Here is a 52,408-nt window from a genome sequence, read left to right on the forward strand (position 1 = left end):
AAACATAAACTAGGCGATTTCATGGTGAAGATGGCTCAAACGACATTAAAAGAAGTTGATATTGTTCTGTTTATGGTCAATGCAACTGAAGGATATGGTCGTGGTGAGGAATTTATTATTGAGAAATTACAAGAAACGAAACAACCGGTATTTTTAGTAATTAATAAAATTGACCAAGTTCATCCAGAGCAATTATTAGCGTTAATTGATCAATACCGTAAACTATATGAGTTCGCGGAGATTGTGCCAATTTCTGCATTGGACGGTAATAACGTTGAAGCGTTAATCGGAGCAATTAAAAAGTATTTACCAGAAGGACCGCAATATTACCCGGATAATCAAGTAACGGATCATCCAGAACGATTTATTATTTCAGAGCTTATTCGTGAAAAAGTATTACATTTAACACGTGAAGAAGTACCGCATTCTGTAGCGGTTGTTATTGATGCAATTCAAAAGCGTGAGGGCGGAGCGGTTTATATAAACGCAACGATTGTTGTTGAACGTGCATCACAAAAAGGAATTATTATAGGTAAGCAAGGGAAGATGTTAAAAGAAGTCGGTAAGCGAGCTCGCTTTGACATTGAAGCACTTCTTGGTTCTAAAGTATTTTTAGAAGTATGGGTGAAAGTGCAAAAAGATTGGCGTAATAAGATGTCACAGCTTCGTGACCTTGGTTTCCGTGAAGACGAGTATTAATATGAAGTAAAGTTGTGATCAGTGGGTGTTTTGTTCATCCACTGATTATTGGTTTTTATGAACCTTGATAAATTAGGAAAAATTTTTCTCACATGAAAATGAACAAAATGGGTCAATTTAATAACAACAAAAGAAATTGCTTTATAGGCTACGCTTATTGAGAAAGGTGGATTCTTATGCTAGATTTTACCTGGAAGTTTTTCTCCAAAACAGGAAGCATTGAAACGTATTTGCTTTTGAAAGAAATGGAAAAAGACGTAAACGATGAGATGGATCAACATGAAGAGGAGTTAGCGCATCTAGACTCTCCAATTTCTTGACCCGTTTTGTTCAAACCTTGGATGGTGACGAACATGTTTCAAAAAGTTGAGGGCATTGTCATCCGTACAACAGATTACGGAGAAACAAATAAGATTGTTACAATATACTCACGGGAATTTGGTAAGATAAGTGCAATGGCAAGAGGGGCGAAAAAACCGAAGAGTCGGTTAGCGGCTATTTCGCAACTTATGACACATGGTCATTTTCTTATTCAAATTGGATCTGGACTTGGAACTTTGCAACAAGGCGAGATTATTTCATCTATGAAAGAAATTCGCGAGGATATATTTTTAACTGCTTATGCATCATTTATTATCGAATTAACTGATAAAGCAACAGAAGATAAGAAGCATAATCCGTATTTATTTGAAATGTTATATCAAACGTTGCATTATATGTGTGAGGGTGTTGACCCAGAAGCATTATCATTAATTTATCAAACGAAAATGCTTCCGGTATTAGGGATGCACCCGTACTTTGATACATGTGCTATTTGTCATCAAGAAACAGATTTTGTCGCCTTCTCTGTCAGGGAAGGCGGTTTTCTGTGCTCGCGTCATGCGGAACAAGATCCGTATCGTATTCCGGTGGGAGAGGCTGTTCATAAATTATTACGTCTCTTTCTTCACTTCGATCTACACCGGCTCGGTAATGTATCGGTGAAGGATAGTACAAAAAAACAAATGCGCACAGTATTGAATACATATTATGATGAATATTGTGGGATTTATTTGAAAACAAGGCGTTTCTTGGAACAAATCGATAAGTTTCAAATATAAAAAGGGCCGTATACGGTCCTTTTTACATACTTTCTTTTTCGAATAGCATATTTAGTATATAATATTTAAGAGATAGTATAACTTTTTTCGTTGTGCATTAAAGGTGGTGATTATCATAGAGCTGAATAAACGGCAAGAGCATATCATTCAGATTGTAAAAGATCACGGTCCTATTACAGGGGAGTCAATTGCTGGGCAATTGGGTTTAACACGTGCAACGCTAAGACCAGACTTAGCAATTTTAACGATGGCTGGTTATTTAGAAGCGCGTCCACGTGTAGGTTATTTTTATACGGGTAAAACCGGGGGACAGCTATTATCTGAAGCTGTTAAGAAAATTAAAGTGCAAGATTATCAATCTAGACCGGCTGTAATTGATAAAAATGTATCAGTATACGATGCAATCTGTACTATGTTTCTAGAGGACGTTGGTACATTATTTGTTGTAGATCAATCTACTTTATTAGTTGGCGTTGTATCTCGTAAAGATTTATTACGAGCTAGCTTAGGAAAGCAGGATTTAACCTCTCTTCCGGTTAATATTATCATGACAAGGATGCCAAACATTGCGATGTGTCGCAGGGAGGATTCTTTATATGATATTGCGATGGAATTAATAGAAAGACAGATTGATGCGATGCCGGTTGTGAAGGATACGAAACAAGGTTTAGAAGTGATTGGGCGAATTACAAAAACAAATATTACACGTGCGTTTGTAAATTTAGTAAATAACGAATAAGTGTAATTTGTTTAAAGTGAGGTAATGTAATGGATAATAAAATCGTATATGTCGTATCTGACTCTGTAGGAGAAACGGCTGATTTGGTTGTTAGAGCGGCAATGGGACAGTTCCCATTCGCTCCTGATATTAGACGTGTACCGTATGTAGAAGATACAGGGACATTAAAAGAAGTAATCTCGATTGCCAAGAGCAATCAAGCGCTTATTTGTTTTACGTTAGTAAAGCCTGATATGCGTCAATATTTATTGACAGAAGCGGCAAAAGAAGGAGTAGAGGCATACGATATTATCGGACCTCTTATCGATCAAATTGAAGGAATTACAGGGCAAGTACCAAGGTATGAGCCAGGTGTCGTTCGAAGATTAGATGAAGAGTACTTTAAAAAAATTGAAGCGATTGAATTTGCAGTTAAGTATGATGATGGTAGAGATGCACGTGGTATTTTAAAAGCTGATATCGTGTTGATTGGAATTTCACGTACATCAAAAACACCACTTTCACAATATTTAGCGCATAACAAACGTTTGAAAGTTGCCAATGTACCACTTGTACCGGAAGTGGATCCACCTGAGGAATTATATCAAGTGGCAAAAGAGAAATGTTTCGGTTTGAAAATTATACCGGATAAGTTAAATCATATTCGAAAAGAACGATTGAAATCACTTGGATTAAGTGATGGAGCAACATATGCAAATATTAATCGTATTCAAGAAGAACTTGGTCATTTTGAGGAAGTAATTAATAAAATAAATTGTCAAGTGATTGATGTATCAAATAAGGCGATTGAAGAAACAGCAAATATTATTGTGAATGCAGTGCAAAACCAAAAAATGTTTTAGCACATTTACCAAAGGTGAATGTGCTTTTTTCGCTCGTGAGAAGGCGGTAGAGGAAGATGCGAAGTAGAGTATGAACTTTCGGCTTAGTAATAGAATATAGCGGAATGGTTATACTTATATTCTTCTGTTTTTTTTATTATGCTAAAGGAACGATTTCGTTATCTTTAAATGTAAGATGAAAATTAAAGGGATATGTAGCGTAGTTGAAGAAAATATATTATAATAAAAAATTGTGATAAAAACCTATATTTTACGTTTAGACTTTAATTTTTCAGAATAAACTAGGGATAGGATTTTCGAAAAAGACATGTATTTACGTTAAATCGACAAAATCTAGACAAGAAAACGCACATTATGGAAGGATTCACAGAAGGGATGTAGAATACAGAAATATGCAAAACATCAGTAAGATATTATTTGATGCAGATGCGTATCCCGTGAAGAATGTAATTGTGCAAGTTGGAACAAAATTTTATGTCGAAATTTTGTTTGTCGCATCCTATGCTCATCGTTCAAGAAAACAGCAAGGCAATTGGGTCTATGTAGATTCTGAGCAAGATGAAGTGGATTGTTATGTTTATCAACATGCAAAAGCTACAGATTTCATGATCATACAGGTTATAGTGCTTGCTAGTCTTCTTGTGAAAAAGGAGTATATGTATTGTCTCCAAGAGATACATTTGTAACAGATGAGCAAATGGATACAATTTTATATAGTAGTATGTATCTGCGAATTTACGCAGACTGGGGACTTATACGAAAGGTCCAAAATCGTTTACACAATGTGATCGACAGTACTTTCTAACAAATTCAGAAAAATATTGTCGAATTATAAAGGAATCTTTTAATTTATATCGAATACAAAATACGACACGGAGATGGATTTATGGGGAACAGAATTCCCGAAGAAGTTGTTGAACAGATTCGGACATCATCTGATATTGTAGAAGTGATTGGTGAGTATGTTCAACTTAGAAAGCAGGGACGTAACTATTTCGGTCTTTGTCCATTTCATGGTGAGAATTCTCCTTCATTCTCTGTTTCATCTGATAAGCAAATTTTTCATTGCTTCGGATGTGGAGAAGGTGGAAATGTATTTTCTTTTCTTATGAAAATGGAAGGACTGGCTTTCACCGAGGCGGTTCAAAAGCTTGGCGAAAGAAATGGAATTGCAGTTGCAGAATATACATCAGGGCAAGGACAACAACAACAAGAAGACATATCTGATGACACTGTCATCATGCAACAGGCTCATGAACTTTTGAAAAAGTATTATCATCATTTATTAGTAAATACAGAAGAAGGAAATGAAGCACTTTCATATTTATTAAAACGTGGTATTACAAAAGAGATGATTGAGAAATTTGAAATTGGTTATGCATCACAAGCTTGGGATGCAGCAACGAAAATTTTACAAAAAAGAGGTTTGTCGCTATCTAGTATGGAACAAGCTGGCCTTCTTGTAAGAAGTGAGAAGGATGGCAGTCATTATGACCGCTTCCGCGGAAGAGTTATGTTTCCGATTTATACTTTACAAGGTAAGGTGATAGCGTTTAGTGGAAGGGCGTTAGGAGATGACACTCCGAAATATTTAAATAGTCCTGAAACACCGATTTTTTACAAAAGTAAGCTGTTGTATAATTTCCACCAAGCAAGGCCGTTTATTAGAAAACGTGGGCAGGTTGTCCTTTTTGAAGGCTATGCCGATGTACTAGCTGCGGTGAAAAGTGGTGTGGAAGAAGCTGTTGCGACAATGGGAACAGCCTTAACTGAAGAACAAGCGAAACTTCTGCGACGTAACGTTGAAACTGTTGTTCTTTGCTATGATGGTGATAAAGCAGGGCGAGAAGCGACGATGAAAGCAGGGCAATTACTATTGCAAGTTGGTTGCCAAGTGAAAGTTACATCCTTGCCAGATAAGCTTGACCCTGATGAATATGTGCAACAATATGGGACAACCGCTTTTGAAAATCTTGTGAAATCAAGTATAAGTTTTGTTGGTTTCAAAATAAATCATTTGCGTTTAGGGAAAAATTTGCAAGATGAGTCTGGCAAAGAAGAATATGTAAAAAGTGTTTTAAAAGAGTTATCATTGCTACAGGATGCGATGCAGGCGGAATCATATTTAAAATCATTATCGCAAGAATTTTCGTATTCAATGGAAACACTTTTGAATCAATTGCACCAATATCGCAAAGAACAAAAGGTACAGCAAAAACAAATAAAGCAGGTTTCTAAGCCATCTCAAATTGTTCAAACGAAGCCGAAGTTAACAGGTTTTGAAAGGGCAGAAAGAGAAATTATCTACCATATGTTGCAAAGTGCAGAAGTGACAGTACGTATGGAACCTCATATAGAAGATTTTTATACAGAAGAACATAAAGGGATTTTATATGAACTATACGCATATTATGAAAAGGGAAATGAACCTTCAGTCGGAACATTTTTAAGTTGGCTCTCTGATGAAAAGTTGAAAAATATTATCACTGATATTTCGACGGATGAATTTATTAATCCAGAGTACACAGAAGAAGCGTTACAAGGTCATTTGGAGGCGTTAAGACGCCATAAAGAGAAACTTGAAAAGATGGAAATTATCTTTAAAGTAAAACAAATGGAAAAAACAGATCCTGTAGAGGCTGCTAAATATTATGTGGCATATTTACAAAGTCAAAAAGCAAGAAAATAGCTTTTTCGATAAAATTTTAGTATAATGAATGTTTGTATCTCGCGTAAGGAGGGGAACAGATGGCTGATAAACCAGCTCGTTCTAAACAAATTGAAACTGAAATGACCCTTGAGCAAGTGAAAGAACAACTCACTGAGCTTGGAAAAAAACGTGGCGTTCTTACATATGAAGAGATTGCAGAACGCATGAATGGATTTGAAATTGAATCCGATCAAATGGATGAATACTATGAATATTTAGGTGAACAAGGGATTGACTTAGTTGGTGACAATGACAACGAAGAAGGTCCTAATAATCGCCAAATTACAAAAACGGAAGAAGAGTTTGACCTTAATGATTTAAGTGTGCCACCAGGTGTGAAAATCAATGACCCTGTTCGTATGTACTTAAAAGAAATTGGTCGAGTTGACTTACTATCCGCTGAAGAAGAAATTCGACTTGCAACGCGTATTGAAGAAGGCGATGAAGAAGCGAAACGCCGTCTTGCAGAAGCAAACTTACGTCTTGTAGTAAGTATTGCAAAGCGCTACGTGGGCCGCGGTATGCTTTTCTTAGACTTAATCCAAGAAGGAAATATGGGTCTAATTAAAGCGGTTGAAAAGTTCGACTATCGTAAAGGTTTTAAATTTAGTACGTATGCAACTTGGTGGATTCGCCAAGCTATTACACGTGCGATTGCAGACCAAGCGCGAACAATTCGTATTCCAGTTCATATGGTTGAAACCATTAATAAGTTAATTCGTGTACAACGTCAATTATTACAAGATTTAGGACGCGAACCATCTCCTGAAGAGATTGGTGAAGAAATGGATCTTGCTCCAGAAAAAGTACGCGAAATCTTAAAGATTGCACAGGAGCCAGTTTCTCTTGAAACACCAATTGGTGAAGAAGACGACTCCCATTTAGGTGACTTTATTGAAGACCAAGAAGCAACATCGCCTGCGGACCATGCAGCGTATGAATTGCTAAAAGAACAATTAGAAGATGTGTTAGATACACTAACAGATCGTGAAGAAAATGTTCTACGTCTTCGTTTTGGTTTAGATGATGGACGAACTCGTACGCTTGAAGAAGTTGGGAAAGTATTCGGCGTAACGAGAGAACGTATTCGTCAAATTGAAGCGAAAGCACTTCGCAAATTAAGACATCCGAGCCGTAGTAAACGTCTTAAGGATTTCTTAGAATAGGTTATTTTAAGTTTACTTCACGATTGTGAAGTAAACTTTTTTCTTTTGTTAATTTTTGTTAAACTTTATCTATCGGCAACGATTACAATTTCTTGTAATTTATTTTACAGAATTGTCTTTTGATTTGCAAATGCTCATTTTTCGATTTTTCGATTAATTTTGTTTATTCTTTACAAAATAATATGTAGAAAAGTAAAAAATATGATGAGAAACGTTAGTAATTATCGAAATAATATGCGATAAAATAGTGGAAATCAATAAAATGAATTTACGGAATATTTTTAATAAATGGTAGATTACTCTTTTCTGCTAGAGTGTTTTCAAGTACAATTGAAATGACTGAATCATCTAACTATTTAGCGGTATAGAGGGGGGAGAAGAGATATGAAACGTAATCCGTTGATTCCGTTCGCTCTTATTGCAGCATTAGGTATTATCGTTATGTTTGTATTTTCATTTCAGGGGCTAAATAAATCTAAAGAGTTAGCTGATGCGAAAAATGGCGGGAAACCAGCACAAACAGCATCAAAGCCAGAGGATATTGTAAAGCAAAGCTGTACGAGCTGTCATGGTGATCAGTTACAAGGGGCGGTAGGACCTAATTTACAAAAAATTGGTGGGAAACTTTCAAAAGATGAAATTAAAGAAGTTCTTTCAAAAGGAAAAGGAAACATGCCGCCAAATATAGTTCCAGCTGATCAAGCGGCAAAAGTAGCTGATTGGTTATCGAAGAAAAAATAAAGTGAAACTTTAATCAGTGGGGGGTTCATCCCCATTGATTATTAGCCTTCACCAATCGGGCGTTTACGGGCAGTTGGTCTCCCACCTAACTTCTTTGTTCTAGCCGAATTTTGAGGTGGAGTCTTACTGCCCGTTAATGCGGGATAAAGTATAGAAAAACAAGTCTTTTGCTTTTTGCAAAAGGCTTGTTTTTCTATACTATCTAAAATACGATTAGTAATAGAGAATTGAAGTATTGTTATGGGCTTGCAACAACTACTATAAATTCATTATCATGGAGACAGACTGACAAGAGAAGGAGTAATGGAAATACATGAATGAAGTAAAGCTTTCGAAACGATTAGAAGAAGTTGTGAGGGAGATTCCGGTAGGCTCTACAGTAGCTGATATTGGATCGGATCATGCGTATTTACCGTGTTATACAATTATAAATAATATTGCTACAAAAGCAGTTGCAGGAGAGGTTGTAGATGGACCGTTTCGCTCTGCACAAGCAACTGTAGCTGAAAGTGGCTTACAAGATAAAGTAGACGTTCGTAAAGGGAATGGATTAGCTGTTATTACACCAGGAGAAGTAGATGTTATTACGATTGCTGGTATGGGTGGAGCGTTAATTCGTGACATTTTAGAAAGTGGTAAAGAAAAATTAGAAGGTGTAACACGTTTAATCTTACAGCCGAATATTGCAGCACACCATATTCGTGAATGGTTTATTGAAAATGGATGGGAGCTTATCCGTGAGAAAATTGTAATAGAAGACGGAAAGATTTACGAGATTTTAGTCGGAGAGCGAGGAGATACAGCAGTACCTTACTCTGAAAATAAACAAGCTGAATTGTTTATGGGTCCATTTCTAATAAAAGAAAAAAGTGAAGCTTTTGTTGAAAAGTGGGAAGGAGAATTGAAAAACTTCCAAAATATTTTAAAACAGTTAGAGCGTGCAGCAGAGTCTGAAGAGACAAAAGCGAAGCGTGCAGAAATAGATGCGAAAATGAAAATGATAGGAGAGGTTTTATCATGAGTAAAATTCCGAATGGCCATGAAATTATTTCTTTGTTTGAAGGTATGTATCCGAAGCATTTAGCGATGGAAGGGGATAAGGTTGGCTTACAGATTGGAGCGCTTAATAAACCTGTGCAGCACGTATTAATCGCGTTAGATGTAACTGAGGAAGTTGTGAACGAGGCGATCCAATTAGGAGCGAATATCATTATAGCGCACCATCCTTTAATCTTTAATCCATTAAAAGCGATTCATACAGATAAGGCGTACGGAAGAATTATTGAAACGTGTATTAAAAATGATATTGCGGTGTATGCAGCGCATACAAATGTAGATATTGCTAAGGGCGGGGTAAATGATTTACTTGCTGATGCGTTAGGGTTACAAAATACAGAAGTATTAGCTCCTACATATACAGAAGAAATGAAAAAAATTGTTGTATTTGTTCCAGTAACCCATGCAGAAGAAGTGCGTAAAGCTCTTGGAGATGCAGATGCAGGTCATATCGGTAATTATAGCCACTGTACGTTCGGTAGCGAAGGGGTAGGTACGTTTATCCCTCGAGAAGGGACAAATCCTTATATCGGGGAAACTGGACAGTTAGAGCGTGTGGAAGAGGTACGTATCGAAACGATTATTCCTGCTTCACTACAAAGAAAAGTTATTAAAGCGATGTTAGTAGCTCATCCGTACGAAGAAGTGGCATATGATGTATATCCGCTTGATAATAAAGGTGAAACTTTAGGTCTTGGTAAAATAGGGTATTTACAAGAAGAAATGACACTTGGTCAGTTTGCTGAGCATGTGAAACAATCATTACATGTGAAGGGTGCAAGAGTTGTTGGCAAGTTAGATGATAAAGTGCGTAAAGTAGCTGTACTTGGTGGTGACGGTAATAAATATATAAACCAAGCGAAATTTAAAGGGGCAGATGTATATGTAACAGGTGATATGTATTATCATGTTGCTCATGATGCGATGATGCTTGGTTTAAATATAGTCGATCCAGGGCATAACGTTGAAAAAGTAATGAAGCAAGGTGTACAAAAACAATTGCAAGAAAAAGTAGATGCAAAGAAATTCAATGTACAAATTCATGCTTCGCAGTTACATACAGATCCATTCACGTTTGTATAAGAAAAATAAAAACCGTTGCTCATGTAGGCAACGGTTTTTTGTTATTGTTGTTTTTTTACTTTTACACGTGGCAATATCTTTTGAAGTGGTACATTTCGAGTTCTATCCCATGTAGCTGGATTCATCGGGTCATATTGGTCTAAGAAAGCAATAACTTCTTTTGTGATTGGCGTTGGAGTAGAAGCACCCGCTGTAACTGCAACGTTTTCGATACCTTGTAGCCACTCTAATTGGATTTCACTTACGTCTGCAACGCGGTATGCTTTCGTACCAGCGATTTCTTGTGATACTTGTGCTAAACGGTTTGAGTTGTTACTTTTCGGATCGCCGACAACAATTGTTAAATCTGCAACATCAGCTTGTTTAGCGACAGCTTCTTGGCGAACTTGAGTTGCTAAACAAATTTCCTTGTGGAATTCTGCTGTTGGGAATTTTTTCTGAATGTCCTCCATTAAATGTTGAACATCCCATTGACTCATTGTTGTTTGATTTGTAACTAAAATTTTATCTGTTGGGATTTCTAATGTTTTTAAATCATCAGCTCTTTCGATAAGATGAACGATATCAGGTGCAATACCAACTGCGCCTTCTGGTTCTGGATGATTTTTTTTGCCGATATAAATGACATGGTATCCTTCAGCTTTCTTTGCTTCAATAAGGTCATGTGTTTTTGTAACATCTGGGCAAGTCGCATCAATTGTCGTTAAACCTTTTGCTTTTGCACGTTGTTTAACTTCTGGAGAAACACCGTGTGCAGTAAAAATAACAGTACCAGAATCGATTTTATCTAAAATTTCTAATCGACTTGGACCGTCTAATGTAATGATGCCATCCTCTTCGAAAGCATCTGTTACATGCTTATTGTGAACAATCATACCTAAAATATAAATGGGTCTCGGTAATGATTTATCTAATGCGGCGTTACGTGCAATAACCATCGCGTCAACAACGCCGTAGCAATAACCACGAGGGGAAATTTTAACAATCTTCATGTGAGTAATCCTCTCCTTCTAAACAAGGGATACTTTTGTGCATAGTCCATTACATTATAAAGGAGGAGGAGATAGAAAACAAAGGATTGTTACACATATAGTTTTGGTTTTGTTGCTATTTGTTGAACAGGCTCTTCTGGTAATTCTTTTTCTATTATGGGTTCAATCACAATTTTTTTTCTTTTTCTCTTTTTTGGTGGAGGAGTTGGAGTGGCTACTTCAACTTCTCTAGGCTGGTCTTCAGCTTGTTTTTCCTCCGTGCTTTTTCCAGAGGTGAGGATTTTGACGATATTTGGTAGACTACGCATAATTGGACCGTATTGCTCGACGACAGGTCCTACAGATTGAACAACTTGGGATACTTTTTCGATATTATTTATCATATTAGTTGGATTCGAAATTAGATTCGAAAGAAAGCTTCCGATGCCGCTGCTAGATGTTGCCGCAGCTGCAGTTGTTGCGACGCCGCGCGTGTCATTGGATTCATACATTTGAGGTGGTATCATTTGTTGAGGATGTTGCTGCATATACGGTTGATATTGCTGTGAGTATTGCTGTTGGTATTGCTGTTGCTGGTACATCATCGGTGGCCCATCTGTTTGCCGATAGGGAGGGACCATTTGCATGAAAGGCTCCGTAGGATCGTGTTTTTTAAAGAGTTTAGAAAGAAAACTTTTCTTTTTTTGTGCCATCGGTGGTAGTTGTGGAATTGGGTATGGTGTATAAGAATGATGTCCTTGATTAGGATGCATTTGCCCTATTGGGGATTTCGGATACATATGAGAAATCCTCCTTTCTTCAGTTAGGTATATACACATACAATATGCAATGGAAGGAAAGAAGGTTAGTTTTTGAGATAAAAACCTAAACTAAAGATGGATTTTACTTGTAGATTTCGATATAATGTAGACTTGACTGATTTGTGCGCAGTAGAAATTTTAGAAAGAAGGTGTAACTTATGACACTACAAACTTTTACACAGTATGATTTTAAACCATTTTTAATAGATGCAGTTCGTGAACTACGCTTTACAGAGCCAACAGGAATTCAAAAGAAAATTTTCCCGGTCGTGAAAAAAGGTGTGAGTATAATTGGACAATCCCAAACTGGTTCTGGGAAAACACATGCATACTTACTTCCTACATTAAACAGAATTGATGCAAGTCGTGAAGAAGTACAACTTGTTATTACAGCGCCTACTCGTGAGTTAGCACAACAAATTTACGAAGAAATTGTGAAACTAACAAAGTTCTGTGCAGAAGATCAAATGATTACAGCACGCTGTTTAATTGGTGGAACTGATAAACAACGATCAATTGAAAAGTTGAAAAAACAACCTCATATTGTAGTTGGAACGCCAGGACGTATTAAAGACTTAGTAGAAGAAAAGGCGCTATTTGTTTATAAAGCGGATACTATTATTGTCGATGAAGCGGACTTAATGCTTGATATGGGATTCATTCAAGATGTAGATAAAATTGCGGGACGTATGCCTAAAAATCTGCAAATGTTAGTTTTCTCTGCAACAATTCCTCAAAAATTAAAACCATTTTTGAAGAAATATATGGAGAATCCAGAACATATTCATATTAATCCGAAGCAAGTTGCAGCAGGAAATATTGATCATTACCTTGTGCCTTCAAGACACCGTAATAAAACTGAATTAGTGAAAAATATGCTACTTCAATTTAAACCATATTTAGCAATTGTCTTTACAAACACAAAGAAGAAGGCTGACGAAGTAGCCGATGGATTAGCAGAACGTGGGTTAAAAGTAGGACGTATACACGGTGATTTATCACCACGTGATCGTAGAAAAATGATGAAACAAGTTCGTGATTTAGAGTTCCAATACATTGTCGCAACAGATTTGGCGGCACGCGGTATTGATATTGAAGGAATTAGCCATGTTATTAACTATGAACTTCCATCAGATTTAGACTTCTTCGTTCACCGCGTTGGAAGAACTGCACGTGCGGGTCATTCAGGTATTGCGGTAACGATTTATGATCCAGCAAATGAAGAAGCGTTAGATAGTTTGGAAAAACAACGTCATATCGAGTTTAAGCATGTAGATTTACGCGGAGATGAATGGGCGGATTTAGGTGAACGTCGTCGTCGTAAGAGCCGTAAAAAACCAAATGATGGACTAGATGTTATGGCAACAAAAGTTGTTAAAAAGCCGAAAAAAGTAAAACCAAACTATAAACGAAAACTTGCAACAGAACGTGACAAAGTGAAGAAAAAATATAGCAATAAAAAAAGATAAGGGATTTCCCTTATTTTTTTTTATCCCACTACTTGAGAGAAAGTCGATTAATGCAGACTAATAATTAGTGAGGGGTAGAAAAAACGTTGACTAAAGTTTCACTTTATTGGGTTAATTTAAGTATAGAGTGCAGAGTGTTTAAATAGTCAGTTTAATCTATGTAGTGCCTTTTGTGTGAACAAACAATTCGCTACATATTTCTACAAATTATGCTATCATTATATCTATTGTATATTGAAGAGGTGATTGTATGTTAAAGATAGGATCTCATGTTTCAATGAGTGGTAAGAAGATGTTATTAGCAGCAAGTGAAGAGGCTGTTTCATACGGTGCAACAACGTTCATGATTTATACAGGTGCGCCACAAAATACACGAAGAAAACCAATTGAAGAATTGAATATAGAAGCAGGAAGAAAACATATGGAACTAAACGGTATTGAGGAAATTATCGTCCATGCTCCGTATATTATTAATGTTGGGAATACGACGAAACCTGAGACGTTCCAATTAGGTGTTGATTTTCTGCGTATGGAAATTGAAAGAACGGCAGCGTTAGGGGTAGCAACACAAATTGTTCTTCACCCAGGAGCTCACGTTGGTGCAGGAGCAGATGCTGGTATTCAACAAATTATTAAAGGGCTTAATGAAGTAATAACGCCAGAACAGACGGTTAATATTGCGCTAGAAACGATGGCAGGAAAGGGAACAGAATGCGGTCGTAGTTTTGAAGAAATTGCGAAAATTATTGATGGTGTGAAATATAATGAAAAACTATCTGTATGTTTTGATACGTGTCATACGCATGATGCAGGTTATGACCTTGTAAATGATTTTGACGGTGTGTTAAACGAATTTGATAAAATTGTTGGGATAAATCGTTTACAAGTACTTCATATTAACGATAGCAAAAATGTACGCGGAGCTGGAAAAGACCGTCATGAGAATATTGGTTTTGGTCATATTGGCTATAAGGCATTGCATCACATTGTGCATCACCCACAACTTACGCACGTACCAAAAATTCTTGAAACGCCGTATGTAGGTGAAGATAAAAAAGATAAGAAGCCACCATATAAATTAGAAATTGAAATGCTGAAAAATGGTACTTTTGATGAAGGAATTCTTGAAAAAATTAAAGCGCAATAAGGAGGGGATTTTCCCCTCCTTATTTTAATAGCTGCTGAAATAAAGTATTTACTTGTTGGGCAGTGGCAGGAGTAGTTACTTTAGCGATTTGTTTTAGCAAGTCTAGTCGCTCGGTATTATCGTAAATGTTAATGTTTTTCCCTTTCATAAGTAAAACGATTTTATCAGCTTGTGCAGTTGTGATTGGAACTTCGTATTCTGTACTATATTTCAATAACTCCTTTGTAGAAATATGATTTAATTTTTTGTTCACAATTTGTTTAATGAGGTTCATCGTGTTGTCCTCCTTCACACGTTCTTCTATCGAAATATATGTAAGCATAGCTTGTACATATTCGTATCAAGGTGCATTTTTTCAATGGGGAAAAGAAGCTTATGTTATAATATAAGAACGAAACTATAGATAAAGAGTATAAGGAGGACTTATGGAGAAAAAGCAACATCGAAAAGAAAGTGTTATTCATCTTGTATATCGTTTAGTTATGATTGTCTTTGGGGCAGCGTGTGCGGCGGTAGCGATTGAACTGTTTTTAATGCCAAATAAAATTATTGATGGTGGAATTATTGGTATTTCTCTTATATTAGATTATCTTACTCCTAATATTTGGTGGTTAAGTTTTTCTACTTTAGTTGTTATCCTCAATATTCCTTTTATGTACTCCGGGTATAAGCAAATTGGAAAAACATTCATGTTATCTTCAGCATTTGGAATTGTAGCTTTAGCATTTATTGAATCAACGTTGCATGCTATACCGCCATTTACAACAGAGCCGATTTTAGCAACAGTTTTCGGCGGTCTTATTTTAGGGATTGGTGTAGGACTTGTTATTCGTCATGGTGGATCGTTAGACGGAACGGAGATTATGGGAATTCTATTAACGAAGAAATTACCGTTTTCTGTTGGTGAATTCGTAATGTTTGTGAACTTATTCATTTTTGCATGGGCAGCATTTGTTTTTGGTGTTGAACAAGCGATGTATTCTGTTATGACGTACTATATCGCATTCAAAACAATTGATACGGTAATTCAAGGATTAGACGAAACGAAAGCAGTTTTAATCGTATCGGATCAATATGAGGAAGTATCAAATGCAATTTTACACCGCCTTGGTCGTGGAACAACAAAACTTGTTGCTAAAGGTGGCTATACAGATAAAGAAAAAGAAGTTATTTATGCAGTTGTAACACGTTTGGAAGTGACGAAGTTAAAATCAATTGTGCATGAAATTGATGAAAACGCATTTGTTACGATTATGAATACACAAGAGACAAATGGTGGTAAGTTTAAATCAGCAATTCACTAAAAATTTAATTGTAATATCTTTTGAAAGCAGAGAATTCTTCTCTGCTTTTTGTTATAATAATAAGGTTTCTTGAAATAAAGAATATATTTTAGGCAGATTGGTTTACAACTATAATAAGCTGTACTATAATTCAAATAGAGATAAATCGGAATCATTCTGAATTAAAATAGGTGAGATGATATGAATAATATATTGGAAATAGAAGGATTAACGTTTCGATATGAAGATCGAAACGTGTTAGAAGATATTAATTTGCAAGTTCCGAAGGGAGCTTTTTTAGGTTTAGTTGGACCAAATGGTTCAGGGAAATCGACTTTACTTAAATGTTTATTGGGTGTTTTAAAACCAAAGCAAGGAAGTATTAGATTGTTTGGCATTGATAGTAAGAAATTTAAAGAGTGGAATAAAGTTGGTTATGTATCCCAAAAGGCAAGTAGTTTTAACTCAGGTTTCCCAGCAACTGTTTTTGAAGTTGTTTCAATGGGGCTCGTTTCGAAAAAGGGGCTTTTTCGCTTTTTTACGAAAGACGATAATGCGAAAGTAGAAAAAGCGATTGCTGATGTAGGTATGAGTGAGTTTCAAGGTCGCAACATTGGAGAACTTTCTGGTGGACAACAGCAGCGTGTATTTATTGCTCGTGCACTTGTAAGTAATCCGGAATTGCTTATTTTGGACGAACCTACTGTTGGAATCGATGTGAAAAATGTGGAAAGCTTCTATGAGATACTAGAGGATTTAAACAAAAGGCTCGGGATCACGTTAATTCTTGTTACGCACGATATGGGTGCTGTAACAGAGAAGGTGACGCATGTTGCATGTTTAAATCAGCATCTACATTTCCATGGGAATGTAGAGAAATTCCGAGAGTTAGAAGATGCAGAAATGTCGATTTTATATGGGCATCATGTTCATCGCTTAGAACATGAACATGGGCATCACGGGAGGATATAATGATACAGGATTTTTTACAATATGATTTTTTACGTAATTCTTTATACGCTGGTGTTTTAATTGGGCTTGTCGGACCACTTATCGGCGTGTTCGTTGTAATTCGCCGCATGTCGCTTATTGCGGATGCATTAAGTCATGTGACGTTATCAGGAATTGCAGCCAGTTTATTACTTGAAAAGACAATCTTTACTGGAGGGTTTTTAAACCCTTTATATATGGGAATGTTTTTTTCAATCGGTGGAGCATTGCTAATTGAAAAATTACGTACTGTATATAAACATTATCAAGAGTTAGCAATTCCGATTATACTTTCAGCAGGGATGGGGATTGGAGTTATCTTCATTTCACTTGCTAATGGATTCAATACGGATTTATTTAGTTATTTATTTGGTAGTGTAAGTGCTGTGACAAGTGCGGATTTAATTATTATTGGTATAGTAGCAATTGTAGTTATTATAACGATTGTTTTATTATACAAAGAGTTGTTTTTACTATCATTTGATGAGGAATACGCTGTATCAACCGGTTTGAGTGCAAAGTGGATTCACTTTATTTTCATTATATTAGTTGCTCTTGTAATTGCGGTATCAATGCGTGTTGTAGGTGTTCTTCTCGTATCATCTTTAATGACGTTACCAGTTGCAGCAAGTATTCGTATTGCAAAAGGATTTAAACAAACAATTTTCTTTTCCATTTTATTTGGTGAAATTGCAGTAATTGGTGGAATGTTTGCTTCGTATCAACTTGATCTAGCACCAGGTGGTACAATTGTTATGATAGCGGTTCTTATTTTAATCGGTGCGATTTTATGGAAGAAGAAAAAAACTGCATAAAGTAGGGATAGGTATGAATCTAACAGAAGCTTTACGCCTAATGAAGGAAAAAGGATATAAACATACGGGGAAAAGGGAAGAGATGCTAAGATTATTCGCGGCGCATAATCGGTATTTAACCGCAAAAGATGTTTTAGAACATATGAAGGATGATTATCCAGGACTTAGTTTCGATACGATTTATCGTAACTTAACGGTTTTTGCTGAAATTGGTGTTTTAGAGCAAACGGAATTAAATGGTGAAAAACATTTTCGTTTTATGTGCTCTATTATGGAACATCATCATCATTTCATTTGTTTAGATTGTGGTGGTACGAAAGAAATCACTTCTTGCCCAATGGATTTTATGAATAAAGATTTTAAAGGTTATGAGGTAACGGGACATAAGTTCGAAATATATGGTCGTTGTCCAAAATGTGCAAAATAAGAGAACTCGTCGGTTATATAACTGACGAGTTTTTAATTTAAATGTAAAAAAGGTTGCTCACAAAAATTGTGGGCAACCTTTTTTTTATTGTTCTTGTTTTTCTTTTTCTTTTTCTTTTTCTCGTTCGGCAGCCATTTCAGCAGCGATTACATCAATTTCTTTTTTCAGTTCTTCTACCATTGTTTCTTCTGGTACTTTACGAACGACTTGCCCTTTACGGAATAATAAACCTTCTCCGCGTGCACCAGCAATACCGATGTCGGCTTCACGAGCTTCACCAGGACCGTTTACGGCGCAGCCGAGTACTGCAACCTTAATTGGAACTTTAAGTGTAGAGATGTATTCTTCGACTTCATTAGCAATGCTAATTAGGTCGATTTCAATACGACCACAAGTTGGACAAGAAATAAGTGTTGCGGCATTAGATGCAAGACCGAATGACTTTAATAGTTCACGTGCAACCTTTACTTCTTCAACTGGATCAGCACTTAAAGAAATACGAAGTGTATTTCCAATACCTTTACTTAAAATTGCTCCAAGACCAGCGGCGCTTTTTACAGTTCCAGCAAACAATGTTCCTGATTCTGTAATACCTAAATGTAATGGATAATCAAAAGCGCGAGCAGCTTTTTCGTATGCTTCAATTGCTAAGTTAACATCAGAGGCTTTCATTGATACGATAATATCGTGGAAATCTAAGTCCTCTAAAATTTTAATATGGTGCAGTGCGCTCTCGACCATACCATCAGCAGTTGGATATCCATACTTTTCTAAAATATGACGTTCTAATGAACCGGCATTTACACCGATACGGATTGGAATGCCACGCTCTTTCGCTGCATTTACAACAGCTTCTACTTTATGGCGACGTCCAATGTTACCTGGATTGATACGTACTTTATCAATGCCGCCTTCGATTGCTTTTAAAGCAAGGCGATAATCAAAATGAATATCAGCAACAAGTGGAATGTTGATTTGTTTTTTAATATCAGCAATAGCATTTGCTGCGCGTTCGTCTGGAACAGCAACACGAACAACTTGACAGCCAGCTTCTTCTAGACGTTTAATTTCAGCAACTGTAGCCTCAACATCATGTGTTTTTGTTGTCGTCATACTTTGTATAATTAATTCATTGTTACCGCCAATTGTTAAATTACCGACTTTAACTGGACGTGTTTTTGTACGTTGAGTCATTTCATTCACGAATTGATCGCTCTCCTTATAAAAGAAGTTTCTTATTTTAGTCCCTTACATCAATGATAGTATGTGTGAGAAAGGGCTATGGAAACCAAAGTACTCGGTTTCACTTTTACTATTGTATCAGCGCCTTTATGTAATTGACAAGGATTAAGTGATTGCTTATTGATATAACGGGAATTTATAAGACTTTCCAACTTGGATTTTTGTAGCAGATGTATTTTTATTTAATTGCTTAAAATCATCAATTACTTTTTCAATAGAAGGAATTTTTTTCTTATTAATCGCTTCTGTAATAGAAAGAACTGTATCGCCAGTTTTTACTTCGATTGCTTTATAAGCTGTATCCGTTTCTTTTTCTGCTTCTTTCTCTTTATTTTGTTTTGTATCTGTATTTTCTTGTTTTATCGTTTGGGCAGCAGAGGTTTTTTTGTATGAACTTAACATCGGTAAAGTACCGATTTTTATGTCGTAATAAAATATATAACCGAGGACAAGCACGAATAAGAGTACACCTAATCTCTTCATATCCTTCACTCCTTTGCTAGGAATATATGCTTGTCCAAAAAAAAAATGCCTATTTAGGCATTTTTTTATAGTTCTTGTTTTTCTTTCGGTTTTGGAACTTCTTTAATTGTTAAGTATAGAACGATTAAAACAACTGCAATGTAAATGAATGTTGCGCCAGGTACGTTTATTTTGAATAAATCCATAATCATAAAGAAGATTGTTGGAATTGTGTAGCTGTAAGCAGTTAATGTCCAAACTTGTTTATAAGATAATTTGCGTTGACCGCTCATCGCAGAACCGATGAAGGCAAGCAATGTAACTCCTACAAAGGTAATAAATAATTGGAACAAGTACAGTAAGAACCCAATAACGAATAATAAGATTGGATAAATACTGTCAAATAACGAAATGAAATCTTGTAAATCCTTTTTCTCAAGAGATGCGCCTAATAAGTCATTGTAGGAGTATGTTTGTGTTTGACCATTCCCCATGGAGACTACTTTATCTTTTAAAACAAATAAACCTGTTTTATTTTGATATTTTTCTAAGTCTGTTGAATTTGGATCAAATACGAAAAGGGCATTTCCGTCTTCTTTTTCGATAGGTTGATCAATATCAGCTGTTAGCTCACCATTTTCAATTTTAAAATCAGGTAAATCTTTTTCGATTACTTTATTTACCATGTTAACACCATCTTGAATAACGCTACCGTACAAGAAAGTTCTTGGAATAGTAGTGATTAGGCAAAGAAGCATAATATACAAAATGGTTTTACCGATTTTTTGAAAACGGAAAAGCGCCATATCTTTAGGCGAATATACGCTTTTTGCTAGCTGTGTAAAAATGGACATAGATTCACTTCCTTTATGTATGTGTAAAATCATTGTAACGTACGAATCTAGAGAAGCTCAAGATATATTATATTTACATATAGTAGAAAGGACTAAATTTCTTTTTATTAATTTACTTCTTTTAGTAGAGAAAAATACAATTGACACTTTTCTTTTGTATATGGTAAATTTATCTTACATTTTTCAAACGATATATCCGATGGGAATGTAGTTGTTTTTAATGGTACATACATAATCGTGGACCCTTAGCTCAGTTGGTTAGAGCAGACGGCTCATAACCGTCCGGTCGTAGGTTCGAGTCCTACAGGGTCCATATCCATTTCATATGTTTATTATGTCAGCAGGAAGCTTCCTTGTAGAAGGAAGCTTTTTTTCGGAATATATGAGCATTTTAATTGAAAAGAAGTGGGAATTTTGCTACTTTAATGATAGCAAGACAAAGCGATTTATTTGTTTGCACCCTATGGCAATTAGGGTAGAATGAAGTTGTAGGTCACATATGTAGTGACAATACATAAACCGGGAGGAATATAACAATGGCAAAACACGAATTACCAAATTTACCTTATGCGTATGATGCTTTAGAACCTCACTTTGATAAAGAAACAATGAACATCCATCATACAAAACATCACAACACGTATATTACAAACTTAAACGCTGCTTTAGAAGGTCATGCAGAATTAGCAGACAAAAGCGTTGAAGAATTAGTTGCAAACTTAAACGAAGTACCTGAAGCAATCCGTACAGCAGTACGTAACAATGGTGGCGGACATGCTAACCATACATTCTTCTGGACAATCCTATCTCCAAACGGCGGGGGACAACCAGTAGGCGAACTTGCAACTGCGATTGAAGCGAAATTCGGTAGCTTCGATGCATTCAAAGCAGAATTCGCAAAAGCTGGCGCAACTCGCTTCGGTTCTGGTTGGGCTTGGTTAGTAGTAAACAATGGTGAGTTAGAAGTAACAAGCACTCCAAACCAAGATTCTCCTCTAACTGAAGGTAAAACTCCAGTTATCGGTTTAGATGTTTGGGAGCATGCTTACTACTTAAATTACCAAAATCGTCGTCCTGACTACATCGGTGCATTCTGGAACGTTGTAGATTGGAACGTTGCTGAAAAACTTTACCAAGAAGCAAAATAATTGAAGTTAATACAGCTAGAAAAAAGCTAGGAGTTTTCTCCTAGCTTTTTTCTATGCTCTCCTTTTACATAATTGAGCTTGTCTTTGGAAGACTAGAACATGAAGTAAAGGAGAGTTGTGTATGAAGTGGAAACATGTAATTGGTGATGTTGAAGTGAATCGGGATTTAGTATTATTGCTCGTTATAGGAGGTTTATACACGCTCGCAATTTCTTTATCGAATACGTTTGTAAACATTTATTTATGGAAGCAAACACAAAATTATGTAAATCTGGGCTTGTATAATTTGGCCAGCGTTGTATTGCAGCCTCTAACATTTCTTGTGGGCGGGAAATTAGCGAAACGTATTGATCGCTCGATTTTATTGCGAATCGGTGTAGGCACGTTAGCTGTTTTTTTTATCGTCGTTTTAGTAGCGGGAAAAAGTGCATCTCACTATATTTTACTAATGGGAGCCCTTTTAGGAGTTGGTTATGGTTTCTATTGGCTCGCTTTTAACTTGTTGACATTTGAGATTACAGAACCAGAAACAAGAGATTTTTTTAACGGTTTTCTCGGACTTCTTACATCTTTCTCTGGAATGATTGGACCGATAGCTGCAGGATATACAATTTCACGTATGGAAAAATGGAGCGGTTATACTGTCGTTTTCTTCCTCTCGTTAATGCTATTTGCGGTTGCAGTCGTTCTAAGCTTTTTTTTATCGAAGAGGGAATGTGAAGGACGCTATGAAATTGTGCAAGTATTGAAAGAGCGGCAAGTTGATGAAAACTGGGGAAGAATTACGCGTGCTCATTTCTTCCAAGGCTTGAGAGAGGGAACGTTTATTTTCGTTATTTCGGTATACGTCTATTTAGCATCTGGTAGCGAGTTAGCACTAGGGAAGTATAGTTTAGTGAATTCTGCAGTATCATTTGTATGCTATTATTTAGTTACTCGTCTGTTAAAGAAAGAATGGCGAAAAAAAGCAATTTTACTTGGTGGCATTATTTTATATGCGGTCGTATTTTTAGTTATTTTCAATGTTACATATACGAAATTACTTATTTATGCAGCATGTATTGCGGTTGCATATCCCATTTTACTCGTTCCGTACGGATCCATGACATACGATGTAATTGGTAGAGCAAAACAGGCGAGAGAATGGCGTGTAGAATATGTAGTTGTCAGGGAATTATGGTTAAATGCCGGAAGAATTTGTTCCATTTTAAGTTTTTTATGTGCTGTAACATTCTTTCCTCCTGAAAAAAGTTTACCGTTCTTACTATGTATTTTAGGAGCTGGACATTTTCTTATTTATTTTGCAGTTAAAAATGTCAAATATGATGAGGGAAATGTGAACAAAACCAGCGTTGTAGCGCAAGGAACCACGCAGAATCAAACTGAACCAGAAGGTTAACTTATCGTTTGTTTTATGCTAGAATAGAAAAAGATGTAAGACAGCAGTGAGGGCACCTGTATGAAGGTGTCCCTTTCACATTACATAGCTGTTGGTAGAGGGGGTTTGTATGAGTAAGAAGCAGAAAAAGAACCAAACAAAGACAAAAACCCACGTTCCCTTTCGGTTAAACGTGTTGTTTTTTTGCGTGTTTTTAATGTTCTCCGCAGTTATTGTAAGGCTTGGATACGTACAAATTGTTCGTGGCGAGGAATATAAAAATGAAGTTGAGAAAAAAGAAAATTCAACGATAAGTAATCCTGTACCACGCGGGAAAATATTTGATCGTAATGGAGAAGCGGTCGTAGATAATGAGCCTATTCGTACAATTACATTTACAAAAATGAAGGGATCAACTGCAGCAGATCGCTTAGAAACGGCGAAAAAGTTAGCAGATTTAATTGAAGTCCCAACAGATAAGTTAACAGATCGCGATAAAAAAGATTATTGGCTTGCTTTACATAAAGAAGAAGCAAAAGCAAAAATCACAAAAAAAGATCGTGAAGAGTTGAAAGCGAATAAAATTGAAGATAAAGAACTGGATGAACGTCAACGAAATCGTGTAACAGAAGAAGAGATTAATCAACTGTCAGCAAAAGATTTAGAAATATTGGCGATCAAAAGTAAGATGGAAAGCGGATATGCAATGACGCCGCAAATCGTTAAAAAAAATGCAACACCGGAAGAATACGCGATTATTAGTGAAAATTTAGCGAAATTACCAGGTGTAGATACAAATGTCGACTGGGAACGAAAATATAAGTATGATGATACGCTCCGAAGTGTACTTGGTGGTGTAACGACTGCTGATGAAGGGTTACCGAGAGAGCGATTAGATTACTACCTTGTTCGCGATTATAATCGTAATGATCGCGTAGGGAAAAGTTACCTTGAGCAACAATATGAAGATAGTTTACACGGTACAAAATCCGAAGTGAGAAATGTTACAGATAAAGACGGAAATATTTTAGAAACTATTAATGTGTCACAAGGACAACGAGGTAACGATCTGAATTTAACAATCGATATGGAATTACAAAAGCGCGTAGAAGAAATTCTTGCGAAAAACTTAATGAGATTTAAAGGGAGCGAACCTCTTTTAGACCGTGCATTCGTTGTAATGATGAACCCGAAAAATGGTGAAGTTTTATCTATGGCGGGGAAACAATTAGTGGATAAAGACGGCGAAACGAAAGTAGAAGATTTTGCATTAGGAACGATGACGAGTTCTTATCCGATGGGTTCAACTGTAAAAGGTGCGACAGTACTTACGGGATATCAAACTGGCGCGATTCAACCTGGATCTGTACAGTTAGATGAACCAATTAAATTAAAAGGTACACAAACAAAATCATCATGGAAAACGATGGGATACATTAATGACCTGACAGCGTTAAAAATGTCTTCAAACGTTTATATGTTTAAAACAGCGATGAATATCGCTGGGGTTCCATATGTGCGAGGCGGTACGTTAGATATACCACAAAAATCATATGATACTATGCGTTACTATTTCGGTCAATTTGGACTTGGTGTAAAAACTGGCATTGATTTACCGAATGAAACGGCTGGACAAAGAGGTAGAACAGATCAGATACCAGGTTTCTTATTAGATTTATCAATCGGACAGTATGATACGTATACACCGCTTCAATTAGCGCAATATATTTCGACGATTGCAAATGGTGGATATCGTATGCAACCTCAAGTTGTAAAGGAAATTCGTCAGCCATCGGCGAAGCCCGAGGAAGTTGGGAAAGTTGTTCAATCCATGGAACCGAAAGTATTAAATCGTGTTGATATGCCTGAATCACAAATTAAACGTGTTCAAGAAGGATTTAGACAAGTGTTTAACGATACAGGTGGTACAGCTACAAAATACTTTGCAGGTGCACCATATAAAGCAGCTGGGAAAACAGGTACAGCTCAAACTGTATATGGCGGAGATAAAGAGATTGGTAGAAATGCAAAAGGTGAGCGTAAAGAAACATATAACTTAACATTAGTAGGTTATGCGCCACTTGAAGATCCAGAAGTAGCATTTTCTGTTGTTGTGCCATGGGTACATGATGATAAAACAGGGATTAATGGATATATTGGTCGTGAAATAATGGACGCTTACTTTGATTTGAAAAAACAAGCATTAACTGGTGAAGCTCCAAAAGATGAAAAAGAGAAAAAAAGTAATGCACAAGATGATGAATAAAAAAGTTGTAAAAAAAGCACACTATCTGAAAAGATAGTGTGCTTTTTTTTATGCTTTATGCATATGGTTTAGTAAATGTGGACAAGCGTAAAATGTTGAAAAAACATGTAGTTTCAAAAACGATGAACACAACAAGGTTAGTGCATACGCTCTAAGTTTGTCTTGTGTGATAGGTGATAGCAGTTTTATGGATGATTAGAAAATTTCCTGCATCTAAAGTACAAAAGTGAAAATAAAGTTTGTGTATACAGTTGTTTTTGTGGAACTTTACAAAACTTTTACAAACAATTAAAACCGAATTAATAGTTTAGCAGTATTCTTATATCTGTAATCCTGTTATTTCCGGTTACTTCTAGGAGGAAGAACACGTGAAATGGATGAGCGCATCGATTAAAGTTTTGACATTATCGACATGTTTCCTTTGTTTTAATATGTCTACTGCATTCGCTACAAATGAAATGGGAGAAGTGAGAGTTGATGGATCCTCAACGGTTTTTCCTATTATAGAGGCAGTAGCAGAGGAATATACAAAGGCCCATCCAAACGTGAAAATTTCTATTAGTATTTCTGGGACAGGAGGAGGATTTAATCGTTTCAGTAAAGGAGAAGTAGATATAAACAATGCTTCGAGATTGATGAAACCGGTAGAAGAAAATGCAATGCAGAAAAACTCCATTCAATTTACACCATTTGAGGTTGCTTATGATGGTCTAACGATTGTTGTGAATCGTCAAAATACGTGGGTAAACAATATGACGATAGACGAGTTACGTCTATTATGGAGTGAAAATGGAAGATTGAAACGGTGGTCACAAATTCATTCATCATGGCCACGTGAACAAGTTAAATTTTATGCGCCAGGCGTAGACTCTGGTACTTATGATTATTTCCAAAATGTTGTCTTACAAAATAATCGCCTTGTAAAAACGGTTTCTTTGTCTGAAGACGATCAAGTTATTATGCAAGGGGTAATGAATGATAAAAATGCCATTGCTTTTGTAGGATATGCTTATTATATGGCCAATCGAGATAAGGTAAAAGCAATACAGGTGGATGGTGTATTTCCAACGAAAGAGACCATTCAATCGGGTACGTATAAGCCATTATCTAGGCCGCTATTTACGTATGTGAATCATGCATCTATCAGAAATAAAATTAATGTAGCAAATTATGTTGAGTTTATGATTAAGCATGTTGGAAGCCTTGCTGAAGAGGTCGGATATGTAAAATTACCAAAAGAAAAATATAATGAACAGCTGCGAATGTTAACAGAAATAAAAAGGTAATGTCAGGGTGGAAAGGGGTTTTCATCTTTGGCTCATAATGACAAAAGTCAAATTACATTTTCTGTACAACATTTGATTGAGAGAAATACAAATAGAAGAAAAAAAACGCAGCGAATCAATCGAATTGTTCCGTTAATACTAAAAGTCATTGCTAGCGTGTCCATTGTAACGACACTTGGAATTATTATTACGTTGGCAAATGAAACAATCATGTTTTTTCAAAAGATATCATTGTATTCTTTTTTGACAGAGAAAGAATGGTTACCTTTTTTTGAAGATCCGAAATTCGGTATATTACCACTTATATGTGGAACAATCCTTGTAACAGCAATTGCCATGTTCGTAGCAATTCCTATTGGTTTAGGTTGTGCCGTGTTTTTAAGCGAATACGCTTCGAATGGCGCTCGGAAAATATTAAAACCGTTGTTAGAGCTACTAGCAGGCATCCCGACAATTGTATATGGTTTTTTCGCGTTAACAGTTGTCACACCACTTTTACAACGCGTTATACCAGATTTGCAGTTTTTTAATGCTATTAGTCCAGGTATTGTTATAGGGTTCATGATGATCCCGACGATTGCGTCTCTATCTGAAGATGCGATGAGAGCTGTAGAAAAAGGAATTAAAGAAGCCTCATTAGCGCTAGGAGCGACTCGTTTTGAAATGGTAAAACAAGTGGTGTTTCCATCGGCTTTTACGGGCATAATGGCAGCGATTATATTAGCAGCTTCTAGGGCGATTGGTGAAACGATGATTGTTGTTATTGCAGCTGGATCAACACCTAATGTATCGATAGATCCGACTCATTCTATTCAAACATTAACAGCCTATATTGTACAAGTGAGTTTAGGAGATGCTCCGCACGGAACGATTACTTATTACAGCATGTATGCTGTAGGTGCAACGTTATTTATGTTTACTTTTATTATGAATATCATTTCGCAATATATTATGCGCCGTTTTAGGAGGGTGACATAATATGCGAATGTTAAACCATAAAAAAATACAAGAAAATATGGCATCGCGTTTTTTAAAGGATCGGATTTACAAGTGTTTGTTTTATATAGCAATTTTGTTTTCAGTAGTAATACTTTTTATATTGCTTTTTCAAATTTTTGAAAAAGGTATAAGTTATCTTTCAATAGATTTCTTTACAAACTTCGCCTCGCGTAATCCGAGAGAAGCTGGTATTGTTGCTGCTTTGTCAGGAACAATACTATTTATGAGCATTGTTATACCGGTCTCTTTTATATTTGGAGTCGGAACAGCTCTTTATTTAGAGCATTATGCGAAGGAGTCCGTTTTTAAAAAGTTAATTGAATTAAATAATCAAACATTAGCAGGGGTACCTTCCGTTGTGTTTGGTTTACTCGGGTTAACTATTTTCGTATACGCTCTCCATTTAGGAGAGAGCATAATTGCAGCGGCACTGACGATGAGTTTACTCGTCTTACCAACTGTTGTTGTAGCTAGTCAAGAAGCGATTCGAACTGTGCCGAGCTCATTACTAGAGGCTTCTTACGGATTAGGTGCCACGAAGTGGCAAACGATGTATCAAATTGTATTGCCAGTAGCTTTACCAGGAATTGTAACGGGATGTACGTTAGCGGTATCGAGAGCAATTGGTGAGGCAGCACCATTATTAGTCATTGGGGCCCTTGCCTTTGCAAATTATGTTCCGTTCAGTATGTTTGATAGATTTACGGTTTTACCAATTCAAATTTTTAATTGGATGAGTAGACCACAAGAAGAATTTCAGTATGTAGCAGCAGCCGGGATGATTGTTTTGTTAGGATTGTTGCTCTTTATAAATATATTTGTCTTATGGTTACGAAATCGAAAATAAGTTGGAAGTGGATGAAAGGGGAATTCAAATGGTAGCAACAGTAGTAAATGTACAGGTGAAAAACGAGAAAAAGATTGAGACAGCACCAAAAAAAGTGGTATTTGATACGAAAAATTTAAATTTATGGTACGGAGAAGACCACGCTTTAAAAGATATCAACTTAAGTATTCATGAGAATGAAGTAACAGCGATTATCGGTCCAAGTGGTTGTGGTAAATCAACGTACTTAAAAACACTAAATCGTATGGTAGAGCTAGTGCCTATCGTTCGAACTACGGGCGTTATCGAATATAGAGAACGAAACATATTCGAAAAGTCATATCCGGTTGAAGAATTGCGTACGCATGTGGGAATGGTGTTCCAAAAGCCAAATCCATTCCCAAAATCTATTTATGAAAATGTAGCATATGGCCCGAAAATCCATGGTGTTCGTGACAAAAAAACACTTGATGAAATCGTTGAGAACAGCTTACGCGGAGCAGCTATTTGGGATGAGTTAAAAGATCGTTTGCACGATAATGCATACGGTTTATCTGGTGGACAGCAACAGCGCCTATGTATTGCACGCTGCTTAGCGATTGAGCCAGACGTAATTTTAATGGATGAGCCAACGTCGGCGCTAGATCCAATTTCAACATCAAAAGTAGAAGAGCTAATTCAGGAATTAAAGAAAGATTTTAGTATTGTTATCGTGACGCACAATATGCAACAAGCAGCACGTATTTCAGATAAAACCGCTTTCTTCTTAAGTGGAGAAGTTGTGGAATATACAGATACGAACAAGTTATTTACAACACCTACAGATAAGCGTACAGAAGACTACATTACAGGACGATTTGGTTGATATTGCTGTAAGGCTAAGAGTAAATGCTCTCTTAACAGAGGGTAACTAACTGTTACGATTTATTTAACCAATTATAACCAAAGTTAATTAAAGATATCAGTAAGCCCTGCTAGTCAAGTGATTGGCTAGTAGTGAGGGTTAACTGCGGGCAATCCCTAAAGCTGATTGAACTACAACGTGGCTAGAAATGGTGAGCGTGAATGTTGCGAAAGTAGAAAAAATCAATCAGATGATTAAGGAGTTGACTTCTGATGATATTGGCGAAAAAAGTCAGACTGATTCCAACGCCTGAACAAGAAAAAGTGCTTAGAAATCATGCTGGAGCTTCAAGATTCGCTTATAACTATTGTAAAAGAATGAGTGATAGATACTATAAGCTATTTGGAAAATCTGTTTCACAGTTAGCTTTACAGAAACGATTTACAAAGATCAAGAAGCGAAAGCGATATGAGTGGTTAAATGACATCAACGCACAAGTTCCAAAACAGTCTTCAAAAGATTTTGATAAGGCGAGAAGAAATTCGTTCAAAAAGTACAAAAATGGTTATCACACTTCTTATAAATCCAAAAAAGATTTAATTCAAGGATTTTATGCCAATTATGAAAGACTGATTATAGGAAAGAAAGTAGTTGATATTCAGTCTATTGGAGAAGTGAAAACAAGCCAACAACTACCAAGAAACAAAAAATCATCAAATCCAAGAGTTACATTTGATGGTCGTCACTGGTGGATTAGTGTAGGGTTCCAGGAAGACTTTGAATCACAAGAACTAACCAATGAGTCGATTGGTGTGGATGTTGGTTTAAAAGAGCTGTTTGTAGCTTCTAATGGTACGAAAGAACGAAATATAAACAAAGATGCTAAGGTTAAAAAACTTTTGAAAAGGAAAAAGTCAGCGCAAAGAGATATGTCTAGGAGATTTAAAAAAGGTGTGAAATTTCAATCTGCCGGATATGAAAAAGCTAAAACTGAGCACCTTCGGTTATCTAGGAAAATTACGAATATCCGAAATAACCATATCCATCAATCAACAGCTAAATTGGTGAAAACCAAACCAATGAGGATTGTTGTGGAAGACTTACCTATCTCAAACCTGTTAAAAAACAAAAAACTATCGAAAGCATTTTTATTTCAAAAATTAAACTTCTTCTTTCAATGTTTATCATACAAGTGTGAGAAGTACGGCATTGAATATGTAAAAGCTGATAAATGGTTCGCTTCCAGCAAGATTTGCTCATGTTGCGGAGTTAAATACGACCATTCAGTTCAAACAGAAGGACAGTGGAGTTTAAAGATTCGTGAATGGGACTGTGTTCAATGCAATAGCCATCACGATAGGGATTTAAATGCTTCGATAAATTTATCAAGATGGGTAAAATAAATGCTTGATAATATGAGGTAACGATACTGCCTCGTGTGGAGTGTTATACCCCTCGTCCCTTCGGGGTTGCGAGAACACTTTGAAGCACTAACTTGTGTGAATTTGATTGAATTGTATAGATTTAGTTAAGTTTATCGTATCGGCATTTCTCACTTTCACCTCATTCTAATAGGGGAGTAATATTTCTCTTTTCTCAAGGCTTAATAAACATACAAGAGGCTGGGTAGGGGATTTATATAAAATGGCACATAATATTGAGGGGGAAGAAACGATGGTAAGAGAACAGTTTCAATATGATTTAAAAACGTTACAGCAAAAGGTGATCGAGCTTGGTGAGTTAGCAAGGGAAGCTTTATTGATTGCTATGGAAGGTCTTCACAACAGGGATATAGAGAAAGCGTTAGAAGTCATTGATGGGGATTATCGCATGGATAATTTAGAAGAGGAAATAAATGACCTTGCGCTTATGCTTATTACAAAGCAGCAGCCTGTAGCAAGTGATTTAAGAAGGATTTTTATTTCAATTAAAACAGCGACAGATTTAGAACGTATTGCAGACCATGCTGTTAATATTGCGAAATCAACAATTCGTCTTGGTGAAAAAGAAGTGGTCGTTAGCTTGCGTAATCTTGAGGAAATGTTTGAGATTGCTCATAAGATGTTAAATTTAGCATTAGAAGCATATGAGCAAGAAAATTTAACTTTTGCTAAACAAATTGCTGAAATGGATGATTCAGTTGATGAAATTTATGGGAAGGCGATTCGTGAATTTATTTCCTCTGTCCCTGGACAACCAGAAGCGATTACACAAATTACACAACTATCCTTTGTTGCAAGATATATTGAGCGTGTAGCAGACCATGTTACAAATATTGCTGAGAATGTATTTTATTTAGTAAAAGGAAAGCATTATTTATTGAATGAGTAGGGGGAAAAGTAGGTGATGAGAAATCACCTGCTTTTTTTAGTCAAAACATGACAAAAAAAGCTCGTTGTTTCCTTTAGTCTATGATGATAAGATGTATCATAATTAATGGGAAAATAAGTACATATGTGTTAATTACGTCTTATTAATTATTTTACTAAGTTAATGGTAAGCGCTTTCTTTTTTATCGGGAGTTAAAAGGTACATTTATTCATAAAGTGAGGCTTTAATTAGTGGGGCTGTCTCTCACTGATTGTTAGATCATACCAAAACGGACTTTTCCTGCAGTTAATGTGGGATAAATGATATACGGAGTTCTTGAACATTATATAAGTGGAGGCTGAAGTATATGAAGGGGGTTATTTTAGCTGGAGGAAAAGGGAGACGTCTTAGACCATTAACATGTAATACTCCAAAACCGATGTTACCATTGTTAGAAAAACCAGTTCTTGAATATAATATTGAATTATTACGTCAGCATGGTATTCGTGAAATTGCGATTACAGTTCAATATATGAGTACTGCCATTAAGCAATACTTTGGTGATGGTAGTAAGTGGGGAGTTAACTTGTATTATTTTGAAGATTCTCCTCCGCTTGGAACAGCAGGGAGCATTAAGCAAGCGGAAAGTTTTTTAGATGAAACATTTGTTGTTATTAGTGGGGATGCATTAACTGACTTTCAATTATCAGAAGGAATTGCATTTCATGAACAGAAGAAGAGAATGGTAACGATGTTTGCGAAAGAAGTAGAAAACCCACTCTCATTTGGGTTAGTTGTAATGAATAAAGAACAAGAAATTATACGATATATAGAAAAACCGAGCTGGAATGAAGTAGTTTCTAATATTGTGAATACAGGTATTTATATAATGGAGCCAGAAATCTTTTCTTACATACCATCCATGGAATTTTCGGATTTCAGTCATGATGTGTTTCCGTTATTGGCGAATAAAAATGCTTTATTTGCATATTTATCAGAAGACTATTGGCTAGATATTGGTACATTTGATCAATATCGGCAAGCTCAATTCGATTTGTTGACGAAAAAATTGAAGGTGCCTATTCCATATACAGAAGTATTACCAATGGTGTGGATGGGAGAAGGTGTAACGATAGGAAAAGGAACGAAAATTCATGGTCCTTCTTTTATTGGAGAAGGAGCAATGATTGGTGCGGGGGCTGTAATTGAACCGTACTCTATTATCGGGAAAAATAGTATCGTTTCAAGTTATTCTCATCTTCAAAAAAGTATCATTTTTGCAAACGCTCATATAGGAAAAAATTGTGAGTTGCTAGAAACAACAATAGGAGATCATACAATGGTCGAAGATGATGTTACACTTTTTCAAAAAAGTATTGTAGCGGACCATTGTCATATAGGGAAAAGTACAGTAATTAAGCAAAAAGGAAAAATATGGCCATATAAGGAGATAGATAGTCATTCGATAGTAGGTTCTGCCGGTGTTAAAGAGAGTGAAAAGAGTGCAGGGTGGTTACAAAAAAGCCGGATTGTAGGAAGGGGTAATGTTGAAATTACTCCTCAATTTATTGTGAAAGTTGCAATGGCTTATGGATCTCTTTTTGCCAAAGGAGAGAGTATATTGATTGGAAGTCAGGAAAATATAGAAACAACTTCCTTTAAAAATTTATTCCTCCATGCCATTCATGGCAGCGGGATTCATACGATGGAATGTAAAGAAATGAATGAGTCGCTTTTTCAGTATGCCATTCATAATTTGCAATGTGCAGGTGGAGTTTTCGTTCGAGTGGAGAGCGAAAGAGGGATTGTTATACAATTATATGGTAAGGAGGGCTCATTTTTAACGTATAAGCAGCAAAAAGCGATAGAACAAGTATATATGTCTGAGTCGTTTTATTACGCTTGTGAGAAAGAAATGGGACGAAATAAGCTAGTTCACGTTTCTGTAAATAATTATGTAGAATCTGTGTTAGAGCGTATTGATATTGAAACGATACAAAAACAGAAGTTTCATCTTCTTATTAATAAGAGAAATGATATGTTACAACATTTACTTATGCTCTTTCTACAAAGGCTTGGATGCACAGTTACATGGATTTATGCGAGTGAACAAAAAGATCATGTGAAAGCTCTGATGAAATCGAGTAAAGCAAATATGGCGCTTATGTTTTCTGAACATGGAAATCGCTTCGAATTATATGACACTCACAGTAATATTTACCAAGGAACTGATTTTGAAGAAGTAGATATTCCAGATTTATTACTCGAATCAGCAGATAATGTTTACCCAATGTCTTTGAAATTAGGGGAATGTTATCTCCTCTTTTATATGCATAATGAAAAAAACTCTTTTCAAATAAGATGGAAGCGAGATATTTTATATCGAATTGGAAAATTATTTGAATTAATAGCGTTGCAAGGAAAAACATTACTTAGCATAGCAGAGCAATCACCTCCACTGTATCTACTTTATGATGAAGTTGTATGTTCATGGAAGGAAAAAGGGAAAGTAATGAGGAAATTATTGGCCGATATGGAAATAAAAGAAGAAGGTATATTTGAAGGGATACAGTTCAAATATACAGAAAAAGAGTGGTCTTATATCGTTTCTGATACAAAACAACCAAAATTTTTGGTGTATTCACATGCTAGAAACCCAGTGATAGCAAGGGAAAACATGAAAAATCTTATAGAAAAAATTAGACAATATCAAAAGGTGTAGAATTTTTATTTTAAAAGTGGTATTATAGTATAGTCTGATTTAAGTTATTAGTGACTGGAGGGAAATAAGAATGCGTGTGAATATTACTCTAGCATGTACAGAATGCGGAGATCGTAACTATATCTCAAAGAAAAATAAACGTAACAACGCTGAGCGTATCGAGCTTAAAAAGTATTGCAAGCGTGACAAGAAGTCTACGTTACACCGTGAAACAAAGTAAGCAGTAGGAATATTTTCCTACTGTTTCTTTTTTTTTATGCGATTTCTACGTAAAAGTGATACACTATCCTCGTAGAGTAAAGTGTCACTGCAAGGGGGAAAAGTGTGTGAAAGAAGAGAAAATACGTTTACGCAAACAAATAATAGAACACATGAATTCTTTATCTGAAGAACAGTATACAACTTTATCGGAACAAATTGCCGTTTCGGCGTATGGACAAAAAGAGTGGGTTGAAGCTAAAACAATTGGAATCACTCTCTCGATGGAGCAAGAAGTGAATACATATCCTATTATCGAAAAAGCTTGGGAAGAAGGAAAGAAAATTGTTGTTCCGAAGTGTAATAAAGGGGCAAGAACGATGTCTTTCCGACGAATTAGTGATTTTAACCAATTAGAAACAGTATATATGAATTTACGTGAACCGATTCCAGCGCTTACGGAAGAAGTAAATGCGTGTGAAATTGATCTTCTTATCGTGCCAGGAGTAGCTTATACACAGCGAGGAGAACGGATTGGATATGGCGGTGGCTACTATGATCGTTATCTCGTGCACTATAAAGGGAAAACGCTATCATTAGCTTATGATTTTCAAATTGTAAAACATATTCCGGTCGAGCCATTTGATAAAAATGTAGAGAAAATTATTACAGAAAAAGGAACAATGGTTATAAATGGGCTTGTATAGACAAATAAAAATTGACGAGACTTTTTCTTCTTGATTATAATAAAATATGTGAACGTTTTCTTATTATAATTTTTTTATAGTAAGTGAGCATAGAGGGTGATAAAATGATATCCATTTATGATATTCAGCAATTGTTAAAGAAATTTGGCACGATTATTTATACGGGTAATCGAATTGCTGATTTACAATTAATGCAAGATGAATTGCGTGAATTAAATCAATCACAGCTAATCGATCCACAAGACTATCAAACAGCTTTATTTTTGTTGAAGCAAGAAATTCAAAAAGAGATAAATAAGAATTAGATAAAGGTAGGTACGTAACATGGAAGAGAAATGGTTAGTTGGTGTTGACCTTGGTGGTACAACGATTAAATTAGCATTTATTAATGTGTACGGTGAAATTTTACATAAGTGGGAAATCCCTACGAATACGAATGAACAAGGAAAACATATTACACTTGATGTAGCGAAAGCTATTGATAAAAAGTTAGAAGAATTAGGTGAATTAAAAAGCAAGCTAATTGGTATTGGTATGGGAGCTCCTGGTCCTGTACATGTGGCATCTGGAATGATTTATGAAGCGGTCAATTTAGGATGGAAAAACTATCCGTTAAAAGACTTGCTAGAAGTAGAAACAGGATTACCTGTTGTGATTGATAATGATGCAAACTTAGCGGCGCTTGGTGAAATGTGGAAAGGTGCTGGCGAAGGAGCAAAAGATTTAATTTGTATGACACTTGGCACTGGTGTTGGTGGTGGTGTTATCGCCAATGGTGAGATTGTACATGGTATAAGCGGTGCTGCTGGTGAGATTGGACATATTACAGTTGTTACAGAGAACGCTTTTCCATGTAATTGCGGGAAGTCGGGTTGCTTAGAAACAGTAGCCTCTGCAACAGGTATTGTGCGTGTTGCTATGCAAAAAATACAAGAGACAGATAAAGAAAGTGTTTTACGTTCTATGTTAGCAGAAGAAGGGCTTATTACATCAAAAGATGTGTTTGAAGCGCTTGGACAAGGTGACGAACTAGCAGGTGAAGTAGTGGAAAAAGTAGCTTCTTATTTAGGATTAGCTGTAGCGAACCTTGCTAGTACGTTGAACCCAGAGAAAATCGTAATTGGTGGTGGCGTATCCAAAGCTGGAGATGCACTATTAGAGCCAATTCAACGTTATTTCGAGCAATATGCTTTCTCTCGTGCTGTAAAGAGCACAAAGTTAGCAATTGCAATACTTGGTAATGATGCAGGTGTAATTGGAGGAGCGTGGCTTGTAAAAAAGCACAAATACGAGGCGAAGATGATATAAGTTGTGAATAATGAGAAGAGGAAGGGGCCCCCTTCCTCTTTTTATGCAAGATCTTGTTGGAGAATAAAAATGTAAATGGATTAAGCTGCTGGTGGGTACCCATTATATAGAACAGTCATGATTGTAAACCATCCGAAAACAAGTACGGTTGCAATAGCGAAGCCGCCCGCGAATAAGTTTTTTTCGCGAAGTGTTCTAAGCGTAGCAAATACAGCTAACAGAGTGACTAGCGTAAAAATAATAACAAGGCCCATACAATATCCTCCTCTGTCTACTCATTCCTTAGGATGAGTTTTTAGAATATTTACTCTTTTATATTGTACATGTTTTAAAAATGATTGTCGAGATAACACCCCTTCTTTTCCTAAGAGAAAGAAATGTTGTATCATTAAAAGTAAATTAAATAACTGGAGGAGATTTTCATATGAAATGGATACAAATGCCGTTAGGCCCATTACAAACAAATGCTTATATTTTAACGAATGATCAAAATGAGTGTATTATCTTTGATCCTGGCCATGAAGGAGAGAAACTTGTTACATATTTACAAGAAGCACAGTTAAAACCACTTGCGGTTTTATTAACACATGCTCATTTCGATCATATCGGTGCTGTTGATGCGGTGAGAGACGCTTTTCATATTCCTGTATACGTACATAAAGAAGAAGCGGATTGGTTAGGTGATGCAACTGTGAATGGCTCGCAAATTTTTATGATGAACCGCAGTATTACAGCAAAACCAGCAGATCATATTATTGACGAAGAGGGTACATTAACGATCGGTTCTTTTAGTTTTGAAATTTTTGAGACACCAGGACATTCTCCAGGAAGTATTTCTTATTATAGTAAAGAAGCGAATACTGTATTTTCTGGAGATGTATTGTTCCAAATGAGTATTGGAAGAACGGATTTACCTGGTGGAAGTTTTGCTGAATTAATTGGAAGTATTGAAGAGAAATTATTTGTATTACCAGATGAAACAGCGGTGCTATGTGGACACGGTCCAGAAACAAGCATTGGTTTTGAAAAAGAAAATAATCCATTTTTACAATAAGGAGTCATTATGGGGATGGAGCTCATTTTAAGAGAATGGATGGGAAAAGAAAAGGATCATTCGATTTCATATAGTACGTATATGAACCTCGTATTATATGCAGAGGAACATGGGTATTATATGAGAGAACGTGAAAAAATTGGCAGACAGGGAGATTTTTTTACGAGTAGCAATGTATCTTCTGTATTTGCGAAGACTTTTGCTAAGTTTTTTATTCGGCTTGTTGAAAAGGGAGAAGTTTCTTCAAATATTTGTGAGATTGGTGGGGGAACAGGAAAGTTTGCCTATGATATTTTACAAGAATGGAAACAATTATCTCCGGAAACCTTTATCAATTTAAACTATTCAATTATTGAAGTGAGCCCTTTTCATAGAAGGCTACAACAGGAGAAGCTTTGTTTATTTGATAATGTGTCGTATTATACATCTTATATTGAAATGGGAGAGTCTTTCGAAGGAATTATTTTTTCGAATGAATTATTTGATGCGTTTCCTGTTGAGATAGTTGAGAAAAGAAATGGAATTTTGTATGAAGTACGTATCACGTATACAGATGAGGGCAACCTTACAGAAGTATTTAGACCGATAGAGAAAAGAGTCGGTCGTTACTTATTGAAATATAACATTCATATTGCTGAGGGACAGCGCTTTGAAGTGCCTATTGCAATGGAAGAGTATATAGAAGAGATTGCGAAATGGTTTCAGAAAGGTATATGTATTACAGTTGATTATGGATATACAAAAGAAGAATGGATGCATCCTGCACATCATGAAGGAAGTTTAAGAGGATATTATAAGCATAAGCTAATTCGTAATCCGCTTGCATATCCAGGAGAAATGGACCTTACTACGCATGTTCATTGGGATGAGTTGAAGATGAATTTTGAGCTACAAGGAATTAATACGATATGGCATAGGAAGCAATCAGAGTTTTTGTTAGCAGCAGGAATATTAGATCAGCTTGCTAGCCATCAAGATACCGACCCTTTTTCTGAAACTCAAAAACGAAATCGAGCAGTTCGTTCTATGATTTTGAACGGAAGCTTAGGAAGTGCCTTTGATGTTGTTATGCACACGAAAGATATGAAGAATTTACTTTTGAATCAATATTTAACAATATGAAAAAACAAGACACAGTATATTTCTGTGTCTTGTTTTTTAATACGACTTATGTAGTATTATATATTTCCTCTCATGATATATATTTATATTAAAGATATGAGATGAAAAATATAGAATACGTTCTTTTTCTCTGCCTATAGGTCCCTAACCTAATAATACGCGAACGAGTTGAATAATTGTTTCGTTTTCTACTTTGTAGTAAATTTCCAATCCTTTTCTTTCACTAGAAACGATTTTAGCACTTTTTAACTTTGCTAAATGCTGTGAAATTGTAGATTGTGGCATGTTTAAGCCTGTGTACATTGTAGAAACGTTGCTTGGGCCACGTTCAATTAATCCCTTTACAATACATAAGCGAACAGGATGAGCAAGCACTTTCAATAATTCTGCATTGCTTTCATAAAGTTCTATTTCTTTTTGAAAGGTTTCTAACATGTTCTTTTCCACCTCCGTGTGAGCTGTTATACCATACTATACATACCAAAAAATTAAAGAAAAGAAAACAGTTGTTGCAGAAAAAAAGTCCTAAAGTAAAGAAATTGTAAGAAAAGAGACCCTGATGTAAATAAAATAGATAAATTTGCACAGTTTTGTAAAATGACATTTTTGGGTGAAAATTTTGATGCGTTTCAAAAATTGAAAGATATAGATATATTCGTAACACAATTTTATCATGATTTTCTTATTCTTTCAAATGAATATACGAAATTTTTAAAATAATATGACAAAGGAATTATAATATTATATACAGAATATATAACAGGTTAAAAGAAAAGAAGCTGATTATGATCAGCATCTTTATGATGATAATGAAATGTTTGGATGTAACTGATAAATCTTAGAATAATCAAGTCATTAGTCATTTATTCTAGAGTTCATCTTTTATCAACTTTAAAAATCTGTGGTTCCATATATTTTCATAAAAATCAATCGTCTCTTGTGCAGACATAAATGAATTATTCAAAGTAGAGGTTGCTTTCTGTACCATGAAGTTTTCGTATCCTAGTCCGTGAGCAAATTTAATCGTAGCATCCATACAGTACTCTGTTTGGGCACCACAAAATTCAATATGATGTACAGATAATTGATCTAAAATTTCTTTTAAGTTTGTTTTATAAAATGAATTTGCATGTGTTTTTCGTACAAAAAAATCTTGTTCTTGAACATCTAGATCGGTATGAATAGCCCAAAGTTCTTTTTCGGGTACTAAATCATCATCACAATGTTGAACAAAAATGATTGGTTTATTTGATTTTCTGTATGAAGAAATTCTTTTATTTACTTTTGTAAGCAAGTTTTGTAAATCAAATAAATGCTCTCCGCTATAACATACCCCATTTTGTAAATCGATAACGATTAAAATATCTGCACAAGTATCCATTATTTTTACCCCTTTTTTATTTCTTAATATATCAATTAATCCATTACTTGGAAATAGATGATGTACTTTTATTTTTTAATGAACGATACAAAAAGAAAAAACATTAAAATAACTATGCTAGACAGCATAAAAAGAAGATATGAAAATTTAATTTCATATCTTCTTTTCTCTCTATGCATTTACAGGTTCTTCTACGTAAGAAAGAGCATTTTCGAAATCGGATATTAAATCGTTAACATTTTCAAGACCAACCGATAAACGGAGTAATGAATTGGAAATACCTCTTTCATCACGTGCTTCTTGCGACAGTGCTGCATGTGACATTTTAGCTGGGTAGGAAAGAATCGATTCGACAGCCCCTAAACTAACTGCAAAAACAGGTAATTTTACTTTTGATAAAAATTGGCGGAGTGCATCTTCTGACTGCAAAGTAAAAGATAGGACAGCTCCAGCTGATGTGGCTTGAGATTGTTGAATATCAAATCCAAGGTGTGTTTGTAATCCAGGATAATAGACATTTTGAACTTTAGAGTGCTCTTGTAAAAAATGTGCGATTTTGTTGGCACCTGCAGCTGAATGTTCGAGACGTACATGCAATGTTTTAATGCCGCGAAGCACGAGAGAACAATCTTGCGGTCCTAAAATAGCACCAAAAGCGTTTTGTAGAAAGCCGAGCTTTTGAGCAAGCTCTTCATCTTTTACGACAGCTAATCCGGCGGTGACATCACTATGACCAGCAATAAATTTTGTTGCACTATGAAGAACAACATCGGCGCCAAGATCAAGTGGCTTTTGAAATAGTGGTGTCAAAAATGTATTATCAACAAAAGTAAGAGCATCAATAGATTTTGCAAGATTAGAAACAGCACGAATATCTGTCACTTTTAAAAGTGGGTTAGAAGGTGTTTCTACATAAAAGAGCTTCGTATTTGGTTTAATGTTTTCTTTTACTTCTTCCACATTGGTCATATCAACAAATGTATGTGAAACACCATAACGGGAGAGAACTTCAGTAACAATTCGATAAGTGCCTCCATATACATCTTCTGAAATAAGAACATGGTCACCTTGTGAAAGAAGGAGAAATGCAGTAGAAATGGCTGCAATGCCTGATGCAAAGGCGAATCCTTTTGTCCCGCCTTCTAATAAAGCAATGATATCTTCAAGAGCTTCACGTGTTGGATTTCCAGATCTACTATAGTCATACTTTCCGAAAGCATCTACATCAAACTGATGAAATGTTGATGTGTTATAGATGGGAACGTTAACAGCTCCTGTGTGTGGGTCATGTTTGTATTGATTATGCAGTAAAAGCGTATCTATGGAATAACTCATATTCTTACACCTTCTTTTACAAGTTTAATTGCTTGCTTTAAGTCTTGAATTAAATCATTGCTATTTTCGATGCCGACTGAAAAACGGAGAAGACGATTACATACACCGCGTGCTGTTCGAACATCTTCTGGAATATCGGCATGAGTTTGCGTTGCTGGATAAGTCATTAAACTTTCGACGCCGCCAAGACTTTCAGCAAATGTAATTAAGGATAAAGATTGTAAGAAAGGATTAATCCAAGTTTCATCTTGAAGGCGAAATGAAATCATACCACCTCTTCCTGGATAAAATACATCTGTCACACCATCTTCATCATTTAAATAAGCAACAATTGCATGAGCGTTTTCTTCATGCTGTTTCATGCGGAGTGCTAAAGTTTTCATCCCTCGAATTAATAGCCATGAATCAAACGGGCTTAAGACAGCACCAGAGGCATTATGATAATGAGCAAGCTCCTCGCAAAGAGATTTCCCTTTCGCAACGACAAGTCCGCTTAGTACATCGTTATGTCCGCCTAAATATTTAGTTGCGCTATGAAGGACGATGTTTGCACCTTCTGTTAATGGTTGCTGTATATAAGGTGTATAGAACGTGTTATCTACAATAAGAAGTAGTCCGTGCCTTTTCGCTACACTTGCTACACTTACGATATCAGTTACTTGCATTAATGGATTAGTCGGTGTTTCTATGAAAATAGCCTTCGTTTGAGATGTGATTGCTTGCTCAATTTGTTTAATAGATTGTGTATCTACGTATCTACATCGAATATTCCACTTGTCTTCATGTTCGGAAAATAGACGATATGTTCCTCCGTATAAGTCTTCGGATACGATAAGTTCATCTCCGGAACGGAATAGTGAAAGGACAAGGAGAACAGCCGCCATTCCTGAACTACAGGCATACCCTTGCTCACCGCTTTCTAAGTCCGCAATTGCCTGTTCTAAAAGACCGCGAGTCGGATTTCCAGTTCTTGAATAGTCAAAGCCAGTAGATTTACCAATTCCTTCGTGACGATAAGCAGTTGAGAAATAAACAGGTGGATTAACAGTTCCTGTTGTAGCTTCGCTACGGTTCCCGATTTGTGCTAGTTTTGTTTCGATTGTTGACATGTGAAAATTCCCCCTTTTTAAAGTGAACGACTAAGTGAAAATAAAAAAAGCCTTCTAAGAAGAAGGCTTTCGGATTGAATAGAGTCTTCTTCTCATCTGTCAAATCTTTCACAATTTGCTGGAATTAGCACCTTATTAACGAATGAATGTTAATGGTTGCTGAGGCGTCATAGGGCCAGTCCCTCTACCTCTCTAGATAAGAATGTTCGTATGAAATTTTTATTATGTTTTTAACTTTACAACAAAAGATAATTGAATTGCAACTTTATTTTAAATAATTTTTATTTTTCCGCAAGTGTCATTGACTTTTATTTTAGTGCATGCTAAATTTATAAAAAATTAACAAACATTGTTAAAAGGGGAACGTATTTCCTTTTAGCTACATAAATAAAATAATAAAGACAAACTCTTATTGAGAGCGGTGGAGGGAAAGGCCCTGTGAAACCCGGCAACCTTCAAACTAAATGTTTGAAACGGTGCTAAAACCTGCAAAACGTGTGTTTTGCATAATAAGAGGAGGAACAATTATGTCCCCCTCTTCAAAGTGAAGAGGGGGTTTTTATATTGATAGAAATGAGGGAGATTCGTGAAATTACTAGATTTGTTATCAAAAGGAGTTGTAATAGGTGATGGTGCGGTTGGAACGTTATTACATTCGCATGGTTTACAAAGTAGTTTTGAAGAATTGAATTTGTCTGACCCGGACTTAATTATATCGATCCATAAACAATATGTAGCTGCTGGAGCGGATGTTATTCAAACGAATACGTATGGTGCGAATGAAGCGAAACTCCGCATGTATGGTCTAGAAAATCAAGTTGTCCAAATTAATAAAGCGGCAGTGAATATTGCGAAAGCATCAGTAACAGAGCGGAATGCAATTTTAGGGACAATTGGAGGTATGAAACATATTGGTGCTGTTACAACGACTGATATAGAGCGAGAATTTATGTTACTTGAGCAGGCAGGTGCTTTACTAGAAGAACAGGTTGATGGATTACTATTAGAAACTTTTTATGATGAATTTGAATTATTGCATGCCGTTAAAGTATTGCGTAAACAAACGAATATTCCGATTGTTGCTCAGTTAGCGTTACATGAGGCAGGTACGACTCAAAATGGGAATGATGTCAATGAAATATTAAAACAGCTTTTGGATTACGGTGCCAATGTTGTTGGATTGAACTGTCAACTAGGGCCACTTCATATGACGGAAGCTTTCAAAATGATATCGATTCCTCAAAGTGGCTATTTATCAGCATATCCGAATGCAGGTCTCCCGAATTATGTGGAAGGGCGTTACGTATATGAGGGAAGTCCAGCGTATTTTGAAGAGATGACACCAAACTTTATTGAACAAGGTATTCGTTTATTAGGTGGTTGTTGTGGTACTACCCCGGAACATATTGAAGGAATGAAACGTGCTATTGCAAATGTTGCACCTGTAATAGCAAAGGAGACGATTCAAAGGCCTAAAGTGGTCCATACACATGAGAAACGTTCGAGAGCTCATGTTACTCTCGCAGAAAAGGCAAAGAAACAAACGACAGTTGTAGTGGAATTAGATCCACCGAAAACGTTAGATACGCAGCGATTTTTTGAAGGAGCAAGAGCACTGAAAAGGGCTGGAGCGGATGCTATTACTCTAGCAGATAATTCATTAGCATCTCCTCGCGTTTCGAATATGGCTATGGGTGCATTATTAACGAAGCATGATATTCCAGTATTGACGCATTTAACGTGTAGAGATCATAACGTCATTGGACTACAGTCTCACTTGCTTGGATTATCAGCATTAGGTATGGAGGAAGTGCTAGCTTTAACTGGTGATCCAGCGCGCGTTGGTGATTTTCCAGGTGCAACTTCTGTATATGATTTGTCATCTATAGAGCTAATTAAAATGATTAAAGAGATGAACGACGGTCGCTCTATTTTAGGGAAATCAATTGGTCCGGCAACAAGATTTTCTGTCGGAGGGGCATTCAATCCTCATGTAAGGCATTTAAAAGCAGCGGTAAAGCGAATGGAACGAAAAATTGATGCTGGAGCTGAATATTTCTTAACGCAGCCGATATATGATGTTGCTTTAATAGAAGAAGTATATGAAGCGACAAAGCATTTGGAACAACCTATCTTTATTGGAATTATGCCGTTAGTAAGTAAGCGGAATGCAGATTTTCTTCATTTTGAAGTACCGGGTATTACGCTCCCTGAAGAGATAAGACAAAGAATGGATGGACATGAAACGAAAGAGGCTGCTATCGAGGAAGGAATTCGTATTTCACAAGAGTTGATTGATGCGGCAATGAAATATTTTAACGGTATTTATCTTATTACGCCGTTTTTAAAATATGAAATTACAGAACATCTCGTGAAATATGTGAGAGAAAAGCAAGAAGTGAAAGAGGGTATTAATTGATGAAACGAATAGAAGAGAGATTACAACATGAAATTTTAATATTAGATGGTGCAATGGGAACGATGATCCAGCAAGAAGACTTAACAGCGGAAGATTTTGGAGGAGAAGAATACGAAGGTTGTAATGAATATTTAGTAAAAACAAGACCGGATGTGATTTTAAATATTCATAAAGTCTACATTGAAGCTGGAGCAGATATTATTGAAACGAATACGTTTGGTGCAACAAATATTGTATTAAGTGATTATGCATTGTCTCATTTAGATGAAGAGTTAAACGAAAGGGCAGCGTTTTTGGCGAAGCAAGCAGTCAAAGAAAGTGGGAAAGAAGTATATGTTGCGGGAGCAATGGGACCAACGACGAAAGCGATTAGTGTTACAGGTGGTGTAACTTTTGAAGAGTTAATCGAAGCCTATACAAGGCAAGCGAGAGGACTATTAAGAGGAGAAGTTGATGTATTGCTCGTTGAGACGAGTCAAGATATGCGTAATGTGAAAGCTGCGTACATTGGAATTCAAGCGGCGTTTGAAGAACTAAACAAAATAGTACCTATTATGATTTCTGGAACAATTGAACCGATGGGAACGACTTTAGCGGGTCAAACGATCGAAGCCTTTTATTTATCGGTAGAGCATATGAAGCCATTATCGGTTGGGTTAAACTGTGCTACTGGTCCAGAATTTATGAGGGAACATATGCGTTCTCTATCTGATTTATCGGAGTGTTATATTTCTTGTTATCCAAACGCTGGTCTTCCTGATGAAGATGGGCATTATCACGAATCTCCGGCGTCACTTGCTGAAAAAGTAAAACGTTTTGCTGAAGAAGGATGGATTAATATTATTGGTGGTTGTTGTGGCACAACACCAGAACATATAAGTGCAATGAAATTGGCGCTTGCCTCGATTAATCCTCGTGAGCATCATGAAAGGGTTGGACATGGAATTAGTGGACTAGAAGCGTTGCAATACGATGATTCTATGAGGCCCCTATTTGTTGGAGAAAGGACGAACGTAATTGGATCGCGTAAGTTTAAAAGATTAGTAGCAGAAGGGAAATTTGAAGAGGCTGCTGAAGTGGCAAGAGCGCAAGTGAAGAAAAATGCTCATATTATTGATATTTGTATGGCAGACCCTGATCGTGATGAAATAGAAGATATGGAAAGATTCTTGGCAGAAGTTACGAAAGTGTTAAAAGTACCAATTATGATTGATTCAACAGATGAAAATGTTATGGCGAAAGCTCTTACTTATATTCAAGGAAAAGGTGTTATCAATTCTATTAATTTAGAGGATGGAGAAGAACGTTTTGAAAAAGTGACACCCCTTCTTCGGAAATACGGTGCTGCGATAGTTGTAGGGACAATTGATGAAGATGGTATGGCAGTTAGTGCAGAAAGAAAGATAGAGATTGCTAAAAGAAGCTATGAATTACTAACGAAGAAGTATGGTATACGCCCATCTGATATTATTTTTGATGCGCTTGTGTTTCCTGTAGGAACAGGTGATGAAGAATATATAGGCTCAGCGGCAGCGACTATAGAAGGAATTCGTCTTATTAAAGAAGCGTTACCAGAATGTTTAACGATTCTAGGTGTGAGTAACATATCTTTTGGTTTACCACCAGCTGGACGTGAAGTATTAAACTCCGTCTTTCTATACCATGCAACGAAAGCAGGATTAGATTATGCGATTGTTAACACGGAAAAATTAGAGCGCTATGCGTCAATTCCAGAGGAAGAAAAACGTCTTGCGGATGCATTATTATTTGAAACGACGAAAGAAACGTTAGAAAAATTCACAAACTTTTATCGTGTTGCCAAAAAGAAAGATATCGTTGTACAAGAAACGCTAACGCTTGATGAACGACTGGCAAACTATATTGTAGAAGGTACGAAGCAAGGACTACAAGAAGATCTAAGTCTCGCGCTTACAGAAGGACGAAAACCTCTGGATATTATTAACGGGCCGCTTATGACAGGAATGGATGAGGTGGGGCGATTATTTAATGGTAATGAGCTTATCGTTGCTGAAGTATTACAAAGTGCTGAAAGTATGAAAGCTGCCGTAAGTTATTTAGAGCCACATATGGAATCTAGTGATAGTGCAAAAAAAGGGAAAGTATTATTAGCGACTGTAAAAGGTGACGTACATGATATTGGGAAAAATCTCGTTGAAATTATTTTATCAAATAACGGATATGAAATTATTAATTTAGGAATTAATGTTCGTTCGGATCGAATTGTTCAAGAAGTACAAGAAAAGAAACCAGATATTATTGGTCTTTCTGGTTTGTTAGTAAAATCAGCACAACAAATGGTAACGACTGCCGAAGATTTAAAAGCAGCGAATATTGATATTCCAATTGTTGTCGGTGGTGCAGCGTTAACGAGAAAGTTTACAGATAATCGTATTTCGCCATCATATAAAGGGCTCGTATGTTATGCAAGTGATGCGATGACAGGTCTTGATATTATTAACAAATTACAAAAAGAAGAAGAACGTGAAAAGATGAAGCAAGATAAAAAGGAACGCCATCTTCATATTGTGAAACAAGAGGAGAAAAAAATAGAAATTCCCGCAGTTATTGAGCCGTTGCCAAAAGCAACTGTTATAGTGCCAGATTCGACGAAACGAGTTGTATTACGGGATATTCCTACCCTTCATCTTGCACCGTTTTTAAATAGACAAATGTTAATTGGACACCATCTTGGGTTAAAAGGAAACGTAAAAAAACTCCTGCAAGAAGGAGATAAAAGAGCGCATGAGCTAAATGATTTAATTGATGAATTATTACAAGAAGGACAATCTTGGTTACGTCCAAAAGCGGTGTATCAATTTTTTCCGGCGCAAAGTGATGGACAAGAAATCGTTATATACGATCCGGAAGATTGTACGCGTATTATAGAACGATTTGAATTTCCGAGACAAGGGAAAGCACCATACCGTACTTTAGGAGATTATATACGCCCTATTGGAGATGAGATGGATTATGTTGCTTTCTTATCTGTTACCGTTGGAGAAGGGGTTCGAGATATTGCAGAGGAATGGAAGGCGAAGGGAGATTATTTACGCAGTCATGCGATTCAGTCGTTAGCGCTTGAATTAGCAGAAGGACTTGCTGAAAAAACACATATGCTCATTCGTGATCGCTGGGGAATTCCAGATTCACCTGAACTGACGATGGAAGAGAGATTCCGCACAAAATATAGAGGAATACGCGTGTCATTTGGTTATCCAGCATGCCCAGAACTTGCTGACCAGGAAAAATTATTTCGCTTAATTCATCCAGAAGAAATAGGTATTTCATTAACAGAAGGATTTATGATGGAGCCAGAAGCGTCTGTAACGGCTATGGTATTTTCTCACCCTGAGGCAAGGTATTTTAGTGTACTATAGTGTAGAAGGGGGAGACGTATGAAAAAAATAGTCTTTACAGGTGGCGGTTCGGCAGGGCATGTAACGCCTAATTTAGCAATTATTCCACATTTACAAAAGCAGAACTGGGATATCTCTTATATTGGTTCTCATCAAGGGATTGAGAAAACGATTATAGAAAAAGAAGGAATTCCGTATCATAGTATTGCAAGCGGGAAGCTACGTCGTTATTTTGATTTAAAAAATATAAAAGATCCTTTTCTCGTGATGAAGGGTGTTATGGATGCGTACGTAACAATTCGTAAACTAAAACCGGATGTTATTTTTTCAAAAGGTGGTTTCGTATCCGTACCAGTCGTAATTGGAGGATGGCTAAATAGGGTGCCAATTTTATTACATGAATCTGATATGACACCTGGACTAGCAAATAAAATTGCGCTCCGTTTTGCCTCGAAAATATTTGTTACATTTGAAGAAGCAGCGAAACATTTACCGAAAGAAAAAGTAATATATACAGGATCGCCTGTACGTGAAGACGTACTAAGAGGAAATCTTGAAAAAGGTTTAAAGTTTCTAGGGTTTTCCCGTAAGAAATCAGTTATTACTGTTATGGGAGGAAGTTTAGGAGCAAAGAAAATTAATGAAACGGTTCGATCGGCACTTCCAGATCTTCTGAAAAATTATCAAATTGTGCATCTTTGCGGAAAAGGAAATCTTGATGAATCCTTACAAAATAAAGAAGGATATAGACAATTTGAATATGTACATGGAGAGTTGCCGGATATATTAGCAGCAACAGATTTTGTTATTTCACGTGCGGGATCCAATGCGATTTTTGAATTTTTAACAATGCAAAAACCGATGGTTTTAATTCCGTTATCGAAATTTGCAAGCCGTGGAGATCAAATTTTAAATGCTGAATCCTTTAAAAGACAAGGGTATGCATCGGTATTATATGAAGAGGATGTAACGGTGAACTCACTTATAAAGCATATAGAAGAGCTATCTCATAATAATGAGACGTATAAAACAGCATTAAAAAAATATAATGGAAAAGAAGCGATTAAAACTATCATTCAACATATTTCAGAGGCATGATTAAACAATCATGTCTTTTTTAGTAGGATGAAAGATTCCAAGAATTGATATTTTTATGTTACAATAAAGTGAAACTTTAATCAGTGGGGGGTTCATCCCCACTGATTATTAGTTGAACCAATCGGGCTTTTACGGGCAGTTAATCCCACACCTAACTTCTTTGTTTTCGTTGAATTTTGAGGTGGGGGTCTTACTGCCCGTTAATGCGGGGTAACAAATGGTTAATAGGGAAATTCCAATTGATTAAGCGTGAAAATACGAATGGATTAGGAGTGACTGTGTTGGAGCTAAGTCTCTATGAAAATACTGCACTTATTATATGCTTTGTGTTGTACGTTGGTAGTGTTATTGTTTATATTTCACGGAAATTTTCACAAGAACGAGAGCTTGAAAAATCAGAAATAACAGCTGAACTAGAAATGTTAGCTGATGAAAGTTATAAAAAACAAAAAATAAAAGAAGATCATGAGGCACCCCATCATTGAAACGCAAATAAGTTCTAAAGATGGGGATTTTTTTTGAAAAAATCCCATTAACGCTAAAAAAGGAGTTTCCCCATACATATTGAAGGAGTGGATATAAATGAAATTTTATATTGCTTCAGGATTTCAAAATAAACATCTTGTTCGTTTCGTATCAAGCCAGTTGAAAGAAGTGGGATGGCAGCATACATATGATTGGACGAAAAATGAAAGAGCAACCAATAGAGAACAATTGCAAAAGATTGGTGAAGAAGAACAAGAAGCGATACGAGAAGCTGATGTTTTCTTACTCATACTAGAGGGTGGGAATGGAAGTCATACAGAATTAGGGATGGCAATTGCTTTAGAAAAGAAAATTTATATATATCACAAGGGCAATGAGTTGCAAACTACATTCTACCATTTACGAGAAGTTGATATTTTCGAAGGAGAAATTGAGGGGCTTGTCTCATATATATTGAATAAAGTGGAATGTTAGACGTGGGAATGTAGCGAGAAATATTTCTTGCAAAAAAGAGTGAAGGTTACCATTAGTCTATTTTGGGCACAGTTATTATAAGTAAAGCATATAAAGGAGTTATAAATATGAAATTAGAAAATGGATGGGAAACAAGTTTTTTAGAAGTTGTACAAAACAGTGAATTTAAGAAAGATGCAATTCTTAGTCAATTACTTTTTGCAGATAGTGAAGAAGTAGAAGAGCTTGTTGATGATTACGGTTATGAAGAGATTATTGAACGCGAACATGATGATGAGTTAGCAGGAATTTTAGGAGAAGAACTTTTTAGTGAGATGGAGCGAAACGTATTCTTAGCTTCACAGCCAGAAGAAAAACTGATTTCATTCGTAAATGGATTAGGTTTTCACGTGTTAGATTGGATCGTGCTTCTTGAAACAGAATTTGGCATTGATAGCGCAAATTTCACATCGGATGCAGTGAAAATGTTAGAAAAGCGTTTTAGACAGTTTCCATACATAGAAGATAAAACGATTTTTGATATGACTTTTGGAGAGGTAATGGATGTATTACAATCCATTACAGGATTACAATTGAAAGAAAAGATGAACATATAAAGAAAAAGAACGTGAGGATATCACGTTCTTTTTTTTACATAATAATAATTTTATCATCTAGCTTTGTTTGTCCAGTAAGAAGTGCATTTAAATACTCTACTTTTCGTATGCAAGCTTGTATATGTCTTTCAACCTCTTGTAACTCTGCTTGGTGATGCGTTTCAATTGGATGAATTTGTACGTTAAATTTTTCGAATTGACTACTATATGTTATTGCTGCATAGCCGCTCATAATATCGGTTTCGTTATGAAATAAAAATTGCTTCGTTTCTTCACAGAATGATACATCCTGAAAGCCATATACTTTTAATGCTTCAATTACTTTTTTAATCATGTTTGTATTCATTTTTTAACCCTCTTTACGAAGTTCTACTTTTATATTATAACATAAAAAGTTACGTAGAAAGCGCTTCCAAGTGTATTTTATTATAATCTTTACGTTTTAATCATAAAAATGAAACAAAGAAAAAATAATTGTAAAGAAGGAAGGACTCTTTTATTGTTTCGTCATATATATAGAGAAATAGTGCAATGAAAGGAAATTTTCCGAGGTGGAGATTGTATTTCCAATTTGAGCGCAGTAAAAGAGGTGAGAATCTTGAACTTTGATATTGTAGGACAAAAAGCATATATAAAAGATGGGCCGCATCGGAACCGAATTGGAACTGTAAAGAAAAATGAAAAACAATTAGAAACCCACTTTGCTATTGTAATTGGGGAACAAAGTATTGCTGTAGAGCTAAAGGATATCGTGTTAGTTGGAGTAGATGTAGGACAATTTCATACATGGTGCGAGCAAAATGGTTATTTGTAAAAGGACGGGCTGTGAGATAATGAAATATATTTGAGAAAAGAGAATATGTTATTGTATTCTCTTTTTCTGTGTGTAAGGGAGCGGAAATGAAGTATAAAGAACAAAATTTTACATTGGAATTGAAAGAGAAAATTCAATGTATGGAAAAGGAAATAGAGCGAATATCACTTAAACTTTGTAGAGAGTATTCACATTTATACATAGAAAAAAATATGAAATTATGTATGGAATTTGCAAGAGATAAGGAGAATCCATTTGAAATGGGCTATTATTCATCAGTTTCTATAGCGGTATTAGATGAAGAAGAGGAGATGATTGAATTTTACATCATTCCAATTTGGAAATGCGAAAATGTTTTTTTAGGAATGCCAATTCAATCGAGAATTTTGGGGAGTAAGAAAATAGGGGAACTTGTTGATGAATCTTACTATGAGATTGAAGAGGAGTTAAAAGAGCAACTAGAAGAATACTTGGAGTGATAACTTTCAAGATAAGATGTATAGAGATGGAATATAATAAAAAAAGGACGCTAAC

53 protein-coding genes, 1 tRNA gene and 2 riboswitches (1 of these 56 running past the window's edge) are annotated in these 52,408 nt (G+C 36.0%); of the genes, 42 read left to right on the forward strand and 12 right to left on the reverse strand.

Going from position 1 to position 52,408, the window contains the following annotated elements; translation table 11 throughout:
* The 11 genes from era to JTF23_RS15665 form a co-directional block, all read left to right on the forward strand.
* Positions 1-699, forward strand: partial view of a GTPase Era gene (era, locus tag JTF23_RS15615; protein ID WP_002160449.1) — the 3' portion only. Its footprint begins 207 nt before the window's first position; the window shows 699 of its 906 coding nt (coding positions 208-906); its start codon lies off the left edge, out of view; the stop codon is at positions 697-699.
* Between the two features lie 176 nt (positions 700-875).
* Positions 876-1,019 carry a YqzL family protein gene (locus JTF23_RS15620; RefSeq protein WP_000883924.1) on the forward strand — a complete coding sequence of 48 codons (144 nt, stop codon included), beginning with the start codon at positions 876-878 and terminating at the stop codon, positions 1,017-1,019.
* Between the two features lie 33 nt (positions 1,020-1,052).
* Complete coding sequence (gene recO / locus JTF23_RS15625; RefSeq protein WP_002160450.1) at positions 1,053-1,799, forward strand: DNA repair protein RecO; 747 nt, start codon at positions 1,053-1,055, stop codon at positions 1,797-1,799.
* 106 nt (positions 1,800-1,905) lie between these two features.
* Positions 1,906-2,538 (forward strand): transcriptional regulator CcpN, encoded by a 633-nt coding sequence (gene ccpN, locus JTF23_RS15630; protein ID WP_087947415.1) that lies wholly within the window; start codon positions 1,906-1,908, stop codon positions 2,536-2,538.
* 29 nt (positions 2,539-2,567) lie between these two features.
* A complete protein-coding gene (locus tag JTF23_RS15635; RefSeq protein ID WP_002160452.1) occupies positions 2,568-3,380 on the forward strand; it encodes a pyruvate, water dikinase regulatory protein in 813 nt (270 codons plus the stop codon).
* A gap of 392 nt (positions 3,381-3,772) precedes the next feature.
* Entirely contained in the window at positions 3,773-4,066 is a 294-nt protein-coding gene (locus JTF23_RS27870) for a DUF188 domain-containing protein (protein WP_252188024.1), read from the forward strand.
* Between the two features lie 200 nt (positions 4,067-4,266).
* The gene (dnaG, locus tag JTF23_RS15645; RefSeq protein ID WP_002067179.1) at positions 4,267-6,069 is read left to right on the forward strand and encodes a DNA primase; all 1,803 of its coding nucleotides are present in this window, start codon (positions 4,267-4,269) and stop codon (positions 6,067-6,069) included.
* Between the two features lie 59 nt (positions 6,070-6,128).
* The gene (gene rpoD / locus JTF23_RS15650) at positions 6,129-7,256 is read left to right on the forward strand and encodes an RNA polymerase sigma factor RpoD (RefSeq protein WP_000764066.1); all 1,128 of its coding nucleotides are present in this window, start codon (positions 6,129-6,131) and stop codon (positions 7,254-7,256) included.
* 384 nt (positions 7,257-7,640) lie between these two features.
* Positions 7,641-7,997 (forward strand): cytochrome c550, encoded by a 357-nt coding sequence (cccA, locus tag JTF23_RS15655; protein WP_002111879.1) that lies wholly within the window; start codon positions 7,641-7,643, stop codon positions 7,995-7,997.
* 313 nt (positions 7,998-8,310) lie between these two features.
* Positions 8,311-9,018 carry a tRNA (adenine(22)-N(1))-methyltransferase gene (locus JTF23_RS15660; protein WP_016106174.1) on the forward strand — a complete coding sequence of 236 codons (708 nt, stop codon included), beginning with the start codon at positions 8,311-8,313 and terminating at the stop codon, positions 9,016-9,018.
* Positions 9,015-10,136 (forward strand): Nif3-like dinuclear metal center hexameric protein, encoded by a 1,122-nt coding sequence (locus JTF23_RS15665; RefSeq protein WP_204209127.1) that lies wholly within the window; start codon positions 9,015-9,017, stop codon positions 10,134-10,136. Before JTF23_RS15660 ends, JTF23_RS15665 begins: the two co-directional genes overlap by 4 nt.
* Positions 10,137-10,177: 41 nt before the next feature.
* Here JTF23_RS15665 and JTF23_RS15670 read toward each other — a convergent pair whose 3' ends face one another.
* Together JTF23_RS15670 and vrrA are read right to left on the reverse strand one after the other, a co-directional pair.
* On the reverse strand, positions 10,178-11,128 hold the full coding sequence (locus tag JTF23_RS15670; protein WP_002111876.1) for a 4-hydroxy-3-methylbut-2-enyl diphosphate reductase: 951 nt from the start codon (positions 11,126-11,128) through the stop codon (positions 10,178-10,180).
* A gap of 89 nt (positions 11,129-11,217) precedes the next feature.
* On the reverse strand, positions 11,218-11,907 hold the full coding sequence (gene vrrA / locus JTF23_RS15675) for a VrrA/YqfQ family protein (RefSeq protein WP_078172802.1): 690 nt from the start codon (positions 11,905-11,907) through the stop codon (positions 11,218-11,220).
* A gap of 179 nt (positions 11,908-12,086) precedes the next feature.
* Between vrrA and JTF23_RS15680 the strand changes: the two genes are divergently transcribed.
* Both JTF23_RS15680 and JTF23_RS15685 read left to right on the forward strand, forming a co-directional pair.
* Entirely contained in the window at positions 12,087-13,397 is a 1,311-nt protein-coding gene (locus JTF23_RS15680; protein ID WP_204209128.1) for a DEAD/DEAH box helicase, read from the forward strand.
* 250 nt (positions 13,398-13,647) lie between these two features.
* Complete coding sequence (locus JTF23_RS15685; protein WP_002138366.1) at positions 13,648-14,544, forward strand: deoxyribonuclease IV; 897 nt, start codon at positions 13,648-13,650, stop codon at positions 14,542-14,544.
* Positions 14,545-14,563: 19 nt separating this feature from the next.
* Here JTF23_RS15685 and JTF23_RS15690 read toward each other — a convergent pair whose 3' ends face one another.
* Positions 14,564-14,818 (reverse strand): DUF2624 domain-containing protein, encoded by a 255-nt coding sequence (locus tag JTF23_RS15690; protein WP_002160459.1) that lies wholly within the window; start codon positions 14,816-14,818, stop codon positions 14,564-14,566.
* Positions 14,819-14,969: 151 nt separating this feature from the next.
* Between JTF23_RS15690 and JTF23_RS15695 the strand changes: the two genes are divergently transcribed.
* From JTF23_RS15695 to JTF23_RS15710, 4 genes are all read left to right on the forward strand, one after another.
* Positions 14,970-15,848, forward strand: a complete 879-nt coding sequence (locus JTF23_RS15695; protein ID WP_002015168.1) for a YitT family protein — start codon at positions 14,970-14,972, stop codon at positions 15,846-15,848.
* A 180-nt stretch (positions 15,849-16,028) separates the two neighbouring features.
* Positions 16,029-16,799, forward strand: a complete 771-nt coding sequence (locus JTF23_RS15700) for a metal ABC transporter ATP-binding protein (protein WP_002111871.1) — start codon at positions 16,029-16,031, stop codon at positions 16,797-16,799.
* Positions 16,799-17,632: a metal ABC transporter permease gene (locus JTF23_RS15705; RefSeq protein WP_002160460.1), complete on the forward strand. Its 834-nt coding sequence runs from the start codon at positions 16,799-16,801 to the stop codon at positions 17,630-17,632. The genes JTF23_RS15700 and JTF23_RS15705 overlap by 1 nt, the downstream gene beginning before the upstream one ends.
* Positions 17,633-17,645: 13 nt before the next feature.
* A complete protein-coding gene (locus tag JTF23_RS15710; RefSeq protein WP_002067192.1) occupies positions 17,646-18,059 on the forward strand; it encodes a Fur family transcriptional regulator in 414 nt (137 codons plus the stop codon).
* Positions 18,060-18,143: 84 nt separating this feature from the next.
* On the opposite strand, the gene ispG is transcribed toward JTF23_RS15710, so the two are convergent.
* From ispG to yqgB, 3 genes are all read right to left on the reverse strand, one after another.
* The gene (gene ispG / locus JTF23_RS15715; protein ID WP_162208025.1) at positions 18,144-19,253 is read right to left on the reverse strand and encodes a flavodoxin-dependent (E)-4-hydroxy-3-methylbut-2-enyl-diphosphate synthase; all 1,110 of its coding nucleotides are present in this window, start codon (positions 19,251-19,253) and stop codon (positions 18,144-18,146) included.
* A 165-nt stretch (positions 19,254-19,418) separates the two neighbouring features.
* Positions 19,419-19,784, reverse strand: coding sequence for a hypothetical protein (locus JTF23_RS15720; protein ID WP_078180616.1), 366 nt, complete (start codon positions 19,782-19,784; stop codon positions 19,419-19,421).
* Positions 19,785-19,849: 65 nt separating this feature from the next.
* Positions 19,850-20,617 (reverse strand): protein YqgB, encoded by a 768-nt coding sequence (gene yqgB, locus JTF23_RS15725; protein ID WP_002034056.1) that lies wholly within the window; start codon positions 20,615-20,617, stop codon positions 19,850-19,852.
* 239 nt (positions 20,618-20,856) lie between these two features.
* On the opposite strand from yqgB, the gene JTF23_RS15730 reads away from it, so the two are divergent.
* From JTF23_RS15730 to glcK, 15 genes are all read left to right on the forward strand, one after another.
* Positions 20,857-20,930 (forward strand) — tRNA-Ile (locus JTF23_RS15730).
* 223 nt (positions 20,931-21,153) lie between these two features.
* Positions 21,154-21,765: a superoxide dismutase [Mn] gene (gene sodA / locus JTF23_RS15735; protein WP_001052029.1), complete on the forward strand. Its 612-nt coding sequence runs from the start codon at positions 21,154-21,156 to the stop codon at positions 21,763-21,765.
* Between the two features lie 121 nt (positions 21,766-21,886).
* Complete coding sequence (locus JTF23_RS15740; protein ID WP_016106171.1) at positions 21,887-23,164, forward strand: MFS transporter; 1,278 nt, start codon at positions 21,887-21,889, stop codon at positions 23,162-23,164.
* A gap of 109 nt (positions 23,165-23,273) precedes the next feature.
* A complete protein-coding gene (locus tag JTF23_RS15745; RefSeq protein ID WP_204209129.1) occupies positions 23,274-25,409 on the forward strand; it encodes a peptidoglycan D,D-transpeptidase FtsI family protein in 2,136 nt (711 codons plus the stop codon).
* A gap of 368 nt (positions 25,410-25,777) precedes the next feature.
* The gene (locus JTF23_RS15750) at positions 25,778-26,695 is read left to right on the forward strand and encodes a PstS family phosphate ABC transporter substrate-binding protein (protein ID WP_204209130.1); all 918 of its coding nucleotides are present in this window, start codon (positions 25,778-25,780) and stop codon (positions 26,693-26,695) included.
* Positions 26,696-26,722: 27 nt separating this feature from the next.
* The gene (gene pstC / locus JTF23_RS15755) at positions 26,723-27,673 is read left to right on the forward strand and encodes a phosphate ABC transporter permease subunit PstC (protein WP_002199339.1); all 951 of its coding nucleotides are present in this window, start codon (positions 26,723-26,725) and stop codon (positions 27,671-27,673) included.
* A 1-nt stretch (position 27,674) separates the two neighbouring features.
* Positions 27,675-28,541 (forward strand): phosphate ABC transporter permease PstA, encoded by an 867-nt coding sequence (pstA, locus tag JTF23_RS15760; RefSeq protein ID WP_002145719.1) that lies wholly within the window; start codon positions 27,675-27,677, stop codon positions 28,539-28,541.
* A 28-nt stretch (positions 28,542-28,569) separates the two neighbouring features.
* On the forward strand, positions 28,570-29,385 hold the full coding sequence (gene pstB, locus JTF23_RS15765) for a phosphate ABC transporter ATP-binding protein (RefSeq protein ID WP_002160466.1): 816 nt from the start codon (positions 28,570-28,572) through the stop codon (positions 29,383-29,385).
* Positions 29,386-29,636: 251 nt separating this feature from the next.
* A complete protein-coding gene (locus JTF23_RS15770; RefSeq protein ID WP_204209131.1) occupies positions 29,637-30,767 on the forward strand; it encodes an RNA-guided endonuclease InsQ/TnpB family protein in 1,131 nt (376 codons plus the stop codon).
* Between the two features lie 271 nt (positions 30,768-31,038).
* Positions 31,039-31,695: a phosphate signaling complex protein PhoU gene (gene phoU / locus JTF23_RS15775; protein WP_033711012.1), complete on the forward strand. Its 657-nt coding sequence runs from the start codon at positions 31,039-31,041 to the stop codon at positions 31,693-31,695.
* 346 nt (positions 31,696-32,041) lie between these two features.
* Entirely contained in the window at positions 32,042-34,396 is a 2,355-nt protein-coding gene (locus JTF23_RS15780; protein ID WP_204209132.1) for a sugar phosphate nucleotidyltransferase, read from the forward strand.
* 70 nt (positions 34,397-34,466) lie between these two features.
* The gene (rpmG, locus tag JTF23_RS15785; RefSeq protein ID WP_001265616.1) at positions 34,467-34,616 is read left to right on the forward strand and encodes a 50S ribosomal protein L33; all 150 of its coding nucleotides are present in this window, start codon (positions 34,467-34,469) and stop codon (positions 34,614-34,616) included.
* Positions 34,617-34,722: 106 nt separating this feature from the next.
* Positions 34,723-35,301, forward strand: coding sequence for a 5-formyltetrahydrofolate cyclo-ligase (locus JTF23_RS15790; protein WP_002160469.1), 579 nt, complete (start codon positions 34,723-34,725; stop codon positions 35,299-35,301).
* A 104-nt stretch (positions 35,302-35,405) separates the two neighbouring features.
* Positions 35,406-35,606, forward strand: a complete 201-nt coding sequence (locus tag JTF23_RS15795; RefSeq protein ID WP_002160470.1) for a YqgQ family protein — start codon at positions 35,406-35,408, stop codon at positions 35,604-35,606.
* A 19-nt stretch (positions 35,607-35,625) separates the two neighbouring features.
* Complete coding sequence (glcK, locus tag JTF23_RS15800; RefSeq protein WP_002145726.1) at positions 35,626-36,609, forward strand: glucokinase; 984 nt, start codon at positions 35,626-35,628, stop codon at positions 36,607-36,609.
* A gap of 80 nt (positions 36,610-36,689) precedes the next feature.
* Here glcK and JTF23_RS15805 read toward each other — a convergent pair whose 3' ends face one another.
* Positions 36,690-36,863: a DUF2759 domain-containing protein gene (locus JTF23_RS15805; RefSeq protein WP_002111850.1), complete on the reverse strand. Its 174-nt coding sequence runs from the start codon at positions 36,861-36,863 to the stop codon at positions 36,690-36,692.
* Between the two features lie 170 nt (positions 36,864-37,033).
* Here JTF23_RS15805 and JTF23_RS15810 point away from each other — a divergent pair, with 170 nt between their 5' ends.
* Positions 37,034-37,663: an MBL fold metallo-hydrolase gene (locus tag JTF23_RS15810; RefSeq protein WP_204209133.1), complete on the forward strand. Its 630-nt coding sequence runs from the start codon at positions 37,034-37,036 to the stop codon at positions 37,661-37,663.
* A gap of 9 nt (positions 37,664-37,672) precedes the next feature.
* Positions 37,673-38,785, forward strand: a complete 1,113-nt coding sequence (locus JTF23_RS15815; RefSeq protein ID WP_204209134.1) for a class I SAM-dependent methyltransferase — start codon at positions 37,673-37,675, stop codon at positions 38,783-38,785.
* 144 nt (positions 38,786-38,929) lie between these two features.
* On the opposite strand, the gene JTF23_RS15820 is transcribed toward JTF23_RS15815, so the two are convergent.
* The 4 genes from JTF23_RS15820 to metI form a co-directional block, all read right to left on the reverse strand.
* A complete protein-coding gene (locus JTF23_RS15820) occupies positions 38,930-39,220 on the reverse strand; it encodes an ArsR/SmtB family transcription factor (RefSeq protein ID WP_000894375.1) in 291 nt (96 codons plus the stop codon).
* Between the two features lie 433 nt (positions 39,221-39,653).
* A complete protein-coding gene (locus JTF23_RS15825; protein ID WP_204209135.1) occupies positions 39,654-40,166 on the reverse strand; it encodes a cysteine hydrolase family protein in 513 nt (170 codons plus the stop codon).
* Positions 40,167-40,337: 171 nt separating this feature from the next.
* A complete protein-coding gene (gene metC / locus JTF23_RS15830) occupies positions 40,338-41,501 on the reverse strand; it encodes a cystathionine beta-lyase (protein ID WP_204209136.1) in 1,164 nt (387 codons plus the stop codon).
* Positions 41,498-42,610, reverse strand: a complete 1,113-nt coding sequence (gene metI, locus JTF23_RS15835; RefSeq protein ID WP_002143142.1) for a cystathionine gamma-synthase/O-acetylhomoserine thiolyase — start codon at positions 42,608-42,610, stop codon at positions 41,498-41,500. Before metI ends, metC begins: the two co-directional genes overlap by 4 nt.
* Before the next feature lie 89 nt (positions 42,611-42,699).
* Positions 42,700-42,813: riboswitch (SAM riboswitch) on the reverse strand.
* Between the two features lie 203 nt (positions 42,814-43,016).
* A riboswitch (SAM riboswitch) is annotated at positions 43,017-43,126 on the forward strand.
* 70 nt (positions 43,127-43,196) lie between these two features.
* Here metI and JTF23_RS15840 point away from each other — a divergent pair.
* The 6 genes from JTF23_RS15840 to JTF23_RS15865 all read left to right on the forward strand — a co-directional run bounded on the left by JTF23_RS15840 (position 43,197) and on the right by JTF23_RS15865 (position 51,060).
* Positions 43,197-45,029: a bifunctional homocysteine S-methyltransferase/methylenetetrahydrofolate reductase gene (locus tag JTF23_RS15840; protein WP_204209137.1), complete on the forward strand. Its 1,833-nt coding sequence runs from the start codon at positions 43,197-43,199 to the stop codon at positions 45,027-45,029.
* Positions 45,029-48,427, forward strand: a complete 3,399-nt coding sequence (gene metH, locus JTF23_RS15845) for a methionine synthase (RefSeq protein WP_204209138.1) — start codon at positions 45,029-45,031, stop codon at positions 48,425-48,427. The genes JTF23_RS15840 and metH overlap by 1 nt, the downstream gene beginning before the upstream one ends.
* A gap of 18 nt (positions 48,428-48,445) precedes the next feature.
* Positions 48,446-49,504 carry an undecaprenyldiphospho-muramoylpentapeptide beta-N-acetylglucosaminyltransferase gene (locus tag JTF23_RS15850; RefSeq protein WP_204209139.1) on the forward strand — a complete coding sequence of 353 codons (1,059 nt, stop codon included), beginning with the start codon at positions 48,446-48,448 and terminating at the stop codon, positions 49,502-49,504.
* Positions 49,505-49,746: 242 nt separating this feature from the next.
* Positions 49,747-49,989 (forward strand): DUF3966 domain-containing protein, encoded by a 243-nt coding sequence (locus JTF23_RS15855; protein WP_085960924.1) that lies wholly within the window; start codon positions 49,747-49,749, stop codon positions 49,987-49,989.
* 97 nt (positions 49,990-50,086) lie between these two features.
* The gene (locus JTF23_RS15860) at positions 50,087-50,464 is read left to right on the forward strand and encodes a nucleoside 2-deoxyribosyltransferase (protein WP_002034029.1); all 378 of its coding nucleotides are present in this window, start codon (positions 50,087-50,089) and stop codon (positions 50,462-50,464) included.
* A gap of 107 nt (positions 50,465-50,571) precedes the next feature.
* Complete coding sequence (locus tag JTF23_RS15865) at positions 50,572-51,060, forward strand: hypothetical protein (RefSeq protein WP_002160478.1); 489 nt, start codon at positions 50,572-50,574, stop codon at positions 51,058-51,060.
* A 34-nt stretch (positions 51,061-51,094) separates the two neighbouring features.
* Here JTF23_RS15865 and JTF23_RS15870 read toward each other — a convergent pair whose 3' ends face one another.
* Positions 51,095-51,406, reverse strand: a complete 312-nt coding sequence (locus tag JTF23_RS15870; protein ID WP_002160479.1) for a hypothetical protein — start codon at positions 51,404-51,406, stop codon at positions 51,095-51,097.
* 252 nt (positions 51,407-51,658) lie between these two features.
* Here JTF23_RS15870 and JTF23_RS15875 point away from each other — a divergent pair, with 252 nt between their 5' ends.
* Positions 51,659-51,874 carry a DUF3912 family protein gene (locus tag JTF23_RS15875; protein WP_002160480.1) on the forward strand — a complete coding sequence of 72 codons (216 nt, stop codon included), beginning with the start codon at positions 51,659-51,661 and terminating at the stop codon, positions 51,872-51,874.
* A gap of 86 nt (positions 51,875-51,960) precedes the next feature.
* Positions 51,961-52,353 carry a hypothetical protein gene (locus tag JTF23_RS15880; protein WP_204209140.1) on the forward strand — a complete coding sequence of 131 codons (393 nt, stop codon included), beginning with the start codon at positions 51,961-51,963 and terminating at the stop codon, positions 52,351-52,353.
* Positions 52,354-52,408: the final 55 nt, after the last annotated feature.

This window comes from Bacillus sp. RIT 809 (assembly GCF_016892495.1).
Classification (GTDB): domain Bacteria; phylum Bacillota; class Bacilli; order Bacillales; family Bacillaceae_G; genus Bacillus_A; species Bacillus_A cereus_U.

Excerpts from the sequence above, each read along its gene's own strand:
- JTF23_RS15620 (WP_000883924.1), top strand. The coding sequence starts at position 876 with ATGCTAGATTTTACCTGGAAGTTTTTCTCCAAAACAGGAAGCATTGAA.
- recO (WP_002160450.1), top strand. The coding sequence starts at position 1,053 with ATGTTTCAAAAAGTTGAGGGCATTGTCATCCGTACAACAGATTACGGA.
- JTF23_RS15635 (WP_002160452.1), top strand. The coding sequence starts at position 2,568 with ATGGATAATAAAATCGTATATGTCGTATCTGACTCTGTAGGAGAAACG.
- JTF23_RS27870 (WP_252188024.1), top strand. The coding sequence starts at position 3,773 with ATGCAAAACATCAGTAAGATATTATTTGATGCAGATGCGTATCCCGTG.
- dnaG (WP_002067179.1), top strand. The coding sequence starts at position 4,267 with ATGGGGAACAGAATTCCCGAAGAAGTTGTTGAACAGATTCGGACATCA.
- rpoD (WP_000764066.1), top strand. The coding sequence starts at position 6,129 with ATGGCTGATAAACCAGCTCGTTCTAAACAAATTGAAACTGAAATGACC.
- cccA (WP_002111879.1), top strand. The coding sequence starts at position 7,641 with ATGAAACGTAATCCGTTGATTCCGTTCGCTCTTATTGCAGCATTAGGT.
- JTF23_RS15660 (WP_016106174.1), top strand. The coding sequence starts at position 8,311 with ATGAATGAAGTAAAGCTTTCGAAACGATTAGAAGAAGTTGTGAGGGAG.
- JTF23_RS15665 (WP_204209127.1), top strand. The coding sequence starts at position 9,015 with ATGAGTAAAATTCCGAATGGCCATGAAATTATTTCTTTGTTTGAAGGT.
- JTF23_RS15670 (WP_002111876.1), bottom strand. The coding sequence starts at position 11,128 with ATGAAGATTGTTAAAATTTCCCCTCGTGGTTATTGCTACGGCGTTGTT.
- vrrA (WP_078172802.1), bottom strand. The coding sequence starts at position 11,907 with ATGTATCCGAAATCCCCAATAGGGCAAATGCATCCTAATCAAGGACAT.
- JTF23_RS15680 (WP_204209128.1), top strand. The coding sequence starts at position 12,087 with ATGACACTACAAACTTTTACACAGTATGATTTTAAACCATTTTTAATA.
- JTF23_RS15685 (WP_002138366.1), top strand. The coding sequence starts at position 13,648 with ATGTTAAAGATAGGATCTCATGTTTCAATGAGTGGTAAGAAGATGTTA.
- JTF23_RS15690 (WP_002160459.1), bottom strand. The coding sequence starts at position 14,818 with ATGAACCTCATTAAACAAATTGTGAACAAAAAATTAAATCATATTTCT.
- JTF23_RS15695 (WP_002015168.1), top strand. The coding sequence starts at position 14,970 with ATGGAGAAAAAGCAACATCGAAAAGAAAGTGTTATTCATCTTGTATAT.
- JTF23_RS15700 (WP_002111871.1), top strand. The coding sequence starts at position 16,029 with ATGAATAATATATTGGAAATAGAAGGATTAACGTTTCGATATGAAGAT.
- JTF23_RS15705 (WP_002160460.1), top strand. The coding sequence starts at position 16,799 with ATGATACAGGATTTTTTACAATATGATTTTTTACGTAATTCTTTATAC.
- JTF23_RS15710 (WP_002067192.1), top strand. The coding sequence starts at position 17,646 with ATGAATCTAACAGAAGCTTTACGCCTAATGAAGGAAAAAGGATATAAA.
- ispG (WP_162208025.1), bottom strand. The coding sequence starts at position 19,253 with ATGACTCAACGTACAAAAACACGTCCAGTTAAAGTCGGTAATTTAACA.
- JTF23_RS15720 (WP_078180616.1), bottom strand. The coding sequence starts at position 19,784 with ATGAAGAGATTAGGTGTACTCTTATTCGTGCTTGTCCTCGGTTATATA.
- yqgB (WP_002034056.1), bottom strand. The coding sequence starts at position 20,617 with ATGTCCATTTTTACACAGCTAGCAAAAAGCGTATATTCGCCTAAAGAT.
- sodA (WP_001052029.1), top strand. The coding sequence starts at position 21,154 with ATGGCAAAACACGAATTACCAAATTTACCTTATGCGTATGATGCTTTA.
- JTF23_RS15740 (WP_016106171.1), top strand. The coding sequence starts at position 21,887 with ATGAAGTGGAAACATGTAATTGGTGATGTTGAAGTGAATCGGGATTTA.
- JTF23_RS15745 (WP_204209129.1), top strand. The coding sequence starts at position 23,274 with ATGAGTAAGAAGCAGAAAAAGAACCAAACAAAGACAAAAACCCACGTT.
- pstA (WP_002145719.1), top strand. The coding sequence starts at position 27,675 with ATGCGAATGTTAAACCATAAAAAAATACAAGAAAATATGGCATCGCGT.
- pstB (WP_002160466.1), top strand. The coding sequence starts at position 28,570 with ATGGTAGCAACAGTAGTAAATGTACAGGTGAAAAACGAGAAAAAGATT.
- JTF23_RS15770 (WP_204209131.1), top strand. The coding sequence starts at position 29,637 with ATGATATTGGCGAAAAAAGTCAGACTGATTCCAACGCCTGAACAAGAA.
- phoU (WP_033711012.1), top strand. The coding sequence starts at position 31,039 with ATGGTAAGAGAACAGTTTCAATATGATTTAAAAACGTTACAGCAAAAG.
- JTF23_RS15780 (WP_204209132.1), top strand. The coding sequence starts at position 32,042 with ATGAAGGGGGTTATTTTAGCTGGAGGAAAAGGGAGACGTCTTAGACCA.
- rpmG (WP_001265616.1), top strand. The coding sequence starts at position 34,467 with ATGCGTGTGAATATTACTCTAGCATGTACAGAATGCGGAGATCGTAAC.
- JTF23_RS15795 (WP_002160470.1), top strand. The coding sequence starts at position 35,406 with ATGATATCCATTTATGATATTCAGCAATTGTTAAAGAAATTTGGCACG.
- glcK (WP_002145726.1), top strand. The coding sequence starts at position 35,626 with ATGGAAGAGAAATGGTTAGTTGGTGTTGACCTTGGTGGTACAACGATT.
- JTF23_RS15805 (WP_002111850.1), bottom strand. The coding sequence starts at position 36,863 with ATGGGCCTTGTTATTATTTTTACGCTAGTCACTCTGTTAGCTGTATTT.
- JTF23_RS15810 (WP_204209133.1), top strand. The coding sequence starts at position 37,034 with ATGAAATGGATACAAATGCCGTTAGGCCCATTACAAACAAATGCTTAT.
- JTF23_RS15815 (WP_204209134.1), top strand. The coding sequence starts at position 37,673 with ATGGGGATGGAGCTCATTTTAAGAGAATGGATGGGAAAAGAAAAGGAT.
- JTF23_RS15820 (WP_000894375.1), bottom strand. The coding sequence starts at position 39,220 with ATGTTAGAAACCTTTCAAAAAGAAATAGAACTTTATGAAAGCAATGCA.
- JTF23_RS15825 (WP_204209135.1), bottom strand. The coding sequence starts at position 40,166 with ATGGATACTTGTGCAGATATTTTAATCGTTATCGATTTACAAAATGGG.
- metC (WP_204209136.1), bottom strand. The coding sequence starts at position 41,501 with ATGAGTTATTCCATAGATACGCTTTTACTGCATAATCAATACAAACAT.
- metI (WP_002143142.1), bottom strand. The coding sequence starts at position 42,610 with ATGTCAACAATCGAAACAAAACTAGCACAAATCGGGAACCGTAGCGAA.
- metH (WP_204209138.1), top strand. The coding sequence starts at position 45,029 with ATGAAACGAATAGAAGAGAGATTACAACATGAAATTTTAATATTAGAT.
- JTF23_RS15850 (WP_204209139.1), top strand. The coding sequence starts at position 48,446 with ATGAAAAAAATAGTCTTTACAGGTGGCGGTTCGGCAGGGCATGTAACG.
- JTF23_RS15860 (WP_002034029.1), top strand. The coding sequence starts at position 50,087 with ATGAAATTTTATATTGCTTCAGGATTTCAAAATAAACATCTTGTTCGT.
- JTF23_RS15865 (WP_002160478.1), top strand. The coding sequence starts at position 50,572 with ATGAAATTAGAAAATGGATGGGAAACAAGTTTTTTAGAAGTTGTACAA.
- JTF23_RS15870 (WP_002160479.1), bottom strand. The coding sequence starts at position 51,406 with ATGAATACAAACATGATTAAAAAAGTAATTGAAGCATTAAAAGTATAT.
- JTF23_RS15880 (WP_204209140.1), top strand. The coding sequence starts at position 51,961 with ATGAAGTATAAAGAACAAAATTTTACATTGGAATTGAAAGAGAAAATT.